This window comes from Kitasatospora sp. NPDC088264 (assembly GCF_040685715.1).
In the GTDB taxonomy this organism is placed as follows: Bacteria; Actinomycetota; Actinomycetes; order Streptomycetales; family Streptomycetaceae; genus Kitasatospora.
This window is the reverse complement of the sequence record NZ_JBFBIR010000051.1, coordinates 1-56,729: the sequence shown is the minus strand read 5'-3', so window position 1 is coordinate 56,729 and position 56,729 is coordinate 1. Positions and strand designations below refer to the sequence as shown.

The following is a 56,729-nucleotide window of genomic DNA, read 5'->3' as shown; positions in this document are numbered from 1 at the left end:
CGCTCAACCAGATGGGCATCCCGGTCGGCACCGAGCTGATCATCAAATCGGTCACGGCGGGGGCTCCGGCGGAGGGCCGGCTGCACGCGGGCGACCAGATCGTGGCCGTCGACGGCACGCCGGTCAGCACGGCCGAGCAGGTGGTGGCCGCGGTCACCAGGCACAAGCCGGGTGAGTCGGTGGTCTTCACCGTGGTCCCGCGGGTCAAGGACGCGACCGGCAACGGCGGCGCCAACCCGGGGGACCGGACCGACGTCACCGTCCCCACCGTGCGGGCCAAGGACCTCGACCCGAAGGCCCCGGCCGAGCGGGCGGAACTCGCGGTGGTCGGCATCGGCACCACGATCCGGCACACCTACCCGTTCCAGATCGACATCGGCCTCCAGGACGTCGGCGGGCCGAGCGCCGGACTGATGTTCTCGCTCGGCATCATCGACAAGCTCACCCCCGGCGGCGACCTCACCGGCGGCCGGTTCGTGGCGGGTACCGGCACCATCGACGACGACGGCAAGGTCGGCCCGATCGGCGGGATATCGATGAAGCTGATCGCCGCCCGGGACGCCGGCGCCGAGTACTTCTTCACCCCGTCCTCGAACTGCGCCGAGGCGACCAAGAACGTCCCGTCCGGGCTGAACCTGATCAAGACGGACACGCTGGACGGCGCGCTGAAGTCGCTGGAGCAGATCCGCTCCGGGCAGACCTCCGCGCTGCCGTCCTGCGCCGTGAAGTAGTGCCGTGAAGTAATCCCGTGACGTAGTGCGGAGAACGTGAAGGGGTGCCGCCGGGGCAGCCGGGGGCTACGAGAAGGTCGCCAGCAGCGCCGCGGTCAGGCCGGGCACCAGGTCCGGGCCGGTCAGCACCTCGCGGGCGACGTCCTTGGAGCGCAGCCGCAGCGCGATCTCCTTCTTGCCGTTGCGCAGCACGGCGGCGGTGATCCGCACCTCCTCGCGCTTGGGGTGGTTGGCCACCCACTCGGCGAGCTGGGCGTCGCTGGCGTTGCGCGGGCGGGTCTGCTCGGAGCCCGGAGGCAGCATCAGGCGCTCGACGACCAGGGCGCAGCCGACCACTGCGTCGGGCCAGGCGATGGTGCCGAGGAACTTGTCCAGCTCCATGCCGGCCGGCAGCTCGTCCTGCTCGACCGGGGTGAGGCCGGCCGTGTCGTCGTCGCCGAGGCCGAGCTGGGCGGCGATCTTCGGGTCGGCCTTGCGCAGGGCGGTGCTGTCCACCAGGGCGAACAGCCGGGCCGGGAGGTCCCAGCCGAGCGTGGCGGCGTACTCGTCGATCTCCAGCGCGGCCCGGGTGAGCGGGGTGGCGGCGGGGAGCTTGGAGACGTCGTCGGGGGAGCCGGGGGTGTTGAGTGCATTGGACGCGTCGGACATGCCTCAATCCTCACACGCCGGGCGGGGGCCCGGGCGCCGGGCGCCGCCGGTGGGCCGGGGAACGGCCGGGACGGGGAACGGCGTCGTAACCGTCTGCTAACGGTGGGAACTCGGCCAAAGCCTGGTTAAGTTTCCCTGAAGACCGACTGACTCCAGACGACACAGCTGAGGTGCCACCGTGGTATTCCAGATGCCGGAACGCTCAGGGCCGGGTTTCCGGCGCAGGGTAGGGCCGCCCTCCCGGCGGGCGCGGGTGGCCCTGCTGACCCTGGGCGTGCTCGCGGTGCTGTTCCTGCTGTTCGTCATGTTCGCCGGGTTCTGGACGGACTGGCTGTGGTTCAGATCCGTCCGTTACTCCTCGGTGTTCACCACGCAGCTGTGGACGAAGATCGGCCTGTTCGCGGTGTTCGGCCTGCTGATGGCGGTGATCGTCGGCTTCAACGTCTGGCTGGCGCACCGGCTGCGGCCGCCGCTGTCGGCGATGTCGGTCGAGCAGCAGAGCCTGGACCGCTACCGGTCGGGCCTGGCGCCGTTCAAGCGCTGGGCGCTGATCGGGGTCTCGCTGGTGATCGGCCTGGTGGCGGGCGCCGCGGCGTCCGGCCAGTGGCGGACCTGGCTGATGTGGACGAACGCGACGCCCTTCGGCGAGAAGGACGCCCAGTTCGGCATGGACGTCTCGTTCTACGCCTTCGACCTCCCGTTCTACGAGTTCGTGCTGGGCTTCGCGTTCAGCGCGGTGATCGTCTCGCTGCTGACCTCGGCGCTGGTGCACTACCTGTACGGGGGGCTGCGGCTGCAGGGCCCGGGCCGTCGGGCGAGCGCGGGCGCGCAGGGGCACCTGGCGGTGCTGCTGGGCGTGTTCGTGCTGCTGAAGGCGGTGGCGTACTGGCTGGACCGGTACGCGCTGGCGGTGAAGACCGGCTCCTACAAGGGGGTCTCCGGCTGGACCGGCCTGCGCTACGTGGACGCCAACGCGTTCCTGCCGGCCAAGACGATCCTGTTCTTCGTGGCGATCATCTGCGCGCTGCTGTTCTTCCTGACGCCGGTGCGCCGCACCTGGGCGCCGGCCCTGATCGGGCTGGGGCTGATGGTGCTGTCGGCGGTGCTGATCGGCGGGCTGTACCCGGCGATCGTGCAGCAGTTCCAGGTCAAGCCGAACGAGCAGGCCAAGGAAACGCCGTACATCCAGAAGAACATCGACGCGACGCGGCAGGCGTACGGGATCGCGGACGCGCAGACCACCCAGTACAGCCCGCAGGGGTCGACGACGGCCGAGGCGCTCAAGCCGGACGCGCAGACCATCTCCGACATCCGGCTGCTGGACCCGAACGTCGTCTCGCCGACCTTCCAATCGATCGAGCAGCAGCGCAACTACTACGCCTTCCCGAACACCCTGGACGTGGACCGCTACGGCTCCGGCACGGACAAGCAGGACACCGTGATCGGCCTGCGCGAGCTGGACCTCAACGGCGTGCAGCGCAACTGGATCAACGACCACTTCAAGTACACCCACGGCTACGGCGCGGTCGTCGCCAAGGGCAACCAGGTCAGCGACAAGGGCGAGCCGGTGTTCACCGAGTCCGGCCTGCCGGCCACCGGCGCGCTGGGCGACTACCAGCAGCGGATCTACTACGGCGAGAAGACGACGTCGTACTCGATCGTCGGCGGCTCGAACAAGGAGATCGACTACACCACCAAGACCGGCGAGAACAAGGAGTACACCTACACCGGCAACAGCGGTGTCTCGCTGGACAACCCGATCACCCGGGCCGCGTACGCGGTGCGCTTCGCCGAGCCGCAGATCCTGTACGCGGGGGCGATCACCGACGGCGCGAAGGTGATCTACAACCGGACGCCGAAGGAGCGGGTGGAGAAGGTCGCCCCGTGGCTGTCGATCGACGCCGACGCGTACCCGGTGGTGCAGGACGGCCGGGTGGTCTGGGTGCTGGACGGCTACACCACCTCGGACGGCTACCCGTTCTCGTCGAAGACGACGCTGGGCACCGCGACCAAGGACTCGCTGACCAACCAGCGCGGTGAGCTGCTGACCGTCGCCAACCAGGTCAACTACATCCGCAACTCGGTCAAGGCCACGGTGGACGCCTACACCGGCGAGGTGAAGCTCTACCAGTGGGACGACCAGGACCCGGTGCTGAAGACCTGGATGAAGGCGTTCCCCGGCACCGTCGAGCCGAAGGCGGACATCCCGGGCACGCTGCTGCCGCACCTGCGCTACCCGCAGGACATGTTCAAGGTGCAGCGCGACCTGCTCGGCCAGTACCACGTGACCGACGCCAACTCCTTCTTCAACGGCAGCGACATCTGGCAGATCCCGGTCGACCCGACCAGCGACACCAAGCAGGTCCAGCCGCCGTACTACGTGACGGTGCGGATGCCGGACCCGCAGGTCACCTCGGCGAGCTTCTCGCTGACCACGACCTTCGTGCCCAACGGCCGCCCGAACCTGGCCGCGTTCATGGCCGTCAACGCCGATCCGGGGCCGGACTACGGGAAGATCCGCATCCTGAAGATCTCGGGGGACAACAGCGCCCCCGGCCCGGGCCTGGTGCAGTCGACGTTCAACTCCCGGCAGGAGGTGGCCTCGCAGATCTTCGCGCTGAAGAGCGGCGGTGACACCGAGCTGGAGTACGGCAACCTGCTGACCCTGCCGGTCGGCGGCGGGCTGCTCAACGTCGAGCCGGTGTACGTGCGCGGACGCGGCGCCAAGTACCCGACGCTGCAGAAGGTGCTGGCGGTGTACGGGAACGACAACGTGGCGTTCGAGAACACCCTGGAGGACGCGCTGAAGAAGGTGTTCGCCGGGGCGGCCCCGGGGACCACGCCGACCGCGCCGTCCACGCCGAACAACCCGGGGACGCCCACCAATCCGGGGACGCCCACCAATCCGGGGACGGCGACCGGTCCGGGGACGGCGACGCCGGGCGGGACGATCTCGCCGGAGCTGCAGAAGGCGCTCGGGGACGCGGAGAAGGCGTACAACGACAGCCAGACCGCGTTCAAGAACGGCGACTGGGTGGCCTACGGCAACGCCCAGAAGGCGCTGGGCGATGCGCTGAAGGCGGCCGAGGCGGCCCGCGGCGGGAGCCCGGTGCAGGCCCCGACGCCGGGTGCGACCCCGGGCGCGACGCCGACCGGATCGCCGTCCGGGCAGCCGTAGCCGTAGCCGTAGCCGCAGCCGTAGCCCGCTGAGCTGCGGCAACCGATTCCTGTTCCACCCCGCACCCGTGCTATGGTTCAACTACCGACGCGGGGTGGAGCAGCTCGGTAGCTCGCTGGGCTCATAACCCAGAGGTCGCAGGTTCAAATCCTGTCCCCGCTACTCAGTGGCCAGAGGCCCGGAGGATTCTTCCTCCGGGCCTCTGGCGTTTTTCCCCCGAAGCGGTGGGAACCGCTCCGGTACCATCAACCGTCGCCAACGACGACGGCACGGGGTTTGTGGGGCCCGAGTGTCGGGAAATCGACAAAGCGCCGAAGCAATTTCGTCGGCTTCGGGTCGGCCCCGCCCGAATTCGGCCGGGGCAGGTGTACGCGGGTTGCGGGTGGTGCGACGATGGGACACATGGGGGACGGTGCGCGGCTGCTGACCGGCCGTCGGTTCCGGTACCTCCCCTGGGGGTCCCCCCGGCCGCGGGCCGGGGCACGATGCCGCGACACTCTGGGGGAGCGGGAGTCGGCATGAGGCTGATCGGCAAGAACGGGTCAGGCACCAAGTCCGCGGCGGCCACCGAGGCGGACACCGACGCCTGGGCGGAGAGCCCCGAGAGCCGCCCCGGAGCCCTGCCCGCCCAGCGCACCAGCGGCCTGTCCGAGCGCCCCCCGGTCGCCGGCTACGGCCCCGACAGCCTGGTCCGCGTGCCCACCCGTCAGTTCGCCGACGCCGTCCGCCCGTACGGGCCCGACGGCGCCGCCGCCGACGGCCCGAACGCCGCCGCACTCGACCCGGCCGGCCTGGACACCACCAGCTTCGAGACCGCGCTGGCCGCCCGCGAGAGCGCCGCGCTGGAGGCCCGCCACCGGCAGGCCGCCGACGACGGCGACCCGGACGCCGCCAGCCGGCTCGGCACCCTGCTGCTGCGCCGCGGCGACCTGGAGGACGCCGAGCCCTACCTGCGCGCCGCCGCGGCCGCCGGGACGCGCGCCGCCGCCAACAACCTCGGCGTGCTGCTGCACCAGCAGGGCCACCGCGCCGAGGCCGCCCAGTGGTGGCGCCAGGCCGCGGTGGCCGGCAGCGCCCCCGCCGCGCACGCGCTCGGGCTCCAACTGCGCGACCAGGGCGAGGAGGAGGCCGCCGAGTACTGGCTGCACTTCGCCGCCGACCACGGCCACCCGCTCGGCGCCTACGCGCTGGGCGACCTGATGGAGCACCGGCGCGACGTGCGCGCCGAGCGCTGGTTCAAGGTCTCCGCCGACGCCGGGCACCGGGAGGCCGCCTACCGGCTGGCCCGGATGCGCGAGGCCGCCGGGGACAAGGAGATCGCCGAGGCCTGGTACCGCACCGCCGGCGCCCGCGGCCACGCCCGCGCCGCGCTGCGCCTGGGCGTGCTGCTGGAGGAGCGTGCCGCCACCGACCAGCCGCTGCTGGAGGAGGCCGCCCGCTGGTACCGGCAGTCCGCACAGAACGGCGAGCCGCGGGCCGCCTGCGCGCTGGGCTTCCTGCTGCGCGACTCCGGGGACCTGGCCGCCGCCGCCGAGTGGTGGCGGGAGGCCGCCGAGGCCGGCGACGGCAACGCCGCCAACGCGCTGGGCGCCCTGCACGCCGGCCGCGGCGAGTCCAAGGAGGCCGAGCACTGGTACCGCACCGCCCTGGACGCGGGCGACCAGAACGGCGCCTTCAACCTCGGCCTGCTCTGCGTCGCCACCGGCCGCGACCAGCAGGCCGAGCAGTGGTACCGCCGGGCCGCGTACGCCGGGCACAGGGAGGCCTGCAACGCGCTGGCCGTGGTGCTGTTGCAGCGCGGCGAAGAGACCGGCGCCGAGCCGTGGTTCTCCAAGGCGGCCGAGGCCGGCAGCGTGGACGGCGCGTTCAACCTGGGCGTGCTGCACGCCGGGCGCGGCGAGCAGCGGCAGGCCCAGGAGTGGTACGCGCGGGCCGCCGCCGAGGGCCACGGCGAGGCCGCGCTGCAACTGGCCGTCGCCCAGGAGCAGCGGGGCAACCTGGCCGGCGCGCTGGAGCGCTACCGGCAGGCGGCGTCCGGCGGGTCGGCGGAGGGCGCGTTCCGGCTGGCCTCGGTGCTGGACCGGCGCGGTGACGCGGACACCGAAGCCGAGCACTGGTACGCGCTGGCGGCCGATGCCGGGCACCGGCGGGCGCAGGTGCGGATGGGGGTGCGGGCGGCCGAGCGCGGCGCGCTGGAGATCGCCGAGAGCTGGTACCGGCGGGCGGCCGAGGCCGGCAGCCGCAGTGCCGCCTTCAACCTGGGGCTGCTGCTGGCCCGGCAGGACCGCGAGGCGCAGGCGATGCTCTGGTACACCCGGGCGGCCGACGCCGGGCACGGGCGGGCGGCGCTGCGCCTGGCACTGCTGGCGCTGCGCCGGGGGGAGCCGGTGCAGGCGGAGAACTGGTGCCGCCGGGCGGCCGACTACGGGCCGGCCGAGGTGGCGGAGCGGGCCGGGCGCCTGCTGGGCGCGCTGCACGCGGAGCTGAGCGCGTAGGGCGTGTCCGGAGGTCCCCCGGGGCGGCGGTTTCTGGGGGCCGTGTTACGGCGTGCCCGTGCAGTCCGGGCAGAGGCCGCGGTAGGTGACCTCGGCGGTGGTGACGGTGAAGCCGAAGCGTTCGCCGGCCGGGAGGGCGGCGAGCGGGTCGCCGTGCGGGTGGACGTCGCGGATGGCGCCGCAGCCGGAGCAGACCAGGTGCTGGTGGGCGCGGTGGGCGTTGGGGTCGTAGCGCTTGGCGCGTCCGTTGGTGGCGACCTCCAGGACCTCGCCGAGGCCGACCAGTTCGCCGAGGGTGTTGTAGACGGTCGCGCGGCTGATCTCGGGCAGGCGGGCGACGGCGCGGGCGTGCACCTCGTCCGCGGTGAGGTGCACGTGGTCGCCGTCGAGGACCTCGGCCACGACCCGGCGCTGTGAGGTCAGCCGCCAGCCGCGTCCGCGAAGTCGTTCCAGCAGGTCGCTCATGGGAACAGGATAAGTCACGCTCTGAGATTGGTTCCAGTGTTGACTTGGACAAAGTCCAAGTTAGGATCGAGTCGTCACGACCGGATAACGCGGAGGCCCTCTTATGACGACCCAGGACGAGCTGCGCCCCACCCTCACCACGGAGGCGGGTGCCCCCGTCGCCGACAACCAGAACACCGAGACCGCGGGCCCCGGCGGCCCGGCGCTCATCCAGGACCAGCAGCTCTTCGAGAAGCTCGCGCACTTCAACCGCGAGCGGATCCCGGAGCGCGTGGTGCACGCCCGCGGCGCGGCGGCCTACGGCACCTTCACGGTGACCGCCGACCTGACGCCCTACACCCGGGCCTCGTTCCTGTCCGAGGTCGGCAAGCAGACCGAGGTCTTCCTGCGGTTCTCCACCGTGGCCGGCAACCTCGGCTCGGCCGACGCGGTGCGCGACCCGCGCGGCTTCGCGCTGAAGTTCTACACCGAGGAGGGCAACTACGACCTCGTCGGCAACAACACCCCGGTGTTCTTCATCAAGGACGCCGTGAAGTTCCCCGACTTCATCCACACCCAGAAGCGCGACCCGTACACCGGCTCCCAGGAGGCGGACAACGTCTGGGACTTCTGGGGCCTGTCGCCCGAGGCCACCCACCAGGTGACCTGGCTGTTCGGCGACCGCGGCATCCCGGCCAGCTACCGCCACCTCAACGGCTACGGCTCGCACACCTTCCAGTGGCAGAACGAGGCCGGCGAGCACTTCTGGGTCAAGTACCACTTCAAGACCGACCAGGGCATCAGGAACCTCACCCAGGACGAGGCCAACCGGCTGGCCGGCGAGGACCCGGACAGCCACCAGCGCGACCTGCGCGAGTCGATCGAGCGCGGCGAGTTCCCCAGCTGGACCGTGCAGGTCCAGATCATGCCGGCGGCCGACGCGGCGAACTACCGCTTCAACCCCTTCGACCTCACCAAGGTCTGGCCGCACGCCGACTACCCGCCGGTCGAGATCGGCCGGCTGGAGCTCAACCGCAACCCCGACAACGTCTTCGCCGAGGTCGAGCAGTCGATCTTCTCCCCGTCGCACTTCGTGCCCGGCATCGGCCCGTCCCCCGACAAGATGCTGCAGGGCCGCCTGTTCGCGTACGCGGACGCCCACCGCTACCGCGTCGGCATCAACGCCGACCACCTGCCGGTGAACCGCCCGCACGCCACCGAGGCGCGCACCAACAGCCGCGACGGCCACCTGTACGACGGCCGCCACGGCCGACAGAAGAACTACGAGCCGAACAGCTTCGGCGGCCCGGTGCAGACCGGCCGCCCGCTGTGGGCCGCCACCGCGGTCACCGGCGCCACCGGCAACCACGAGGCGCCCTCGCACGCCGAGGACGACGACTTCGTGCAGGCCGGCAACCTGTACCGGCTGTTCTCGGAGGACGAGAAGCAGCGGCTGATCGCCAACCTGGCCGGCTTCATCGCCAAGGTCTCCGCCGACCGCGAGGACATCGTCGAGCGGGCGGTCGACAACTTCCGCAAGGCCGACGCCGACTACGGGCAGCGGCTGGAGGCGGCCGTTCGGGAGCTGCGCAAGCAGTAGCCGGGACGCGCCCCGATGAGCGGCGGGCCCGGTCGACCGGAGGACCGGTCGACCGGGCCCGCACCATGTTCGGCCGGGGAGGACCTAGACGCTCAGGCGGCGCAGGGTCTCCTCGTGGAGGATGCCGTTGCTGGCGACGGCGTCGGCGCCGCCGGGGCCGGACACGCCGTCCAGACCGGTGAAGCGGCCGCCGGCCTCCTCGACGATGACGCAGTTGGCGGCCATGTCCCAGAGCGACAGCTCGGGCTCGGCGGCGATGTCGACCGCGCCCTCGGCCACCATCATGTAGGACCAGAAGTCGCCGTAGGCGCGGGTGCGCCAGCAGGCGCGGGTGAGGTCCAGGAAGGGGTCGAGGCGGCCGCGCTCCTCCCAGCCGGAGAGCGAGGAGTAGGAGAAGGAGGCGTCCTCGATCCGGGAGACGCCGGAGACGTGGATCCGGGAGGCCTTGGTGAGGCTGCGGCCGGCGTAGGCGCCGAGGTCCTTGGCCGCCCACCAGCGGCGCTGCAGCGCGGGGGCGGAGACGATGCCGACCACCGGGCGCTCGACACCGTCCGGGCCGTCCTCCAGCAGCGCGATCAGGGTGGCCCAGACCGGGACGCCGCGGATGTAGTTCTTGGTGCCGTCGATCGGGTCGATCACCCAGCGGCGCGGGCCGGAGCCCTGGAGGCCGAACTCCTCGCCGAGCACCGCGTCGCGCGGGCGGGCGCGCTGCAGCACGCTGCGGACGAGTTCCTCGGCGGCCTTGTCGGCGTCGCTCACGGGGGTGAGGTCGGGCTTGGTCTCGACCTTCAGGTCGAGGGCGCGGAAGCGCTCCAGGGTGACCGAGTCGGCCGAGTCGGCGAGGACGTGGGCGAGTCGGAGATCGTCGTGGTAATCGGCCATGTCCGAAACCCTAGCGATCCCGCCCGGATCGGGACAGCCGGGCTCGCGGACCGGGACGGGCCCGCCGGAGGCGATTGGGCTCGCGGACCGGGACGGGCCTGCTCAGTGCGCCGAGCCGCTGAGCTGGAGGCCGATCACGCCGGCGATCACCAGGGAGATGGACACCAGCTTCAGCACCGAGGTGGTCTCGTCCAGGAAGACCATGCCGTAGATGGCGGTGCCGGCCGCGCCGATGCCGGTCCACACCGCGTAGGCGGGGCCGACCGGCAGGCTCTTCAGGGACAGTGTGAGCAGGCCGAAGCTGCCCAGGGCGAACACGCAGAAGCTGATGGTGGGCCAGAGCTTGGTGAAGCCCTCGCTGAGCTTGAGGTTGATCGCGAAGCCGGTCTCCAGCAGGCCGGCCAGGACCACCAAGGCCCATGCCATCGCGTGCCCTCCCTGTCGATCGACGGGTCGGACCGCGCTGTGGCCCGACCTTCCTATGATCGCCAGGCCGGCGCGGTCCGACACCTCGAACGGTCGGGAAACCCATGGGACGGTAAAACCGCCGCCCGGGTCAGTCGCCCTCGCGGGCCTCCTTGCTGGCCAGCAGGCGGCGCAGCGAGTAGAGCCGGGCGCCCTCGGCGTGGCCGCCGGCGACCCAGGCGTCCAGCGCGCAGTCCGGCTCGTCGTGGCTGCAGGCGCGCGGGCAGTCGACGGTGCCGGGCTCCAGGTCGGGGAAGGCGTGGATGACCCGGGACGGGTCGATGTGCGAGAGGCCGAAGGAGCGGAAGCCCGGGGTGTCGATCACCCAGCCCGGGTCCAGCGCCTTCTTGGAGCCCGGCTTGGCGCCCGGCGGCGGGGGCAGCCGCAGCGCCAGGGCGGACACGGTGGTGTGCCGGCCGCGCCCGGTGACCGCGTTGACCCGGCCGGTCTGCCGCTGGTGGTCCGGGACGAGGGCGTTGACCAGGGTGGTCTTGCCGACGCCGGAGTGGCCGATGAACACCGTGGAGAGGCCGCGCAGGTGCGCGCGGACGGCCTCGGCGCCGGCCGTCTCCAGTTCGTCCCGACGGGTGACCACGTAGTCGATGCCGAGCGGCGCGTACGACTCCAGCAGCGGCCCGGCCGGGGCGAGGTCGGCCTTGGTGAGCACCAGCAGCGGCTCCATGCCCGCGTCGTACGCGGCCACCAGGCAGCGGTCGATCAGCCGGGGCCGGGGCTCCGGGTCGGCCAGCGCCGTGACGATGGCCAGCTGCTGGGCGTTGGCGACGACGATCCGCTCGTACGGGTCGTCGTCGTCCGCGGTGCGCCGCAGCACCGAGCTGCGCTCCTCGACCCGGACGATCCGGGCGAGCGTGTCGGTGTCCCCGGAGAGGTCGCCGACGATGTTGACCACGTCGCCCACGACGACGCCCTTGCGGCCCAGCTCGCGGGCCTTCATGGCGACGATCTCGCGTTCCTGCTTGGTGCCCGGGTCGATCAGGCAGGTCAGCCGGCCGCGGTCGATGGTCAGCACCATCGCCTCGGCGGCGTCCTCGTGTTTGGGCCGGATCCGGGTCCGCGGCCGGGAGCCCCGGCGGGCGGGGCGGTTGCGGATGTCATCCTCGTCGGCGTCCTTGCCGTAGCGGCGCATGTGCTCAGTCTCCGCTCAGGCGTCCGCCACCGCTTCGCCGAGCAGTTCCGCCCACATCTTCGGGAAGTCCGGCAGGGTCTTGGCGGTGGTGGCCACGTTCTCCACCTCGACGCCGGGCACGGCCAGGCCGACCACGGCGGCGGCGGTGGCCAGGCGGTGGTCCTCGTAGGTGTGGAAGACGCCGCCGTGCAGCGGGCGCGGGCGGATCCGCAGGCCGTCCTCGGTCTCGGTGACGTCGCCGCCGAGGTCGTTGATCTCCTTGGCGAGCGCGGCGAGCCGGTCGGTCTCGTGCAGCCGCAGGTGGGCGATGCCGTACAGGTGGGACTCGGAGTCGGCCAGTGCGGCGACGGCGGCGATCACCGGGGTGAGCTCGCCGACGTCGTGCAGGTCCGCCTCGATGCCGTGGATCCGGCCGGTGCCGGTGAACTGCAGGCCCTCGTCGGTGAACTCGCAGGCGCCGCCCATCCGGGTGTAGATCTCGCGCAGTTGGTCGCCGGGCTGGCTGGTGTGCTTGGGCCAGTCGCGCACGGTGACCCGGCCGCCGGTGACCAGGGCGGCGGCGAAGAACGGCGCGGCGTTGGAGAGGTCCGGCTCGACCACCAGGTCGCGGCCGATCAGGGCGCCGGGGGTGACCCGCCAGACGTCCTTCTCGCCGCCGTCCTCGGGGGCGTCGACCTGGACGCCGGCCAGGCGCAGCATCTCGACGGTCATCCGGATGTGCGGCAGCGACGGCACCGGGCCGCCGACGTGCCGGACCTCGACGCCCTGGTTGTAGCGGGCGCCGGAGAGCAGCAGGGCGGAGACGAACTGGGACGAGGAGGAGGCGTCGAGCTCGACCGGGCCGCCGTCGAGCGCGCCGGTGCCGTGCACGGTCAGCGGGAAGGCGCCGCGGCCGCCGTCGTCGATCCGGGCGCCGAGCGCGCGCAGGGCGTTGATCACGCCGTGCTGGGGGCGCTCGTAGCTGCGCGGGTCGCCGTCGAAGTGCACCGGGCCGTCGGCGAGGACGGCGAGCGGGGGCAGGAAGCGCATCACGGTGCCGGCGTTGCCGACGTCGATCGAGGCGGGGCCGCGCAGCGCGGGGGTCGGGATGACCCGCCAGGCCTCGCCGCCACCGGTGCCGCCGGAGTCGTTGTTGACCTTCTCCTCGATGCCGACGCCGAGGGCGCGCAGGCCGTCGGCCATCAGCTGGGAGTCGCGGCTGCGCAGCGGCCGGCGCACCCAGCCGGGCTCGTCGGCGAGCGCCGCCAGCACCAGGGCTCGGTTGGTGACCGACTTGGAGCCGGGGATGGTGACGGTGGCGTCAACGGGGGTGGTCGCGACGGGGGCGGGCCACAGGGTCTCGGTCATGGGGCCAAGTTTAGGGGCCGTACCGGAACGGCCCCTGCGCCAACCGCATGGCGGGACGGGGGAGGCCCGGTGCAGGGGTTGTGGCAGCCGGCCCGTGCCGCGGGGGCGGCCCGGTGCGGGGCCCGGAGCAGCCGGCCCGTGCCGCGGGGGCGGCCCGGTGCGGGGCCCGGAGCAGCCGGCCCGTGCCGCGGGCGAGGTTCAGTACAGGGGCTGGAGCAGCCAGCTCGCGCTCAGGGCGAGGCAGGCGAGGGCGGTGAGCAGGAAGACGGTGATCCAGGCGAGGCCGGGGATGTGGGTGAGGCGGGCCAGTTGGTCGGCGTCGGAGTCGCGGGCCCAGCCGATGCGGCGCTGGTGCTGGAGTTCGAGGACCGGGCGGACGGCGCCGAACAGCAGGAACCAGCAGCCGAGGTAGGCGAAGCCGGCCTGGACCTCGGCGCTGCCGAACCAGGACACCAGGAAGAACGCGCCGCCGGCGACCAGCACGGTGAACAGGCCGAAGGCGTTGCGGATGCGCACCAGGAGGGCGAGCAGCAGGACGACGGCCAGCCAGAGCAGCAGGGTGATCCGGCCGGTGGAGAGCAGTGCGGCGCAGCCGAGGCCGAGCAGGGCGGGGGCGGTGTAGCCGGCGGCGGCGGTGAGGATCATGCCGGGGCCGGTGGGGCGGCCGTAGGAGAGGGTGAGGCCGGAGGTGTCGGAGTGCAGCCGGATGCCGGCGAGCCGGCGGCCGGTGACGAGGGCGATCAGGCCGTGGCCGCCTTCGTGGGCGATGGTCACGGCGTTGCGGGTGACGTGCCAGAGCGGGCGGGCGAGGACGGCGAGCAGGGCGGCGCCGGCGGTGGCCAGCACCAGCCAGCCGGGCGGCGCGGGCTGGGTGCCGGTGACCTGGTTCCACAGTTCGCCGAGGTTCTGGTCGGTGGGTTGTGCGCTCATCGTCTCGTCTCCGCCTCCGTCCGCTGCGTTGGGCCGTTCGGGGCAGCCTCCCATGCGGGGACGGGCGGGCGGGAGCGGACGGTTCTCCTGGCGGGATGAAGAAGTGGTGAGCGGGGCCGGCATGGCAAGCTGGCCCGCATGTGCGGTCGCTTCGCAGCCAGTGGCAAGCCCGAGGACATCGTCGAGCTGTTCGGCGTCGAGCAGTGGGATCCGGCGGAGACGCTGGCCCCCAACTGGAACGTCGCCCCGACCACCAGCGCCTTCGTGGTGCTGGAGCGGGTGCCGAAGGGCCGGGCGCGGCCGGTGCGCCAGCTGAGGGTGCTGCGCTGGGGTCTGGTGCCGCAGTGGTCGCGGTCGGCCGAGACGGCGGTGAAGATGATCAACGCCCGTTCGGACACGGTGCACGAGAAGCCCTCGTACCGGCAGGCGTTCGCCTCGCGTCGGTGCATCCTGCCGGTGGACGGCTACTACGAGTGGCAGACGGTGCCGGGCGAGCGCGGCAAGGCGCGCAAGAAGCCGTTCTTCGTCTCCCGGGCGGACGGCACCCCGCTGGCGCTGGCCGGGCTGTACGAGTTCTGGCGCGACCGGACGGTGCCGGCCGACCATCCGGCGGCCTGGCTGGTGACCTTCACCATCGTCACCACCGACGCCGAGGAGTCGCTGGCGCCGATCCACGAGCGGATGCCGCTGTTCCTCGACCCGGCCTCCTACGACGAGTGGCTGGACCCGGGGCTGGACGACCCGGACGAGCTGCGCCGGCTGCTGATACCGCCGCCGCCCGGTGCGCTGCTGGCCACCCCGGTCTCGCCGGCGGTCGGCAGCATCCGCAACAACGGGCCGGAGCTCAAGGAGCCGTGGGCCGAGGCGGAGTACGAGACCACCCTGTTCTGACGTCTGACGTCTGACGTCTTCTGACGTCCGATGTTTGAAGTTCGACGATCGAGTCCTGACAGCTGAGGGAGCCTGAGCCGGTTGGAGCGACCGACGATGACCACCGAACTCGTCCCCACCGAGGTGGGGGACGCCCGGATCAGCTACCACCGGGCCGGTGCGCCGAAGGCGCTGCTGGCGCTCGGTCACGGCGCGGGCGGCGGGATCGAGGCCCAGGACCTGGTGGCGCTGGCCGCGGCGCTGCCGGCGCGCGGGATCACCGTGGCGCTGGTGGAGCAGCCCTGGCGGGTGGCGGGCAAGCGGCTCGCCCCGGCGCCGCGCACGCTGGACCGCGGCTGGACCCCGGTCGCCGGGCGGCTGGCCGGTCAGGGGCTGCCGCTGGTGGTCGGCGGGCGCAGCGCCGGGGCGCGGGTGGCCTGCCGGACCGGGGCGGCGAGCGGGGCGGTGGGGGTGGTGGCGCTGGCGTTCCCGCTGCACCCGCCGGGCCGGCCGGAGAAGAGCCGGGCGCAGGAGCTGCTGGAGTCGGGGACGGCGACGCTGGTGGTGCAGGGTACGGCGGATCCGTTCGGCGGGCCGCAGGAGTTCCCGGAGCTGCCGCCCGGGCACGAGCTGGTGGCGGTGCCGTACGGCGGGCACGGTTTCGACGTGCCCAAGCGGGCGCCGGTGGGGCAGGACGAGGTGCTGGAGGCGATCTGCCGGGCGGTCGGGGACTGGGTGCTGCGGGTCGTCTGAGGCGGCGGGGGCGGCCGTGAGCGGGGGGTTTCCACTCGATCACCCGTACGAGCGATTTCGGGGCGGGCGCGGGAATGCGGGCGGGGCCGGGGTGGTTGGCACTCTCGTCAGCACGATTCCCGGTTGAGAGGCAGGGCAGATGGGTTCGATCGCGTGCCCCGAGCGGTCAGAGCAGCGCGAGGCCGCCGCGGCGTTCGGCCCCGCCTGGTCCGACTGGATTGTCGCGGGCGAGAAGCCCGTCAGCCCGATATCCTCCATTTCGGGGCGGCCTGCCGTGGGTCGTGCCCGCCATGCCGAGGAGGTGGGTCCGGTCGTCGGGACCGAGCACGAGGCCGAGCCGGGCCGGGGCCCGGAGGAGGGCCAGCCCGCGGGCGAGGCGCTCACCGGTGAGGAGCTGGCCGAGGCGATCGGTGAGGACACCTTCCGGGTGTCGGCACAGGAGAGCGAGGAGGCCCGGCGGGAGCGCTTCGAGCGCGACGCCCTGGGCTACCTGGATCCGATGTACTCGGCGGCGCTGCGCATGACGCGCAACCCCGCGGACGCGGAGGACCTGCTCCAGGAGGCGTTCGCCAAGGCGTACGCGTCCTTCCACCAGTTCCGCGAGGGCACGAACCTCAAGGCCTGGCTGTACCGCATCCTCACCAACACGTTCATCAACTCGTACCGCAAGAAGCAGCGCGAGCCCCAGCGCACGGCGGCGGAGGAGATCGAGGACTGGCAGCTGGCCCGCGCCGAGTCGCACATGTCGACCGGTCTGCGCTCGGCCGAGACCCAGGCGCTCGACCACCTCCCCGACAGCGATGTGAAGGACGCGCTCCAGGCCATTCCGGAGGAATTCCGGATCGCCGTGTACCTCGCGGACGTAGAAGGCTTTGCGTACAAGGAGATCGCGGACATCATGGGTACTCCCATCGGTACGGTGATGTCCCGGCTGCACCGCGGCCGCCGTCAGCTGCGCGGCATGCTGGAGGATTACGCCCGTGAGCGCGGGCTCGTCCCGGCCGGCAGCGGGGCAGGGCAGGAAGCGAAGGGCTCGGGCTCATGAGCTGCGGCGATCCGCACGACACGGAGTGTGGCGAGGTCCTCGACCACCTCTACGAATTCCTCGACAACGAGATGGCCGAGGGCGACTGCGCCAAGCTGCGGGTGCACTTCGAGGAGTGCTCGCCCTGCCTGAAGCAGTACGGGCTGGAGCAGGCGATCAAGGCGCTGATCAAGCGCTCCTGCGGCTGCGACGACACCCCGGCTGACCTGCGCAGCAAGGTGCTGGCCAGGATCGACTCGATCCGGGCGGGGCAGCGTTCGGGCGAGCAGGTGGTGGTCGCCGTCGACACCACGGTCGAGTTGCACGTCGAGGCGGACCGGCCGGCGCCGGGCGCCGGCGAGGCCCCGGAGGAGTCGACGGTCCGGCCCGGTGCCACCGTCGAGGCGGGCGCCCCGGCGGAGTAGCCGCCCGGCCGTTCAACGGCCGGGCGGAGCAAGCGGACGGGCCTGCCGGCGAGGGCGGGCCGAGCGGTCCGGACACGGAGTCAGACGGCCCCGGGAGCGTGCGCTCCCGGGGCCGCTCCCTTTGTGCTTGCATGCGCCCCTCACTCGTTCGAGTGAGTTGGCGGTGCGCCAGCAGCGTCGTCGCGCCATCATGCGTCCTTACGCCCGGGTGGCGGCCTATCCTCCTGACGGACGCTCACCGCCGGTCCGCCCGGCGAGCTGAGGCAACGCGGGCCCGGACGTCGGGGAGGTCGAGATCGCTATCGACGGCGAAGACGCGGCCCTGCCGGAGGGGGCGATGCGCTACCTGGTGGCCGTCCCGGTGGCGGCGCTGTGCTGCCTGCTGCCGCTGCTGCCGACCGGCGTGCCGCCCGGGGTCCCGCGCTGGCTCGGCGCCCCGGTGGACTGGCCCAAGGTCGGGCTGCTGGCCTTCCTGCACGGCTGCTGGGAGTCACTGGCCCAGGGCCTGCCGACACCCTGCCTGCGACTGGTCCGCCGACTGCTGCGCCGCCCGCCGCCGCCCGAGCGGGCGCTCTCCCGCCCCGGGGTCAACGCCTTCTTCCCGGTGCTGTTCGCCGGCGTGCTGATGCTGCCGCCGGCCGCCGCGGCGCTGGTCGCGGTGCCCACCGCGGTGCTCGGCGGCCCGGCCGGGCACGGCTGCCGGACCCGCCAGCTGTGGAACGGCTCCCAGCTCGCGCTGTGCGCCTTCGCCTCCGCGGCCGCCTTCCACCTGCTGCACGGGCCGCAACTGCTGCTCGGCTCCCGCTTCCCGGCCGCGCTGCTGCCCGGCTTCGCCGCCGTCGTCACGTTCTGCCTGGTCAACGGGGTGCTGGTGGGCGCGATGCTGATGCTCGCGGAGGACCGCCGGCCCGTCGTGCTGCTGCGCGGGGCGGTCGCGGTGTGCGGGCTGCCGGTGCTGGTGCACGCGGCCGGCGGCCTGATGGTGGCCGTGCTCTGGCAGGGCCCGTACGGGGCGTTCGCGGCGCTGCTGGCGCTGCTGCCGCTGTCGATCTCGGCCTGGGTGTTCGCCCAGGGGCAGCGCGAGCGGGACGCCCACCAGGCCACCGTGCAGTCGCTGGTGCAGGCCGTGGAGATCAAGGACTCGTACACCCGCGGGCACAGCGAACGGGTCGGCCGGGCCTCGGTGCTGATCGCCGGTCAGCTCGGCATGGAGGCCGAGCGGCTGCGCACCCTGCGCTTCGCGGGGATCCTGCACGACGTCGGCAAGCTGGGCGTGGCCACCGAGTTGCTGCGCAGAAACGGTCCCCTCAGCGAGGCGGAGCGGCGGGCCGTCGAGGTCCACCCCGTGTACGGGTACGAGCTGGTGCGCGGGATCGCCTTCCTCGGCGAGGCGCACGCCGGGATCCTGCACCACCACGAGCGGATGGACGGCCGGGGTTACCCGAGCGGGCTGGTCGGCGAGCAGATCCCCGAGTTCGCCCGGATCATCTCGGTCGCCGACGCCTTCGACTCGATGACCTCCACCCGCTCCTACCGGCGCGGCCGCCCGGTCGCCGAGGCCGTGGCGGAGCTGGAGCGCTGCTCGGGCAGCCAGTTCGACCCGGTGATGGTCCGGGCGCTGATCGACGCGCTGGCCGGGCACGACTGGCAGCCGGTGCTGCCGCCGCCCGGGGACGGCATCCGGGCCGTCCCCGACATTCCGCTCGGAGTGCCCGAGCCGGCCCGGGCGGCGCCGGGCCGGGTGCCCGCGCAGGGCGGGAGCGTCCCCACGGCCGGGCAGCCGTGACCGCGGCCGGCCGGGAGGCCCGCGTGGTGCACGCGGCGGCGGCCGCGCTGCTGGTGTTCGCGGTGGGCGCGGTCGCGCTGCGCGGGGTGGCCGGGGCGCGGGTCGCGCTGGCGTTCACGGCGCTGATCGCGCTCGGCGAGTGCGTCCGGATCACTCTTCCGGGCGACCGCGAGCAGGCGCCGATCGGCGCGGCCGGCGCGCTGGCGTACGCCCTGCTCGGGCCGCTGCGCGGGGTGCCCACCGCGCCCGGGATGCTCCAGGTCGTCGCGGTGACCGGCGTCGGCCTGCTGCTGTCCTGGCTGCCCGGCCTCGCGTTGCCCCGGCTCAGGGCGTGCCGCCCGGGCCGGGGCCGACCGGGCCTGATCCAGCGGGCCCGCCCCGGCCGCCCGCACCGGCGCCCGCCCTGGGCCGACCCGGCCCGGCGGGACAGCGCCGCCCGTCGGCTGCTCGGGGTCGGCTTCGCCGCCGCCGTCTTCCAGCCGCTCTACAACGGCGGACTGGTCGACCGCTTCTCGCCCGAGGGCCCGGCGTACGGGGCGTTCCTGACCGCCGTCGCCGCGCTGGCCGCGCTCTGCGACGCGACCCTGGCGGCGCTGCTGCGCCGGTCGGCGGCGGGTCTGGAGGGCGGGCTGCGGTTCCCGGCGGCGCTGGAGGACGAACTGCGCTCGCTGTTCGGGATCGGCTCGGCGATCGTCGCCACCGGGATGCTGGTCAGCCTGGCGGCCGGCGAGGTCGGGCTGTGGGCGCTGCCGCTGTTCTGCACCCCGCTGCTGCTCGCCCAGGTGTCCTTCCGGCGGGCCGCGGCCGTGCGGGCCACCACCGGGCAGACCATCGCCAGCCTGGCCCGGGCCACCGAGGTGGCCGGCTACACCCCGCACGGGCACGCCCGCCGGGTCGCGGACACGGCGTGCGCGCTGGGGCGCGAGCTGGGGCTGGGCACCCGGGAACTCGCCCTGCTGGAGTACGCGGCGCTGATGCACGACGTGGGCCAGCTGTCGCTGGTCGAGCCGGTGCCGGACGGCGCGACCGCGCTGCTGCCCTGCGCCGAGCAGCAGCGGATCGCCCGGCTGGGCAGCGAGGTGATCCGCCGCACCGGGGTGCCCCGGCAGGTCGCCGAGCAGGTCGCCCGGCTGGCCGATCCGGTGCTCGGCACGGCCGGCGGGGACGGCGCGGTGCCGCTGGCGGCCCGGATCATCCGGGTGGCCAACGCCCACGACGACCTGCTGACGGCGGCCCGCGGCCGCGGGGTCGGCGAGGCGGTGGGCCGGCTGGAGGCGCTGGAGGTGCTGCGGCTGGGGCGCGGCCGGGTGTACGACGCCCGGGTGGTGGACGCACTGGCCCGGGTGGGCGGCTAGGCCCTGCCCGGTGGATCAGGCCCGGGCTCGGGCGGGCTCGGGCGCGGGCCTGAGTTCGGAGGCTGACCCGGGCTCCGGCGGAGCGCCGCGGACCGGCGGGCCTCCGTCGGGGTTGAGGCGGGGCGGCCGGGCGGGCAGGCTGGGTAGGGGCGGCCCCAACCTCGGCGGTGGGGAGCGCGGGCGGGGGCGGGCGTGGTTGGATGCGGTCGTAGCGTGGAACACCGACCCGGGGCACCGTGCCCCGGACCCCCGCGGAAGTGGATCCGGACGCGGCGGCACGGGACTTGAGCGGACGACGACGGCAGGGACGAACGTGAGGATCTTCCACCGGGCACGGCACCGGCCGTCCGCCACCTGGCGGCAGACGACCGACCGGGCCTTCACGCTGATCGGCGACGGCCGCTACGAGGACGCCGGCGCGCTGCTGGTGATGGCCGCCGACCTGGAGCCCTGGCTGTCCGACTCCTGGTTCAACCTCGCCCTGCTGCACAAGTTCCGCCGGGACTGGGAGCAGGCCCGCTCGGCCGGGCTGCGGGCCGTCGCCCTGCTGGACCGCGAGCACGGCGCCCCCGACTGGTGGAACCTCGGCATCACCGCGACCGCCTTGCAGGACTGGCCGCTGGCCCGCCGCGCCTGGCAGGCGTACGGGCTGAAGCTGCCCGGCGGCCCGGGCGGGCAGCAGGACGGCCCGGTCAGCCTGGACCTCGGCACCACCCCGGTGCGGCTCTCCCCGGACGGCGAGTCCGAGGTGGTGTGGGGCCGCCGGCTGGACCCGGCCCGGATCGAGGTGCTGTCCATCCCGCTGCCGTCCTCCGGCCGCCGCTGGGGCGAGGTGGTGCTGCACGACGGCGCCCCGCACGGTGAGCGGGTCACGGACGGGGTCGCCTACCCGGTGTTCGACGAGATCGAGCTGTGGGCGCCGTCCCCGGTGCCGACCTACGTGGTGCTGCTCCAGGCCGCCACGGCGGGGGACCGGGACGCGCTGGAGCGGGTGGTCGCGGACGCCGGCTACGCGGCGGAGGACTGGACGTCCTCGGTGCGGCTGCTCTGCCGGGCCTGTTCGGAGAGCCGGATGGCCGCGGACGACGGGAACACCGCCCACCACGACCCGCACGACGACGGCGACGCCGCGCACCCCGGACACCTCAGCCACCTCAGCCAGGGCGGGGAGGCCGGAATGTCCTGGCTGGTGGAGCGCGAGTGCGGGATCGCCGCGCCCGCCCTGCTGGTCCGCTCGCTGCTGGACCGCTGGGCCGCGTCCTCGCCCGGCACGCGGGCGTACCGCGATCTGGAAGAAGTCTGTTGAGCGCGCCGCTTACCCTTGAGCGGTGTACCCGGCGAGAGCCGAATACCTGGACCATTCTCGGAAGCGGAAGCGGATAAGCAGCGATGGCGGAGCAGCAGGACCACCAGCACGACCACGACCATGACCAGGAGTCGGCGGCCGACGAGGCCCCGCTGAAGGTGGTCGGCGAGCAGCCGGACCTCTCCAAGGGCACCGCGCGCCCGATCACCGTGGTGGGCAACCCGGTCCTGCACCGCGAGGTCAAGGACGTCACCGCGTTCGACGGTGAGCTGTCCGCGTTGATCGACGACATGTTCCAGTCGATGTACGCGGCCGAGGGCGTGGGCCTGGCGGCCAATCAGATCGGCGTGGACCTGAAGGTCTTCGTCTACGACTGCCCGGACGACGAGGGCGTGCGCCACGTCGGCCACGTGATCAACCCGAAGCTGGAGGAGTACCCGGCGGACCGCCGGCGGGTGCTGGACGACAGCAACGAGGGCTGCCTGTCGGTGCCGGGCGCGTACGCCGAGCTGCCCCGCCCGGAGTACGCGGCGGTGACCGGCGTGGACAAGGACGGCCGGCCGATCCGGGTCGAGGGCACCGGCTTCTTCGCCCGCTGCCTGCAGCACGAGACCGACCACCTGTTCGGCACCCTCTACATCGACAAGCTGTCGAAGCGGGACCGCAAGGACGCGCTGAAGCAGATGGCCGAGGGCACCCCGCGGTACGCGACCGTGGCGAACGACTGACGAACCGCCGAGGGCCGGGGCGCGACGGGCGTCCCGGCCCTCGGCGTTCCCGCACGTGACGCTCCCGCTCCTGACGCCGCCGGTCGCGCTCTGCCGGTCGCGTCCCGTCAGCCGGGTGCCCGGCCGGTGGACTCGCGGGCGACCAGCTCCGGCGTGAACAGGTAGTCCCGGGCCTGCCCGCCGTGTCCCTCCAGCTGGCGCCACAGGGTCGCTCCAACCACCGCTACGACGCCGTCTCCTTCGACCGCGTCGACCCCGCGCTCGGCGGCGACGAGGCGCTCATCGCGCTCACCGCCGAGGCCCACCGGCGCGGCATCAAGGTCATCGGCGACATCACGCTCAACCACTCCGGCAGCGACCACGACTGGTTCCGCGCCGCGCAGCAGGACCCGCACAGCCCCGAGGCCGGCTTCTACTTCTTCGGCGAAGGCGGCCCGGACGACTACGCCACCTTCCTCGGCGTGCGCACCCTGCCGACCTTCGACCACCGCTCGCCCGAACTGCGCCGCCGCCTCTACGAGGGCCCCGACTCGGTGATCGCCAAGTACCTCAAGGCGCCGTTCCACCTGGACGGCTGGCGGGTCGACGTGGCGCAGATGGCCGGCCGGCGCGGCGAGGTGGAGCTCAACCAGCGGGTCGCCATCACCACCGCGGCCACCGTCCGGGCCGCCAACCCCGACGCCGTCCTGCTCGCCGAGCACCAGCACGACGCCTCGCTCACCCTCAAGGGCGACGGCTGGCAGGGCACCATGAGCTACGCGGGCTTCACCCGCCCGGTGTGGTCCTGGCTCGCCGAGCGGCACGACCAGAAGGACTTCTGGGCGGTGCCCGGGCCGATCCCCGACTACGACGGCGCCCAGGTGCGGGCCGTGATGACGGCGTTCGGCGCCGCGCTGCCCTGGCGCAGCCGGGTGCACAACCTCACCCTGCTGGACTCGCACGACACCGCCAGGTTCCGCAGCTTCGCCGGCCCCGAGCGCCAACTGCTCGGCGCGGCCCTGCTGTTCACCCTGCCCGGCACCCCGATGGTGTTCTCCGGCGACGAGGTCGGCGTCGAGGGCGAGGGCCTGGAGGAGGGCCGCAAGCCGTTCCCCTGGGGCGAATCCGCCTGGGACCAGCACACCTACCGCACCTACCGCGAGCTGATCCGGCTGCGCCGGAGCCACAGCGCGCTCAGCGGCGGCGGGCTGCGCTGGCTGCTCGCCGAGCGTGACGTCCTGCTGTTCGAGCGCGAGGACGAGCGGGAGCGGATCCTGGTGCAGATCAGCCGGGCCGACCACCCGCCGGTGGCCGGCGAGTGGCACGCCACCCACCTGCTCGGCGGGCCCCAGCTCGTCCCCGGCCGCGAGCTGCCCGCCGAGGGCCCGGCCGTGCACGTCTGGTCGGTGGCCCGATGAGCGCCGTGCGCACCACGGGGACTGCCGGGGCCGGCACGCGCCGCGGCCGGATCGAGCGCATCCCCGGCTTCCGCTCCGAACTGCTCGGCAACGAGCGCGAGTTGCTCGTCCACCTGCCGCCCGGCTACGACGACGACCCGGGCGCCGACTACCCCGTGCTCTACCTCCAGGACGGCCAGCAGGTCTTCGACCGGGGGCAGCGGCCCACCTGGGCGCTGAACCGGACGCTGGAGCAGCTGTACGCCGAGGGCCTGATCCCCGAGCTGATCGCGGTCGGCGTGCCCAACGCCGTCCTCTCGCCGTTCCTCACCCACGTCGACCCGGCCGACCTCGGCGAGAAGGTGGTCCACGAGCGCTACCGGCGACGCGGCCCGCGCCGGCTCTGGCTGGACATCGGCGGCCGGGCGGGCCTGATCATGGCCAGGCCCGCCCGCGAGCTGGCCGTCCAACTGCTCGACGAGGCCGGCTACACCTCCGGCGCGGACCTCCTCTACTACGAGGACCCGGCCGCGCCGCACCACGAGGACGCCTGGCGACCCCGCTCCCGGCACGCGCTGCTGCACCTCTTCGGCGCCCCCTCGCCGGTCGTCTCGCTCAGCGCCGCCGAGCGGCTGCGGCTCGCCCCCGGCGAGACCTGGAGCGCCGTCAACCCGGTCGCCGTCCGGGCCGACGGCGTGCGGTACACCGCCCTGGAGGCCGAATACCGGGTGGAGCGGCCCGAGGTCGCGGCCGTCTCGCCGCACGGGCTGCTGCGCCCGCTGGCCACCGGGCGCACCGCGCTGACCGTCGGCTTCGCCAACTTCACCGCCGTGCTCACCAGCCCCGCCATCCGCGGGCCCTTCCTCGGCGTCCTCGCCTGGACCTTCGGCTTCGCCCTGCTCTCCACCGGCGCGTCCTTCGCCCTCGGCCTCGGCCTGGCGCTCACCCTGCACCACCCGCGGCTGCGCGGGCAGCGGGTCTACCGCTCGCTGATGCTGCTGCCGTACGCGATGCCCGCGTTCATCGGCATCCTGATCTGGCAGAGCATGTACTACCGGGACTTCGGGCTGCTCAACCAACTGCTGCACGCCAGGGTCGACTGGCTGGGCGACGCCTGGAACGCCCGGTTCGCGGTGGTGCTCACCAGCCTCTGGCTCGGGTTCCCCAACATGCTGCTGATCTGTACGGGCGTGCTGCAGGCGATGCCCGCCGAACTCGACGAGGCCGCCCGGATCGACGGCGCCGGGCCGTGGACGGCGTTCCGGGCGGTCACCTGCCCGCTGCTGCTGGTCGCCGCCGCGCCGGTGCTGATCTCGTCCTTCGCCTTCAACTTCAACAACTTCAACGCGATCCAACTGCTCACCGGCGGCGGGCCGTTCGACGGCGCGGGCGGCACGGCCGGATCCACCGACATCCTGATCAGCTACACCTACCGGCTGGCCTTCGGCGGGCAGGGCGCGCAGTACGGCTTCGCCGCCGCGCTGTCCATCGTCATCTTCCTGCTGGTCGGGCTGATCACGCTGGTGGGCTTCCGCCGCACCCGCGCCCTGGAGGAGCTGAACGCATGACCGCCACCCCTGCCCCTGCCCCCGCCCCTGCCGTCTCCACTGCCGCCCGCTGGCTGCGCCGCTTCGGCTGGCGGCACCTGATCGCCGTGCTCGCCGTCTGCTTCGCGCTGTTCCCGCTGCTGTTCGTGCTGTCCGCGGCGCTGAACCCGTTGGGCACGCTCCAGTCGTCCACGCTGCTGCCCCGGCACGCCTCGCTCGCCAACTTCACCGCGCTGTTCACCAGCGGGCAGTACCCCTTCGCCCGGTGGCTGGGGAACACGGCGCTGGTCTGCGGCACCTTCGCGGTGCTGAACGTGCTGCTCGGCGTGCTGGCCGCGTACGCCTTCTCGCGGTTCCGCTTCCGGGGCCGGCGGATCGGGCTGATGGCGGTCTTCCTGGTGCAGATGTTCCCGCAGTTCCTCGCGGTGATCTCGCTCTACCTGATGTTCGCCAAGATCGGGGACGTCCTGCCGGCGATCGGCCTGGACACCCCGTGGGGCCTGGTGCTGGTCTACCTCGGCGGCGCGATGGGAGTGAACACCTGGCTGATGAAGGGCTACCTGGACACCATCCCGCGCGAGATCGACGAGGCCGCCAAGGTGGACGGCGCCGGGCACGCGCAGATCTTCTTCCGGCTGATCCTGCCGCTCGCCGCGCCGATGCTGGTGGTGATCTCGATCCTGTCGCTGACCGCCGCGCTCAACGACGTGATCCTGGCGAACATCTTCCTGACCTCGAACGACTCCAAGACCGTCGCGGTCGGCCTCTACGGGATCATCTCCGGCCAACAGGACCAGAACTACGGGCTGTTCGCGGCCGGGGCGCTGGTGACCTCGCTGCCGGTGATCGTCGTCTACCAGTTCCTCCAGCGCTACCTGGCCCAGGGCCTGACCGCCGGGTCGGTCAAGGGGTGACCGGTGGCGGGTGCGGCGGGGGGTTCGTCGGCGGGTTCGTCGGCGGGTTTGTATCCGCCGGGTATCAGGGAGCGCGCGGCCTGACGTCGATGTGGGCGAGGAGGCCGATGCGTCCGGTATCTGTCGTATCGTGCCCTTGTCCGCCGCCGCCGTTTGCCACCGCCCACCGTGCGTCGCCGCCCACCGCCCACCGCCCGCCGCCCGCCGCCGTCCGAGCAGGAGCCGTCCGCCCGTGTCCTCGCCCGCGCCGCCCCCGCACCCCGTCCGCGTGCTGCTGGTCGAGGACGACGAGCTGATGCGCCGCTCCTTCACCGTCGCGTTGGAACGCTACGGCTACGGGATGCGCGCCGCGGCGGACGGCCTCACGGCGCTGGAACTGTTCCGGGACGAGCAGTTCGACCTGCTGATCCTGGACGTGATGCTGCCCGGCCTGGACGGGATCGGCCTGTGCCGCAAGGTCCGGGAGACCAGCCTGGTGCCCGTCCTGATGATGTCCGCGCGCGGCGACGGCCTCGACGTCGTCGCCGGCCTGGAGGCCGGGGCGGACGACTACGTGGTCAAGCCCGTGGACACGTACGTGCTGGTGGCGCGCATCCGCTCGCTGCTGCGGCGGGCGACGTACGCGCCACCCGCCCCGGCGCCCTCGCCCGGAGCCGCCGACGGGGACGTCCTGGTGTTCGGGGACCTCACCGTCGACACCGCCGGAATGGAGGTGTCCGTCGGCGGGGCGCCGGTGGCGCTGACCCCGACCGAGCTGAAGCTGCTGCTGGAGTTCGCCGCCCACCCCGGCGTCGTGCTGGAGCGGCACACCCTGCTGCGCAACGTCTGGGAGTACGGCTGGGACGGCGACAGCCGGGTCGTGGACCTGTGCGTGCAGCGGCTGCGCCGCAAGCTCGGCCGGGAGCGGATCGAGACGGTCCGCGGCTTCGGCTACAAGCTCAGGCGCTGAGAGCGGTGCACACGATTCCCCGGCCGGCCCGCGCCCCCCTGCGCTGGAAGATCGCCGCGCTGGCCGCCGCCACCGCCTGCCTCGTCGCGGCGGCGGTCGGAGTGCTGGTGCACCTGTGGACGGCGCAGGACATCCGCAGCCGGGCCGAGGCGCAGGCCTTCAACGCCGTCTACTCGGCCATGGACGTCTACCGGCGCACCGGATCGCTGGCGGACGGCGCCGAACTCGACCCCGTCGACCTGCCCGCCGCCCTGCGCCACCCGGTCGACGGCGAACGGCACACGGCCTACGACGGGCACGCCGAAGGGAACTCGGGCCCGAGCTACTGGGCCGCCCAGCGCACCGGCGGGCCCGGCAGCCCCGTCCTCGCCATCCGGGTCAACCTGGGACCGCAGCTCTCCGACCTGCCCCGGCTGGACGTGGCGATGGCGGTGGCCTCGCTGGTCGCGCTCGCGGCGGCCACACCGGCCGCGGTCTACGGGGCCGGGCTGCTCGCCCGCCGGCTGCGGCGGGTCGCCGAGACGGCCGGCCGGATCTCCGCCGGGGACCTCGACGCCCGGACCGGGCCCACCAAGGGCGGCGACGAAGTCGCCGACATCGCGGCGACGGTGGACCTGATGGCCGACAGCCTCGGCCGACGACTGCGCTCCGAACGGCAGTTCACCGCGGACGTGGCACACGAGCTGCGCACGCCGGTCGGCGGACTGCTGGCCGCCGTCGACCTGCTGCCGGCGGGCGAGACCGAGGACCTGATCCGGGCGCGGGTGCGGGACCTGCGCGCTCTGGTCGAGGACCTGCTGGAGATCTCGCGGCTGGACGCCGGGGCGGAGGAGGTGGTGCGGGCCCGGGTGCCGCTCGCGGCCGTCGTCCGGGAGGCCGTGCTGCGCACCGGGTACGAGGCCGAGATCGCCGTGGCGGCGGAGCTGACGGTGGAGACCGATCCGCGGCGGCTGGAGCGGATCGTCGGCAACCTCGTCGTCAACGCCCACCGGCACGGGGCCGCCCCCGTCCTGGTCACCGTCCAGGACCGTACGGTCGTCGTGCGCGACCACGGCCCCGGCTTCCCGCCGGACCTGCTGCGCCACGGCCCGCGGCGCTTCCACACCGGCGCCGCCGAGCGCGGCACGGGCCACGGACTGGGGCTGACCATCGCGTTGGGGCAGGCCCGGCTGCTCGGCGCGGAGCTGCGCCTCGACAACGCGGAGGACGGCGGCGCGGTGGCGACTCTGCGGCTGCCGGGCTGACCGCCTCGGTTGCTACCGGACTGCTGCCGAGCGGAGCGGTCGTCGATACACGGCGGCGCAGGGGCCTGATACGTGCTCCGGACACCCTTCGAAGTGCACCGACTCGCACCTCGGACAGGAGCCCCTCCCGTGATCGCCAACCCCCTTGCCCTGCACGCGACCCCCGGGGTCGCGGCCGCCGTCGCCGACCTGACGAAGACCTACGGCGGCGGCGACACCCGGGTGACCGCCCTGGACCGGGTCAGCGTGGCCTTCCGGGAGGGCGAGTTCACCGCGATCATGGGCCCGTCCGGTTGCGGCAAGTCCACCCTGATGCACTGCGCGGCCGGGCTCGACACCCCTACGTCGGGGTCGGTGCGGATCGGCACGACGGAGCTGGGCGGCCTGGGCGACCGGCAGCTCACCCGGCTGCGGCGGGACCGGGTCGGCTTCATCTTCCAGGCGTTCAACCTGCTGCCCACCCTGACCGCGCTGGAGAACATCACGCTCCCGCTGTCGTTGGCCGGGCGGACGCCGGACCGGCAGTGGCTGGACCGCGTGGTGTCGATGGTCGGGCTCTCCCGGCGCCTCGACCACCGGCCGGCCGAGCTGTCCGGCGGGCAGCAGCAGCGCGTCGCGGTCGCCCGGGCGCTGGTCGCGCGGCCCTCGATCGTGTTCGGCGACGAGCCGACCGGCAACCTCGACTCGCAGTCCGGGGCCGAGGTGCTCGGCTTCCTGCGGGACTCCGTCAGGGAGCTGGGGCAGACGGTGGTCATGGTGACCCACGACCCGGTGGCCGCCGGGTACGCGGACCGGGTGGTGTTCCTGGCCGACGGGCGGCTGGTCGACGAGATGGCGCACCCGACGCCGGACCGGGTGCTGGACGTCATGAAGTCCTTCGCGGGCTGACCCGCACCCCCCGACTCTCGAAAGCTGATCATGCTGACCACAGCCCTGCGCAACGTCCTGGCGCACAAGGCCCGGCTGCTCATGACCGTCCTCGCGGTCTGCCTCGGCGTCGCCTTCGCCTCCGGCACCCTCGTCTTCGCGGACTCGACCGCCGCCGCCCACCGGGCGGCCGCGTCCCGCACCTTCGCCGACATCGCGGTCAGCGTCACCGCGAAGGAGTCCCCTGCCGTCCCCGACCAGCCGAACGTGTTGACGGACGAGTTGGCGCGCAGGATCGCGGACGTGCCCGGTGTCGCGGCGGTACGGTCGTCGGTCGACGGGAGCGCCACGTTGAACGCGGCCGACGGCAGGCCGCTGCGGGTCAAGCGGGGGACGAACCTCGCGGACGCCTACGTCCCGGGGCGCGACGGCGAGGACGCCCGCTACCCCGTGGTCGAGGGGCGTGCCCCGGCCGGTGCCGACGAGATCGCCGTCGACCGGGGCACCGCGGCGGCGGGCCGGTACCGGGTGGGCGACCCGGTCACGCTCGCCACGGACGGCCCGGCCCTCACCGCGCGGCTGGTCGGCATCGTGACCACCACGGACACCCGGGTCACGGCCGGCGGTACGCTCACCCTGTTCGATCGGGCCACCGCGCAGCGGCTGTTCGCAACTCCCGGGCACTACACCAGCCTTGAGGTCTCCGCCGGGCCGGGCGCCGGCCAGTACGAACTGGCGGAGCGGATCGCCGCCGTCCTGCCGCCCGGCCGGGCCGAAGTCACCACCGGACAGGCGCAGGCGAACCAACAAGCCATCTACGTCGGCACGTTGACCCGGGGCTACCAGAAGCTGCCGATGGTCTTCGCCGGGGTGTCGCTGTTCATCGGCTCGTTCCTCGTGGTCAACACCTTCACCATGCTCGTCGCCCGGCGCACCCGGGAGATCGCCCTGCTGCGGGCGGTCGGCGCGACCCGGCGCCAGGTGGTGCGCTCGCTGCTGGCCGAAGCGGCGCTGGTCGGGGTCGTCGCGTCGGTGGTGGGGTTCGTCCTCGGGCTCGGCATCGCGGCCGTGCTGCCCGGGCTGCTGAGTGGCGAGGGCGGTCGGCTGCCGGAGGGGCCGTTGGTCATCGGACCCCGGCCGGTGGCGGCAGCCCTGTTCGTCGGGGTCGGCGTGACGGTGCTGGCCGCCTGGCTGCCGTCGCGCAGGGCGGCGCGGATCGCGCCGATCGAGGCGCTGCGGGCGGCGGCCGCGCAGCCGGGCGGGCGCTCGCGGCTGCGTCCGATCGTGGGGGTGGGGCTGCTCGTCCTCGGCGTCGGCTGGCTGGTCGCGCTCGCGGGTGCGGCGAAGGACGCCTCCGAGGCGAATCTGCGGAGTGCGATGGCGGGTTGCGGGCTTCTGGTCGTCGCCCTGATCGTGCTGGCACCGACGCTCGCCGTCCCGGTGATCCGGCTGACGGGCCGCCTCACCCGGCGGTTCGGCGTCGTCGGCCTGCTGGCCCGGCAGAACGCGCTGCGCGACCCCCGGCGCACGGCGGCGACCGCCGCCACGCTGCTGATCAGCACGGCGCTGGTCAGCGGGCTCGCCACCATCGGCAGCTCCACCGAACAGGCCCTCGACCGGCAGGCGGCGGACGGCCTCGCCGCCGACTACGTGATCAGCACCGGCGACACCATGACCGGCATCGACCCGGCGGCCGTGCAGCGGGTGGCCGGTCTTGCGGGGGTGCGCGGCGCGAGCGCGGTCGCGGACTCCACGGTGGTCATCGGCGGCAAGGTCCGTGAGATCTCCGGCATCGACCCCGTCTCTGTTGAACAGGCCGTGAAGCTCGACTTCGTGAGCGGTTCCGTGGAGGACCTCGGGCCCGGCCGGATCGCCGTCTCCAGCAGCGTCGCCCGGGAGACCGGGGTGAGCACGGGAGGCCAGGTCAACGTGCGGATGGGCCGGAGCGAGGAGTTCACGCGGTACACCGTCGTGGGCGTCTACCAGGACAACCCCACCGCCCACGACGCGGTCGGCGCCCGGGGCGAGGTGCAGCAGCACGGCTTCAAGCCCGGCTCCGTCCAGCGGATCCTCGTCCGGGGCGACGGCTTGTCCGGGCGCGACCTGCGGACCGCTGTCGGCAACAACCCGCTGCTGAAGGTGCAGGACCGGGCCGAGCTGGTGCGGGAGGCGGCGGGGACGATGGGCGACCTGCTGACGCTGATGTACGGGCTGCTCGGCATCGGCGTCGTGATCGCCGCGCTCGGCATCGTCAACACCCTGGCCATGTCCGTCACCGAACGGACGCGTGAGATCGGCGCCCTGCGCGCCATCGGCATGGATCGCGCGGGCATCCGTCGGATGATCCGCCTGGAGGCCGTGACGGTCGCGGCGTTCGGCACCCTGCTCGGCCTGGCCGGCGGCCTGTTCGGCGCCTGGGCCGTCGGCGCGCTGGCGGGCGGCGCGGTCAGGCAGTACGCGCTGGTGTTGCCCTGGGGCACGCTCGCGCTCGTCTGCCTGGGGTCGCTCGCGATCGGCGCGGTCGCGGCAGCGGTCCCGGCCCGGCGGGCGGCGGCCCTCAGCCCGCTGGAGGCGGTCGCGGAGGTGTGACCGGTCGATCGCCCTGTCCCCGCCCGGTGCGAACGCCGGGCGGGGACCATCAGCGTCGCGGCCGGGACAGGGCGATCGGGTCGTCCGGATCCTCGATGTGGTCGCTCACTGGCCCCGAGACGGTGAAGGAACGTTGAGGCCTGGGTCCGCGGGATCGGCTGCTGGTCGTCGTGGTGGCCGTGCAGGGACCCTGCGCTCACCATTCCTCCGGAAGTCTCGTGCAGGCGGGACCGGCATCAGTGTCTTCCCCCGCAGGCCTGGCCGGTACCGGAGCCGTCACGAGAGTCCTGAGCTGGTGTTCCTTCCCGGCGAAGATTGACCGGCTTGTCCGTCTCAGCAAAGGTTGACCAGGCGTTGCTATGGCCCTGCAACCTACACAGCCCTCACAAGAGAGCCCAATGCCTGAACTTCCCGCCACACGCCGCATCACCCTCCACCTACCCGCCGACCTCGTCGACTGGCTCCACGAGTTCGCCGAGATCTCTCACCGATCCGTTGACGAGGTGGTCCGGCCACTGATCGAGGCGGAGAAAGCCCGCTTCGATGCAAACTGGGATCGGACGTCACCAGGGCCTGGTTAGAGTCGAGGAGCGCCACGACCAGCAGCTCGACGCCCACACGCGACCGGTTGGCAGCCGCTCCTTCGTCGTGTGCGGGTCGGGCGCCATGTACCAGACGATGGAAGGCCGTTGGGGCTGCGCCTCTTGTGGCTCCACCTGGGCCCGAGACAGCGAGAAGGGCCAAGGAGCATGCCGATCTGTGCGGAGTGCCGCACCGCTGAGGCGGTCATCAAGGACCTGGACGTCGGGTGACTGGCCTGGCCGGCGATCGCACATCAGGCTGACGGCCGGGCAGCGGGTCGGATCGGGCACGGGATGTCCGGCCAGATCCGGTTGGGGCACGCGATCACGTAGTGGCCCGACCAGCGGCTGTCGGACACCCAGCGGGACCAGACGACGTCCGAGGCGCCCTCCAACTGCTCAACCGCGCGGAGTCGCCGTGCCTCGAAGGGAAGTTGGGGGTCGCCGCCAGGAGTGTGTTCCTCGTACCGTTCCGCAAGCCAGTCCACTGCGTTGCTCACCGCCACCCAGGTGCCCCGCACCTGGGCGGCCGGGCGCAGGAGCCACCAGCCGGTCATCATCGGCGGGAGTTCCGAGAGGCCGAACCGTGCGGCCTCGATCGGGCGACGCTCCGGCTCCTTCGCCAGCAGCCGGCCGTCACCGGCCCACTCGTAGCCGTGGAAGTGCAACAGTGCTTCTCCTCGGAGACGTGGAAGCCCCGGCCGCCCGCACGGGACTGCGGGCGGCCGGGGCTGTCAGGGGACTTCAGACGGACAGGCCGAACCGCGCCGGGTCGATTCCGGCCTCGGTCAACTCCTCGGCGGTGAACAGCAACGGTTCGCGGTCGGGACGCTTGCTGTCGCCGAGGGCGAAGACGCCGTGCTCGACCAGGCCGAGGGTCACGCACGACTCGCCGTCGTCGCCCCCGCCCTGGTTGCCGCCGCACGCACGGTTGAACTCGACCTGGGAGAGGTCGAGTCCGTACAGGTTGCGCTCAGTCATCGCCTGCACCTTTCGGTATCGCTTCGGGGCAGCACGGAACGGCCCCGCCCCGCCCAGGACTTGGGCGGGAGAATGAGGGGGAGTTCAGCCCCACAGGCTGATGCGGGTGGTGAGCTGGTCGGCCGGCACCTGGCGCGACTTGGCGTCCGGCTCGAACAGCGGCCGGACCAGCGCCCGGCCGTCCTGGGCGCCCACGATTTCGACCAGACACCCGGTCGTCAGGTCCTTCCGGACCGGATTGTTGTCGATCCGCTCCATGAGTTCCGCGTGCGTACGGCGGCGTGTGGTGCCGGTCGGCTGTGCGAAACCGTCAGTGGGCATGGAGCGCTCCTGTGGCTCTCGAATCATTTCGGCGAGTCACCAAATTACCGGGGCGTTGGGGTTGTTTCTGTGCGCTTTCCCGTTCCCGAAAGAACTCACCTCAGGCCCGTTTGGGCAGTGCGCACATTCCATTTTCCGCCCGGGTCGAACGGGAGGGATCGTAGGGCTCAGGTGGCCCACCGAATCCCGCCGAACGTGGGCGCAGGAAGTCGGACCGGTCGACTTCCTGCACCGCGAAGGTTCGCTGGTTGGCTATCGGCAGAGATCCTGTGATGTCTCCCGATGGCGGGAAGTCCACTCGTGCAACGCGGCCCGAGCGTCCTCGCCCCAGAGCGCGTAATTCTCGAAGGTTCGGAACGTGTCCAGGTACTCCTGGACGTCGTGGGGCCTGTTGAACACGAGCACGCCTGCGGCTACCTCAACGGTGGCCAAGGATGCGTCGTAGACGGTGAAGACGTTCATCGGCGCCTTCGGCATATGGCCGGCCAGCGGGATGACTCCGAGTCGAACATTCGGCAAGCGGGAGACCGAAGCCAGGTGGTCGAGCTGCGTGGCAATGGCCTGCGCCGGTACCAGCGGCCAAAGGCAGGCCTGCTCCGTCAAAACAAAGGTGAAGCTCTTGGTGACGTCGCGGAGTACGGCTTGCCGCTCAAGCTTCTTGGCGATGACCCTCGAGTGATCGCCGGGGATCTGGGCCAGACTGGCGTTGACGTACGCCGGCGTCGAGAGCAGTCCGGTGATCATGGTCGGCAGGAAGTGGCGGGGTTCCGTCGAGGTCCGCTCAAGGCTCGCCAGCTCAACCTGCTTCTTGTCCGCGCCGTTTCAGCGGAGGATTCTGGCGTCCTGCCGCTCTGGACCCGCGAGCCGTGCTGAATCCGACCTGTTTTCCACTGAGGATTCCTTTGGATTCTTATTCTCGAAGGAATTCGTCTCGGATCCCTTCGACCAGTGCGCGCATGTCGTCTCCGTGTAGTGCTACGGCATCGAATTCGGAGAATTTTGACAGATAGACGCCGACATCTCGTGGATCGTGAGTGGTGATCTCTGAATGGAACGTCTCCACGATGACCAGGCGATCGTCATACATGCTGAAGCATGTCATTGGGAAGTCCGGCATTCGTCTGGCGAGGGGAATAGACCCGATGGTCACGTTGGGAAGGCGGGACAGTGACACCAGGCGATCGAGCTGTGTAGCCATGACGGCAGGAGGACAGATCCGCCAGCGTAGTACATGTTCACAGATGAGGAAGTGGAACTGCCGCTGGCGGTCGTACAATACGGCCTGGCGCTCCAGTCGAGCTGCGATCGTTTTCGTCTTCGCCTCTTCTGGCAGCTCTGGGTGCAAGGCGAAGACGGCCGAGACATATTCGGCGCTCTGGAGCAGTCCAGGAATCAGCTGTCCCTGGAAGAGTCGGAGAAGGCCTGTTCGGGCTTCGATGGCTTTGATGGCGTGCTGGTGCTTCCAGTGGCCCATTCGGCGGAGTTCCCGCCAGGCGACCTCTTCGGTCGCCGCGCCGCGGGCTGCCTCCAGGAACTCTGCTTTGGCTTCGCCTGATATGCCGAGCGCGGTCAGGATGAGGTCCACGTCCTGCACGCTCGGCAGGGTCTTGCCGTTTTCGATCTTCGAAAGCTTGGCTGGAGACATGGAAGCCCTGCGGGCGACGGTCTCGGCTGTCTTGTCCGAGGCGATCCGTAGCGCCCGCAGGGCTTTGCCCAAGTCCTTGTGCTGTTCTCCGCTCAAGCCGCCGAGTACTCCCCGAAAGGCACGGCGTTCGTCAGAGCGATCTCCCGGTACTGCTGGTACTCGCTCAGGTAGTCGTCGGGCAGGAGTTCGGCTCCGAGGAACTGCCCTGCATCCGTGTAGTGCATCCGGTAGACCTGGGCGTCATCGAACAGCCAGAAGTCGTGGTCCGGTAGCCCGGCCACCTTCTGGCGAGCCGTGTCGATGATGCCGATCGACTCGCCGGCCTTGATGTTGCCGGGGTACGACGCCAGCTCGTAGCGGAGGTAGTCCGACAAGGGGGAGTGGAGGACGTGCACCCGGGCCACGTGCTTGCCCAGATCCGTCATGGAGCGGACCCAGGGGTTGTCGAAGCGGCCAGGCGGCAGCCCCTTGCCGGCGAGGAAATCCGCGAACTCTTCACGTTCGTCGTCCACGTCGTAGACGGCCAGAGTTTCGAGCCGGAAGGCCGTTCGCTCGAACGTCTTGAAGAGACGGCCGAAGTCTTCACCCTTGAGCATGGAAGTACCCCTCCAGGACCGCAGCGGGGATCACGACCGCCGACTCGCCGTCCGGCAGGTTCAACTCCGCCAGACGGTAAGGGTCGGTGATCGCGTATCCCTGGACCATGTAGTCCCCGTTCTCGGTGCCCCACAGCGTGGGGCACGATCCGTCGTTGCAGGACCCATTCCCAGACAGCCAACGCAGCATCAGGTGCCTCCAGTCGCCGGTGGTTCCTGTCTTGGCCGATGCTCCCGGCTCTCTGGGCGCAGGGTCAAGAACCTGATCTTTCCAGAACGGGAAAGTCGTTCGACCGCCCCCGCCCGGTGTGAACGCCGGGTGGGGGCGGGGGAGTTCAGGGGGATGGGGTGGGCGGTCGGGTCGGTACAGACAGAGGTGCCCCGCGCGGCGGTGAGCCGGGCGGGGCACCTCTGGTGTGTCTGCGGGTTTAGAAGTCGTCGTCGAAGGCGACGGAGCCCTCGACGGCGACCTGGTACGCGGAGACGCGGCGCTCGAAGAAGTTGGTCAGCTCCTGGACGTTCTGGAGTTCCATGAACCCGAACGGGTTCGTCGACCCGTAGCGGATCGGCAGGCCGAGGCGGGCGAGGCGCTGGTCGGCCACGGCCTCCAGGTACTGGCGCATGGAGTCGGTGTTCATGCCGGCGAGGCCGTCGCCGCACAGGTCCTGGGCGAACTGGAGCTCGGCCTCGACGGCCTCCTCCAGCATCTCCGTGACCTGCTTGGCCATCTCGTCGTCGAAGAGGTCGGGCTCCTCCTCGCGGACGGTGTCGACGACCGACATCGCGAAGTCCATGTGCATGGACTCGTCGCGGAACACCCAGTTGGTGCCGGTGGCCAGGCCGTGCAGCAGACCGCGGGACCGGAACCAGTACACGTACGCGAACGCGCCGTAGAAGAACAGGCCCTCGACGCACGCCGCGAAGCAGATCAGGTTCAGGAGGAACGCGCGGCGGTCCTCCTTGGTCTGGAGCGAGTCGATGTGGTCGACGGCGTTCATGTACTTGAAGCAGAACTGCGCCTTCTGGCGGATGGAGGGGATGTTCTCCACCGCGGCGAAGGCCGCGTTGCGGTCCTCGGGGTCGGGCAGGTAGGTGTCGAGCAGCGTCAGGTAGAACTGGACGTGCACGGCCTCCTCGAACAGCTGGCGCGACAGGTACAGCCGCGCCTCCGGGGAGTTGATGTGCTTGTAGAGGCTCAGCACCACGTTGTTGGAGACGATCGAGTCCCCGGTGGCGAAGAAGGCGACCAGGCGGCCGATGAGGTGGCGCTCGCCCTCGCTGAGCTTGGCCAGGTCGGCGACGTCGGAGTGCAGGTCCACCTCCTCGACGGTCCAGGTGTTCTTGATCGCGTCCCGGTACCGGTCGTAGAACGACGGGTAGCGCATCGGGCGCAGGGTCAGCTCGAAGCCGGGGTCGAGCAGCATCTTCTCGCGGTCGGGGGTGCTCACTGGCAGGCCTCGCAGGACTCGGGGTTCTCCAGGGAGCAGGCCAGCGCGGCCTCCTCCTCCGGGGTGAGGGTCGGGGTGTTCACGGGCACGGGCGCGGACGAGGACGCGGGCGCGGGCGCGGCGGCGCGGGCGGTACCGGAGGCGGCCTGGGCGATCCGGGTCGCCGGGCGCGAGCGCAGGTAGTAGGTGGTCTTGAGACCGACCTTCCACGCGTAGGCGTACATCGAGCTGAGCTTGCCGATGGTCGGCGCCGCCATGAACAGGTTCAGCGACTGGCTCTGGTCGAGGTACGGCATGCGGGCCGCGGCCAGGTCGATCAGCGCGCGCTGGGGCAGCTCCCAGGCGGTGCGGTACAGCGAGCGGACCTCGGCGGGCAGCCAGCCCAGCTCCTGGACGGAGCCGTTGGCCTCGCGCAGGGCGTCGCGGGTCTGCTGGTCCCAGACGCCGAGCTCCTTGAGCTCGCGCACCAGGTACGGGTTGACCTGGAGGAACTCGCCGGACAGCGTCTCGCGCTTGAACAGGTTGGAGACCTGCGGCTCGATGCACTCGTAGACGCCGGCGATGGACGCGATGGTCGCGGTCGGCGCGATGGCCAGCAGCAGCGAGTTGCGCAGGCCGGTCTCGGCGATGCGGGCGCGCAGCGCGGTCCAGCGGTCGGCCCACTGCGGGGCGGCCGTCGGGAAGTGGTCGATGTGCAGCTCGCCGCGGGCGGCGCGGGTCTCGCCGTAGGCCTCGTGGCGACCCAGCTGCTCGGCCAGGTCGGCGGAGCGCTCGTACGCGGTGAGCATGATGCGCTCGGCGATGAGGGTGGACAGCCGCGCGGCCTCGGCGGAGTCGAAGTCGATCCGCAGCTTGAAGAAGACGTCCTGGAGGCCCATCACGCCGAGGCCGACCGGGCGCCAGCGGGAGTTGGAGGTGCCGGCCTCGGTGGTCGGGTAGAAGTTGATGTCCACCACGCGGTCGAGGAACGTCACGGCGGTGCGGACGGTGGCGTCGAGGCGCTCCCAGTCCATGGCGCCGAGCAGGTCGTCGACGGAGGCCCCCGGGGCGACGTGGGCGCCGAGGTTGACCGAGCCGAGGTTGCAGACGGCGGTCTCGGAGTCGTCCGTGACCTCCAGGATCTCGGTGCACAGGTTCGAGGAGTGCACCGTGCGGCCGGGCAGCGCGGTCTGGTTGGCGGCGCGGTTGGAGGCGTCCTTGAAGGTCATCCAGCCGTTGCCGGTCTGCGCCAGGGTGCGCATCATCCGGGCGTACAGGGTCTGCGCGGGGATGGTGCGCACGGCCTTGCCGGCCAGCTCGGCCTTGCGGTAGGCCTCGTCGAAGTCGGAGCCCCACAGGTCGACGAGCTCGGGCACGTCGGCGGGGGAGAACAGCGACCAGTCCTCGTTGGCGTTGACCCGGCGCATGAACTCGTCCGGGATCCAGTGCGCCAGGTTGAGGTTGTGGGTGCGCCGCGCCTCCTCGCCGGTGTTGTCGCGGAGCTCCAGGAACTCCTCGATGTCGGCGTGCCAGGTCTCCAGGTAGACGCAGGCCGCGCCCTTGCGGCGGCCGCCCTGGTTGACGGCGGCGACCGAGGAGTCGAGGGTGCGCAGGAACGGGACGATGCCGTTGGACTTGCCGTTGGTGCCGCGGATCAGGCTGCCGCGCGAGCGGATGCGCGAGTAGGACAGGCCGATGCCGCCGGCGTGCTTGGACAGCCGGGCGATCTGCGCGTAGCGGTTGTAGATCGAGTCCAGGTTGTCCAGCGGGGAGTCGAGCAGGTAGCAGCTCGACATCTGCGGGTGCCGGGTGCCGGAGTTGAACAGGGTCGGCGAGGAGGTCAGGTACTCCAGCCGGCTCATCAGGCCGTACAGCTCGGCGACCTCCCGCACCGACTGCTCGCTGTCGCCGACCGCCAGGCCGCAGGCGACGCGGAGCAGGAAGTGCTGCGGGGTCTCGATGACCTTGCGGGTGATCGGGTGGCGCAGCAGGTAGCGGGACTGCACGGTGCGCAGGCCGAAGTACTCGAAGCGGTCGTCGCCGTGCGCGTCGATCAGCGCGTCCAGGGCGGCGGCGTGCTTGGTGACGAAGGCGGCGGTGGTGTCGCCGATCAGGCCCTCGGCGTGGCCGACGGCGATCGAGGCGGCGAAGGAGCGCGAGCCCTGGCTGTTCGCCTCGTCGACGATCTCCAGGGCGAGCAGCCGGGCGGCCAGCTTCGAGTACTGGGGGTCCTCGGCGATCATCGACGCGGCGGCGTCCACGGCCAGCCCGCGCAGCTCGGCGAAGTCCGAGCCGGCGTGGCGGCCGCGCAGCGCGGCGGCGGCGACATGGCCGGGGTCCACCTGGGGGAGATCGACGCTGCGGTCGGTGAGCAGCCGAAGGAGCGCGCCGCCGGGGTCGGAGACCGTCGGGTCGGTGGGGGCGGGGCCGGTGCCCTGGGCGGGCAGGGTGGCTGAGGCAGCGGTGGTCAAGGCGCTCTCTCCTGGCGGCGATCGGCGGCGGTGATCGGGGGGTACCGGGCCGTTCGGGGCAGGGGAGCACGGCACGTACGCAGGAAGCGTCGCGCGACAGTGGCGTCCCCGGCCCGCCCGCGAGGCCCGGAAGGTAGTTCTCGTGCTGGCGCGGCCTCTGCGGGAGGGCCCGTGCGCACACCGTCGGCAGGTACTCGGACTCGCGGGGCGGCTACTGGTAGCCGCCCGCTCACCGCTGCGGGGCAGTCCCGGATTCGCACCGGGTTCCCCTGCATCGACAGCAGGATTGAGCATACATCTAGTGGTGTCTCTCTGATGCGACCCCACATGTAGTACGGCGCGGTGTGTCGGAGCGATAACCGGTGGTGCCGGGAGGGGGCGGGTCGTGGCCTTGGGGCGCCTCGGATCCGGGCTCCCGGCGCCCTGATTCCGGGCCCCGGCGTCCTGGTTTCGATACGGAACGGTCACCGGGCGGACCGGTTGCCGCGGGCATGCCCTACGATCTGGGCGCATGAGCGAGCGAAGCGCCGAGGGGCGCGTTTCGCGAAGCGATCATCGAGCGAAGCGAGGGGGCGCGTGAGCGACGGAACTGGCGCACCCGGGCAGGGTCCGCAGGGAACGCCTCCCACCGGGCCGGGGGACGCGCACGGTCAGCAGCCGCCGGTGGTGCCCGGTCCGGTGTTGCCGCCGAGCGGGGGCTTCGGGCCGCCGCCGGCCTCGTACGGGCCTCCGGTGCCGCCCGCGCAGCCGGTGGCGCAGCCCGGTCCGCCGGGGCAGCCTCCGCTGCCGCAGCCGGGACCGCCAGGGCAGCAGCTGCCGCCGCAGTGGCAGCCGAACCCCCAGGCGCACCCCCAGCCGCATCCCCAGGCACACCCCCAGCCGCATCCGCAGTCGTACCCGCAGCCCCAGGCGCCGCAGCGCGCCGAGCCGAACTGGGAGGCGCTGGCGGACCGCAACGCGGCGGACGGCAAGCGCCGCCGCCGACTGCGGGCCCTCGGCGTGGCGGTCGCGGTCGTCCTGGTCGGCGGCCTGATCGCGGGCGGGGCGGTGCTGCTGACGAAGGGCGGCGGCGACAAGCCGGTCGCCGGGCCGATCGCCTCGGCCTCCAACCGGCCGTCCTCCGCCGCATCGGGTGCCGCCCGGAGTGCCGCGCCGAGTGCCGCCGCAACCCCGGGCGGGAACCCGTCCGGCACCCCGGGCGGAGCGCCGGACGACCCGTCGAAGCCGATCTGGGAGGCCGCCACCGACCCGGCGCCGCAGGACGCGGGGGCACTGTTCTCCGCGCTCCAGGTGACGGTCAACGGTGCCACCTGGAACCGGACCTTCGTCTCGCTGGACTCGCCCTGCTGGGACGGGAACTCGACGACCGGCGGGCTCGGCAAGGTCCTCGGTGACCAGGGCTGCCAGAAGGTGCTCCGGGCGACCTACGTCTCCGGCGACAGCGCGGTGACCGTCGGCGTCGCGGTCTTCGACCACAAGATCCAGGCCGAGACTTCGATGAAGAGCTACACCGGCCACCTCAAGGGCGCCGTCGCGCCGGGCGCGCCGGCCTTCTGCGCCACTCCGGGCTGCACCAACACGCACAACACCCTGGGCCGGTACGCCTACTTCACGGTCGAGGGCTCGGCGAAGGGCGGCGACACCGCCGACGCCACCGCCACCGCGGCGGCCGTCGGCTTCGGCGAGCACGTGAAGGGCCAGCTGCTCCAGCGCGCCAAGGCCGCGTCCGCGGCCGCGCCGGGTGCGCCGGGGGCCGCCGCGGCCGGCTGATCCGCCGTGGCACCCCGGCCCCGGCGGGTTCGCTCGCCGGTGCCGGGGGAGTGTGGCAGGCTCTCGGGGCAGTCATTCGCACGAGTGTTCCGGTTGTGTCCGCCTGGGCCGGTGCCGGCGAGCAACCGGAGGAGCGGTCCGTGGCCCTGCCCAGAGCCCTGCGCGGCAGGCCCGCCGTCCTGGCCGCGGCCGGGGTCGTGGTCGCCGCGGGCGCCGTGGCGCTGTTGCAGCGTGACGGCCGGGCCGACGGCGAACGGCCCGCCCGCGTCCCGGTGACGGTCGGCCTCCCCGGCCGCACCCTGCCGCCGGAGGTCGGCCGGGACCTGCTCGCCCGGGATCCGCAGGCCTCGCCGAACGCCCGGGCCGTCCAGCAGCTGCTCGCCGACCTGGAGGACCGGGCCCGCACCGGGCAGAGCGGCGGGACGGTGATCGGCCAGCACGTCGAGGCGCACAACGAGCGCAACAACCCCGAGTACGGCGACTACCGTGGCACCAAGCAGGTCGGCTACTACTACAAGAAGGCCGCCGACCTCACCGGCAAGCTGCCCGGCTTCGTCGAGACCGACCTCGGCCCCGGCTACGGCCAGACCGGCTGGGGCGTCGGCGACCCGCGCTCCTACTCGGCCGGCCGGTGGCCCACCTGCCGGGCCGGCTGGCAGTACACCGACGACGCCGTCGACCTGCTCTCCGCCGTCTGGTCCGGTCACCCGCGCGCCGACGACGGCAGCTACGGCACGGCCGGCGTCCAGCACAACTGCGACGGCACCACCACCGAACTGCCCGACAACGGCGGGGGGCCGGCCGGGATCGTCGGCATGTCCTTCCACCAGCCCTACCCGGGTTCGGACGTCAAGTCCTTCGAGCAGGTGCTCTGTTCGAACTCTCCGGCCGCCAAGGACAAGGGCTGGTTCGGCCGGGTCGTCGACAGCGCGCACGACACCCCCGAGTACCGCGCGCTGATGACCGACCTGTCCTACCTGGCCGACCACCTGGAGTACCTGGCCGCCCACGACGTGCCGGTGCTGCTGCGCCCGTACCACGAGATGAACGTGCAGGACTGCTCCCGCAGGTTCTGGTGGTCGGGCCAGAAGCCGGCCGACTACCAGGCGCTGTGGCGGATCACCTACCGCTACCTGGTGGAGACCAGGGGCCTGCACAACCTGCTGTTCGTCTGGACGCCGGTGTCCTGGGACGGAGCCCCCGGCGCGGACCCGTGGGACTACTACCCGGGCTCGCAGTACGTCGACGTGGTCGGGGTGGACGACTACAGCGGCAGCCCCGCGCACCCGATCGGCACCGGCGAGGTGTGGACCAAGCGGTACTACGACGGACTCGCCGGCTACGGCAAGCCGCGGATCCTGGCCGAGTCCTTCGCCGTCCCGGTCAACTCCCGCCAGCCGGACACGCTGCGGCGCACGCCCTGGACGATCTGGACGGTCTGGGGGCAGTCGCTCACCTCGGACAACCTGACGCTGGACCAGCCGCGCAACTCCAGCGCGGACGTCAACGCCACCTACCACAGCCCGCTGGCGCTCACCGGCGGCGCCGGCCCGTTCGGCGCGAACGTCGACTGGGGCGGCCTGCACGTTCGTTGAGCCGGTCCGCAGGGTCGTCGAGCCGCCCCCGCGCGTCCGCCGAGCCGGTCGCCGTGAGGTGCGCTACACCACCGAATTCCGTTGAACGGCCGGAATACCGTGTCCGTTGTGCCGTGTGGCATCCTGTGGCGGCGAAGCCGAGGGGCTGACGCCGGGACGGGCCCGGCGGGGCGGGGGTGCGGGATGGGACAGGCGCGTGCGATGCGCGCGGCCGGCGGCATCGCCGTCGGCTGGGGCGTGGTGCTGCTGGCTTGGGCGGCGTACAACTGCTTCGGCCAGGTCGGGTTCGCGACCTACGTCAAAGGCATCTTCTACTACGGCGGTACCTCGGTGGACGCCGAGACCGGCAGCCTCAACTACGGCCTGATCTACCTGCTTTCGGGAATCCTGCTGCTGCGCGGGCGCAGTTGGGCGCTCGGGGTGGCGGCCGGCGTCGCTCTGGTCGAGGGGTACAACCGGGTGCGCAGCCTGACCGGCGCGCTCCTGGACAAGCCGCAGCGGGAGTGGTTCACCAGCACCACCGAGGGCGGGCTCAAGCTCGCGACCTTCGCGCTCGGCGTGGCCGTCACCGCGGCGCTGATCCTGCTGCTGGCCCGGCTGAAGTGGCGGGAGCAGCGGGCGCCGGAGGCCGCGGCGTCGGGCGGCCAGGTGCACTGGTCACTGCTGCAGACGATCCCGGCCGAGTCGGCCCCGGGCCCGCAGCCGTACCAGCAGCCGCCGTTCCAACACCAGCCCGCCTGGCCGCAGCCGCAGCCGCAGCCGCAGGCCGCCTGGCCACCGCAGCCGCCCTTCCAACAGCAGCCGCAGCCCGCGTGGCCGCAGCAGCCCCCGGCCTCGCAGCCGCAGTCGCAGCCCGCTGCCTGGCCGCAGTCGGCGCCGGCCCAGCCGACCCAGCCTTCGCAGCCGTCACAGCCGGTGCCGTACGCGCAGCAGCCCGCCCAGCCGGCCCCGCACCCGTCGACGCTCGCCCAGCAGCCGTGGCCCGCCGCGCCGCCGGTGACGCCCGGTCCGGTCGCCCCCGGCCCGGCCGTGTCCCCGGTCGACCGCCCGCCGACGGACCGCCCGCCGACGGACCGCCCGCCGCAGGCCTGAACCTCCGCAGCCCCGGACCGCTCGCGAACGACCCGGCTCCCGCACGGGATCGGCCCGACACCAGACGAGGAGCGACTTTCGCCATGCCATCGACATCCCCCGCACGGACGGTGCTCACCACGTCCCGCGAGGCCGCCCGGCTCGCCGAGCGACAGATGTCGTGGAAGCCCCGGGTCCTCCCGTTCTACTTCTCCTTCACGGTCATCTTCGCCTTCTCGGTCTGGGCCTACGTGCCCAACCCCACCCCGCTCGGCTGGACGATCACCATCCTGTGGGGGATGCCGGTGTTCGGCGTCCTGATCGGCTTCCAGGGCGTGCTGATGGTCCGCCGCCGGCTGCGCCAGGTGAGCCGGATGACGCCGGCCGTGCCGGTCGAGGACGACTTCCTGATCGTGCTGGTGCCGACCATCGGCCGCCACGACACCTATCCGGCGCTGGAGCGCTCGGTGCTCTCGTACGTCGAGCACCTGCCGGCCTACTTCCCGTGGATGCGGGTGGACGTCCTCACCGAGGAGGGCTGCGCGGCCGCCGAGAAGATCGACGGTCTGGCCGCCCGCAACCCGCTGATCCGGGTGGTGACCGTGCCGAAGGCCTACGAGACGGCCAACGGCACCAAGTTCAAGGCCCGCGCCAACCACTACTCGCACGAGCTGCGGATCGAGGAGGGCGAGGCCGAGGACGACGTCTGGGTGCTGCACATGGACGACGACACCGGCGTCGGCCCGGACACCGCCGCCGCCGTCGCGCAGTTCGTCAACCGGCAGCGCCGGGCCGGGGACGACGCCAAGCACATGGCGCAGGGCATCCTGACGTACCCGCGGGAGAACGCCGTCTCCACCTTCACCTGGCTCGCCGACGCGATCCGCCCGGCCGACGACATCGCCCGCTTCCGCGCGATGACCGGCACCGGCACCCCGATCGCCGGCGTGCACGGCGAACTGCTCCTGATGCGCTCCTCGGTGGAGGCCACCATCGGCTGGGACTTCGGCCCGAAGACCATCGTCGAGGACGCCCAGATGGCGCTGAACTTCTGCCAGCGCTACCCGGGCCGCAGCGACTGGTTCAACGGGCGCTGCTACGGCGCCTCGCCGGCCGGGGTCAAGGACTTCCTCAAGCAGCGCGAGCGCTGGGCCTGGGGCCTGGTCGCGCTCTGCTTCAACAGGACGATCCCGCTGCGGTACCGGCTGTTCATCGGGATGGGCATGGTCAGTTGGGTGCTCGGCCCGCTCCAGCACGTCGGCCTGGTGCTGCTGGTCGCCTGGTTCACCGGCACCTGGAACACCTCCCCGGTCACCCAGTCCGTGGTGCTGGTCTGGTCGATCAACTTCGCCTACGTCATCTGGACGTACTGGGAGGGCCTGCGCCTGAACGTCGTCGCCTCGGCGAACCACCGGCGCAAGTGGTGGGAGCCGATCGTCGTGGTGGCGGCCATCCCGCTGTTCTCCTTCCTGGAGGGCTGGGGCGGCCTGCGCGGGCTGGTCAAGTTCCTCAAGGGCGAGGAGAACAAGTTCGTCGTCATCGCCAAGCCGGCCTGATCGGAGGTCACCGCTGTGAAGCGCCCCGCCATCTTCATCCTGCCGACCGTGGTGGTCGCCATCACCGTCGCCGTCCCGGTGGTCTGGGGGGACCACCCGCTCAAGTTCGTCCACCAGCGCCCGACCGCCGTGCACTGGGCCGGCTCCGCGACCGAGCAGGGACGGGTCTGGGGCTTCGGCAAGGACGCGCCGCCGGTCGAGGACACCGGCCCCAGGGTGGCCCGCCCGTGGGCCGAGGGCAGCCCCGAGTGGGGTGTGCAGGTGTACTGGCTGGACGATCCGGCGGACCCGGACAACTTCGTCCAGGGCAAGGTCGACCGCATCGTCAAGTACGTCGTCGGGCTGAACGCCAACTCCCTGTCGGTGACCTTCCCGTACTACACGACGGGCACCAGGTCGAACGCCGTCGCCGCCCGGCCGACCACCCCCACCCCGGAGCGGCTGGCCCTGCTGCTGGACGCCGCCCACCGGGCGGGCCTGCGCACCACCATCCGTCCGATCATGGACGAGGACGTCTTCGACTACCTCAACACCCTCAAGTGGCGCGGCAACATCGCACCGACCGACCGGGACGCCTGGTTCGCCAGCTACGCCGCCTTCCTGACGCCCTACCTGAAGACCGCCCAGGAGCACTCCGCGGCCGAGGTCACCATCGGCACCGAGTTCAACTCGCTGGAGGGCGACCCGCGGTGGCCCGGTCTCATCGACCAGGCGCGGAAGACCTTCCACGGCGAGCTGGTGTACGACGCGAACTTCGACAACTGGTCCAAGGGCCCGATAGCGGTACCGGCGGACGGCACGGGCGTGGACGCCTATCCGCCGGCCAAGTCGGCCGGTGACGACGCCCCGGTCGCCGACCTGAGGGCCAGCTGGAACGCCTGGCTCGACAAGCGCGGCAGCGGTCCGCAGCCGACCACCAAGCTCACCGAGGTGGGCATCCCGGCGCAGAAGGGCGCCTACAAGACGCCCGGCGAGTACTACAAGAAGACCGAGCTGAACGAGACCGTCCAGGCGACCTGGTTCACCGCGGTCTGCCAGGTGGCGCAGGAGCGCAAGCTGCGCGGGCTGTACTTCTGGTCGCTGTACTTCGGCATCGACCCGAACCTGCCGACCAACCAGGACACCCCGCGGATGGACTACGCCGGGCGCCCGGCCTCCGAGCAGGCGATCCGCGACTGCTTCGCGCAGACCTACGAACTGCCGCCGTCCTAGGCTCCGGTCAGGGCGCGGTCCGGCCGGGCTTGGCCGAACTCGGCCGGCCCGTGGGCTTGGTGGTGGTCGGCGTCGTGGCCGTCGGAGTCGGCGTGGGTGTGGGCGTCGGTGTCGAGGTCGGCGTCGGGGCGGCCGTGGGCGGCCCCGACGGCGGTCCGGTCAGTCCGTCCGCGATCTGCTGCTCCAGCCACGGCGTCACGAACCGCATGCCGGCCGGAGTGAGGTGCACCCCGTCGTTGGCGGGGGTGACCCAGTGGCCGTCGCGGTCCTTCCACGCGCAGGTCTCGTACGGGCAGAAGAAGGTGTTGAGGTCGACCAGCCGGACGGCGCCGGCGGTGGCCTTCACGTAGGCGGCGACCTGCTGGTCGTAACAGGTGCCCCAGCCCTTGTCGATGGCGCCGTTCTCGACCCGTTCGTTCATCAGCAGCACCCGGGCGCCGGGCGCGCGGCGACGGACCTGGTCCACGGCCTGGGTGAGCTGGGTGGTGTAGCGGCTCCTGTAGTCCTCCTCGCAGGGGCTGAGCCAGCTGCCGTCGAGGTACTGCTCGGCGGCGTCCCAGCCGAGGTGGATCACGACGGCCTGCGGGGCGGCGCCGGTGAGTCGCCGGTCCCACGCGGCGGCCCGGTCGCGGCACTCCCGGCTGGTGTCGAACTCCTCGCCGGAGGTGGTGCGCACCTTGTCCGGGTCGAACACGCCGCAGCCGCTGATCCCGCCGTCGACCACCCGGTAGCGGTCGCCGTGCCGGTAGAGGCCGGTGGCGAGGTCCTGGGCGAAGGAGTCGCCGAGGACGAGGACCGCGGGCTTGCCGCTCGGCCCGGACCGCATGTCGTACTGGACCCAGGCGGGCAGGTACCAGGCGCCGGTGGTGGCCACCGCCGTGGCGACGGCCAGCAGCGGGACGGCCGGGAAGGCCCGCCAGCGCAGCACCCGCAGCTTCTCGGTGCCGGTGTGCATCAGCCAGGCCAGCACCCAGGAGAGCGGTGCGCCGATGGCGAGCAGCAGTTGCGGCGAGATGTCGTCGACGTAGTGCTGGAGCAGCCAGTACACCGGCAGGTGGAGCAGGTAGAGGCTGTAGGAGATGGTGCCGGTGAGCCGCAGCGGGGGCAGTGACAGCAGCCGGACCAGCGGGCCCCGGTCGTGGCAGAGCGAGGCGGCCAGGACGGCGGCCAGCGCCGCGACCGCGGCCAGCCCGCCCTGGTAGAGCAGCGGCTCGTGGTAGCCGCTGACGGACAGGCTGGCCCAGACCAGGCCGCCGAGGGCCGCGGTCCCGAGCAGGGCGGGCGCCAGGGTGTCGGCCGCTCCGGAGCGGTCGAGCAGGCGCCGCCGGGAGCGGGTGGCGCCGTCGCCGCCGGGGGCCGCCGCGCGGACCTGGCGGCGCAGCCGCAGGTGGACGGCGAAGGCGGCGGTGGCGCCGGCCGCGAAGCCGACCGCGCGGGTCTCGGTGCCGAGGTAGAGGCGGTCGCTGTTGTCGCCGTTCCACATCAGCGGGGCGACGAGCGCGGCGACGACGAACAGCCCGGCGGTGACGACGCCGGTCGCGCGCAGCGAGCGGCGGCAGAGACCGAAGACCGCGAGCAGCAGCAGCGGCCAGAGCGCGTAGAACTGCTCGGTGATGCTGAGCGACCACATGGCCGCGAGCGGGTCGATGGAGGCGAAGTGCTGCCAGTAGGCGTCGCCGCGGGCCAGTTGGGCCCAGTTGGCGACCTGGCCGAGCGCGGCGAGCGCCTGCGGGCGGAGGTCCCTGACGTCCCGTAGCGGGCTGACCAGTGCGGACAGCGCGACGACGAGGAGGACGGTGGCGAGCAGTCCGGGCAGCAGCCGCTTGGCCCGGCGGCGGTAGAAGACGCCGAGCCGGATGCCGTCGGTGCGGTCCAGTTCGCGGATCAGCACCAGGGTCACCAGGAAGCCGGAGAGGACGAAGAAGACGTCCACGCCGAACAGGCCGTTCTGGAACCAGTTGGTGTGGTAGAGCAGGACGGAGGCGATGGCGAGGCCGCGCAGCCCGTCGACCGCCGGGAAGCGGACGGAGGGCGGCAGCGGCCCGCGCGGCCGGGGCGCCGGTGCGGGGATCGCGTAGCGGCTGGTGGCCGGGGGCTCGATGCCCCGGGACGTGCGCATGTCCTGGAGCGTGGGGCCGCTCGCGGGCGTGCCGAGGCCGGGCCCGTCGTCCATGTGGTGCGTCCCCCCGGGATCGGTCGGCTGCCGCGACGTGGCATCAGACGTGATCTGTGGTTTATATCAAAAGACGTCCGTTGATCGTCTGTCGGTCACCGGGGAGGAGGAGGGCCGACGACGCCCCGGCCGGGCTCAGAACGCCAGGCTGTAGACCATCAGGTCCATGCCCGGGTACGGGGACCAGTCGCGCTCGGGGGTGCGGCGGAAGCCGGTCCGCTCGTAGACGCGGTGGGCGGCGGTCATCTGCGGGCGGGTGGAGAACGCCATGCCGTCCAGGGCGAGTTCGCGGCTGCGGGCGATGGTGGCGCGGACCAGGGCCTCGCCGACGCCCCGGCCGCGGGCGGCCGCGGCGGTGGCGAGCATCCGGATCTCGCCCTCGCGCGGGCCGGCGATGTCGGCCCACTCGGTGCCGCCGACGGCGTAGGTCACGCAGCCGAGGACCCGTCCTTCGGCCTGGTCGACCGCGACCAGGAGCTCGGCCTCCCGGGCCCGGCGGGCGGCGTCGCGCAGTAGCTCGACGTAGCTGCTCTCGGGCGAGGTGTGGCCGTCGCCGACGAAGGCCTCGACGGTGATGCGGCCGGCGTCGTCGAGGTCCTCCGGAAGGGCCTGGCGGATGAGGATGTCCATCCCGTCAGTGTGCCGGAACCGTCCGGGGTGGTGATCTCCGGGGTGGCCCGGACCGGGAGGGTGGCCGGGTCGGCGGAGGGGCGCAGCGAGGCGGCGGGCATGGTGCCGTACAGCCGGTCCAGGCGTTCCGGGCCGGCCGGGTAGCCGCCCGGGCGGTGCCAGTTGTCGCGGCCGGTGGCGGCGCCGCGGGCGACCTCCCGGCCGATCAGGGTGCCGAGCAGGCCGAAACCGCCGACGGCCCCGACCAGGGCGATTGCGCTTGCGAGAGTGCCGCTGTCCATGGCTCCACTCTGGTCGGGCGGGGCGGCGGCCACGAGTGGCAGGAATGACTGATCTCATCGAAAAACTGCCATCCGGCCCTTCCGTCGCCGGTGCCGGCCGGGGCATCCTGGGCGGCATGCTGAAGAACGTGGTCGCGGTGGTGCTGGAGGAGATCCACCCCTTCGAGCTCGGTGTCGCCTGCGAGGTCTTCGGCCTCGACCGCACGGCCGACGGCCTGCCCGGGTACGACTTCGCGATCGCCGGCGCCCGCCCCGGGCCGCACACGACGCACGCCGGGTTCGCGGTGGACGTCCCGCACGGCCCCGAGCGGCTGGCCGGGGCCGACCTGGTGGTGGTCACCGCGACGGCGATCCGCCCGGAGTACCCGGAGCCGCTGCTGGCGGCGCTGCGCTCGGTGGTGGCGGACGGCGGCAGGGTGCTGTCCATCTGTAGCGGCGCCTTCGTGCTCGGCGCCGCCGGGCTGCTGGACGACCGCCGCTCCACCACCCACTGGCGGCACAGCGAGGACCTGGCCCGGCGCTTCCCGCGGACCGCCGTCGAGCCGGACGTGCTGTACGTGGACGACGACCCGGTGATCACCTCGGCCGGGACGGCCGCCGGCATCGACGCCTGCCTGCACCTGGTGCGCAAGGTGCAGGGCGCCGAGGTGGCCCGGGGGATCGCCCGCCGGATGGTGGTGGCGCCGCACCGGGAGGGCGGGCAGGCCCAGTTCGTGAGCCGCCCGCTGCCCGGCGGCGACGGCGACTCGCTGGCGCCGCTGCTCGACTGGATGCGCCACCACCTGGACCGGGACTGCACCGTCGAGCAGTTGGCCGCCAGGGTCCACATGTCCCCGCGCACCTTCGCCCGCCGCTTCCAGCAGGAGACCGGCACCACGCCGCACCGCTGGCTGACCGGGCAGCGGGTGCTGCTCGCCCAGCGGCTGCTGGAGTCCACCGCCGAACCGGTGGACGCGATCGCCGCCCGCTGCGGCTTCGGCAACGCGGCCGCGCTGCGGCACCACTTCGGGCGCCGGCTGGGGACCACGCCGCTGGCCTACCGGCGCTGCTTCGCCTGCCCGGACGACGAGGCATGACCGGACGACGGGGAGTGACCGGGCGACGAGGCGCGACCGGACGAGGGCGCGTGACGGCTCGTCAATTCTCCAGGGCGAGGTGGTCGACGGTGTTCCAGCGCTCCGGGTGCAGCCGCCCGTCCTGGACGCGCCACAGGCTGGTGGAACAGTTGCGCACCGGCGCGAGCGCGGTGAGCCGTTCCTCGGTGAGCCGCTCCAGCACGTAGCGCAGCATCAGCACCGTGCAGTCGTGCGCGACCAGCAGGACGGGCCGCCCGGCCTCCTCCTCGCAGACGTCCCGCAGCAGGCTGCGCACCCGCAGCGCGACGTCGGCCCAGGACTCGCCGCCGGGCGGCCGGTAGTACAGCTCGCCCATCTTGCGCCGCCGGGCGGACTCCTCCGGGTGCTTGGCCTCGATCGCGGCCCGCGTCAGCATCTCCAGGACGCCCAGCTCGCGGTCGCGCAGCCGCTCGTCGTGGCGCACGGCGAGGGTGACCGGGACGGCGCCGAGCCCGGCGGCCTGGGCGAGCGCGATCCGGGCGGTCTCGGTGGTGCGCACGTACGGCGAGCACCAGACGCTGCGCGGGCGGTCGGTGCTGGGCAGGGCGGCCCACCAGCGGCCGAGCGCCTGGGCCTGCTGCTGGCCGTGCAGCGACAGCGGGATGTCGGCGTCCCGGCAGCTGATCGGGACGCTGAGCGCGCCGGCGGCCTCGGCCAGCTGGAACTCGACGTTGGCGGTGGACTCGCCGTGCCGGGTGGCGATCAGCAGGGACGGCAGCCGGGTGGCCGACGCCGGGCGGTGGGTGGTGAGGTGGTGCGGGCTCTGGGTGGACTGGTGCTGGCCGTTGAGGGTGGTGCCGAGTTCTGCCATGGCCGCGTGCTCCCCGTGGGTCGATCAGTTGCCGGCCGGTCGCCGGTCCGGTCTGGTGGTGCCCTGCGAAGGCGGCTGTTCATACATATGATCGCGCCGCCTTCTCCAGTGTTCACGGAGAGGGCGGCGCGATCACAGGGCGCGTGCGGCGCGAATCAGTGCGCCGCTACGGGCTCCGGCGCGTTCTCCGGCTCCTCGTCGCCGGCCTCGGCGCTGTAGTCGGCGGGCCTGGTCTCGTCCGGGCCCTCGGGTGCCTTGACGGCGCGCAGCACCAGGGTGAGCGCCACCGCGACGATCAGGTTGAGCGCGAAGGCGGTCAGGCCGATGTAGCCGATCTCGCCGATGCCGGGGATCGCGGCCGCGTTGCCGCCGAAGTGCTTGGTGGCGGGGCTCGCGATGCCGTAGGCCTTCCAGGTGCCGTAGGCCATGCCGGCCGCCCAGCCGGCGAACAGCGCCCAGTGGTGGAACCAGCGGGTGAACAGGCCGCCGACGATCGCCACGAAGGTCTGGAGGATCCACAGGCCGCCGAGCAGCTGGAGGTTGATCGCGGCCTGCTTGTCCATGCCGAGCACGAAGACCAGCGCGCCGACCTTCACCAGCAGCGAGACCAGCTTGGCGATCCGGGTCTCGTCCGCCGGGGTGGCGGCGGGCTTCAGCCACTCCTTGTAGACGTTGCGGGTGAACAGGTTGGCCGCCGCGATCGACATGATGGCGGCCGGCACCAGCGCGCCGATCCCGATCGCCGCGAAGGCCACGCCGGTGAACCAGTCCGGGAACATGTCGGCGAACAGCTGCGGCACGGACAACTGGGCGTTGAACTTCTTGTCGCCCTTGCCGACGCCCGCCGCGATGGCCATGAAGCCGAGCAGCGCCAGCAGGCCCAGCATCAGCGAGTACGCGGGCATGATCGCCATGTTGCGGCGCACCGTGCCGCGGGACTTGGAGGCCAGCACACCGGTCACCGAGTGCGGGTACATGAACAGCGCCATCGCCGAGCCCAGCGCCAGCGTCGCGTACGTCCACTGCTTGTCGCCCGGGAGGGTCAGCGAGCCGGCGGACTTGGGGGCGCTGAACTTGTGCGCGGCCGCGTCGAAGATGTGCCCGTAGCCGCCGAGCCGGATCGGGATGTAGATCACCGCGACGATGATCACGATGTAGATCAGGGCGTCCTTGACGAAGGCGATCAGCGCCGGGGCGCGCAGCCCGGAGGAGTAGGTGTACGCGGCCAGCACGCCGAAGGCGAGGAACAGCGGCAGGTCCTTGACGAACCAGTTGGCGTTCTCGCCGCCGCCGACGCCCAGCACGTCCAGGACCGCCTGGATGCCGACGAGTTGGAGCGCGATGTACGGCATGGTGGCCAGGATCCCGGTCAGCGCGACGACCAGGGAGAGCGGCCGCGAGCCGTACCGGCCGCGGACGAAGTCGGCCGGGGTGACGTACCCGTGCACCCGGGAGACCGACCAGAGCCGGGGCAGGAAGAGGAAGACCAGCGGATAGGCGACGATCGTGTACGGCACCGCGAAGAAGCCCGCCGCACCGGTCGCGTAGACCGCCGCCGGGACGGCGACGAAGGTGTACGCGGTGTAGAGGTCGCCGCCGAGCAGGAACCAGGTGACCCAGGTCCCGAAGCTGCGGCCGCCCAGGCCCCACTCGTCCAGGTGCGCCGCGTCGTCCGCGCGCCGCCAGCGGGCGGCGAGGAAGCCCATCACGGTGACCAGGACGAAGAACAGCACGAAGACCGTGAGGGCCGGCACGTTGACGTGGCTCATCGCGCGCCACCCGCCTTCCGCGCCGCCTTGCGGGCCTTCTCGTCCCGGTTGATCAGCAGGTACGCGGCCACGGTGAACACCGCCGACACCGGCACCCAGAGCAGCTGGTACCAGTAGAAGAACGGCACCCCGCCGACGCCCGGGTCGGTCTTGTCGTACGAGGACACCCACAGCGTCGCGACGATCGGCACGAGCAGGGCGAGCCCGGCCAGCACCCGTTCGGGGGTCACTGCGGGCACCCGCTCCCCGGGTGGCTCGGGCATGACAGGTTCGACGGTATCGGGATCAGACGGCATCTTCGGCTCCGCTCCGGAGGGTTCTCCCCGTCGGCGCCGCAGCCCGCGGGGCACCGCACGCCCCCGCGAACCCGCCGAGCAGCACCATCGGTGATCGACAGTCAGTACGGCTGCGCAATCTAGGGCATGGGGTGATCCATGTCACCGGGGTCGGCGCAACTTCCCGCCATCCGGACGGCATCCGGTCGTATTCGACCGGTACTGCCCCTTCCGTGACGCGAACGGGCACCGGCGCGCGCGGGTCGCGCGCGCCGGTGCCCGTGGTGGCGGGGGGAGTGCCCCGCCCGGACTGCTTCGCCCCGGACTGCTTCGCCCGGACTACTCCGGGCGCTTGAGCCGGGTGATGAACTTGTAGCGGTCGCCGCGGTAGATCGAGCGGACCCACTCCACCGGGTCGCCGTCGGCGTCGAAGGAGTGCCGGGAGAGCTGGAGCATCGGCAGTCCGAGGTCGGAGCCGAGCAGGCCGGCCTCGCGCGGGTTGGCGAGGGTGGTCTCGATGGTCTCCTCGGCCTCGGCCACGGTGACCCCGTACACCTCGCGCAGCGCCGCGTACAGCGAGTTGTGCTTGGCGAGGTTGCGCCGCAGCGCGGGGAAGCGCTTGGCGGACAGGTGGGCGACCTCGATGGCCATCGGGTCGCCGTTGGCCAGGCGCAGGCGCTCGATCCGCAGCACCCGGCCGCCGGGCTTGATGTCGAGCAGCGGGGCGAGCCGGTCGTCGGCGGTGATGTAGCCGATCTCGATCAGCCGCGAGGCGGGCTCCAGGCCCTGGGCCCGCATGTCCTCGGTGTAGGAGGTGAGCTGGAGGGCCTGGGCGACCTTGGGCTTGGCGACGAAGGTGCCCTTGCCCTGGATGCGCTCCAGCCGGCCCTCGACGACCAGTTCCTGCAGCGCCTGGCGCACGGTGGTGCGGGAGGTGTCGAACTGGGCGGCCAGCGCGCGCTCGGGCGGGACGGGGGTGCCGGCGGGCTGGGTCTCGGTGAGCTGGAGCAGGTGGCGCTTGAGACCGTAGTACTTGGGGACGCGCGCGGTCGGGTCGGCGCCGGCCTGCGTCGGGAGGTTTTTCACCTCGGGGTCGTTGACCTGGGCGGTGGTTCCCCCGTCGCTGCTCATCGGACCTGTTCTCCCGCTTCTCGCGGGGCCTTTACGGGCCCCGCCACATAGTTAACGGGTGACATCGTTGCATGTATGGCTACGGAACGAATACCTCATCACGCGATGAACGATGTGCGGTGTCGGCTTGATAACGGGTGGTCCGGATCGGTCGAACAGCCGTTGACAGGCCCATTGGTCTAGGCCAAGCTCCAGGCATCTGGTCTACACCACTAGGCCGGTCACTATGAATCCCCCCACCCGCTCGAAGGGGTCCGCGGCACCTTTCCCCCCGCTTTACGTGGGTCTGCCGCTGCCGCCCGACGGGGGTAACCCAGGCATCCCTCAGGAGGATGGCGTGAAGCGTCAGCTCATCGCGGCGGTCGGCGTCGCAGCAATGGTCGTCGGCCTGGCGGCCTGTGGCTCGGACGGCAAGAGCAAGGACAACGCCGGTTCGAACTCGTCGTCCGCGGCGGGCGCCAAGAACTACAGCGGCAAGACGCTGAAGGTGTGGCTGATGACCGGCTCCGCCCCGAAGGGCTGGACCGACGCGGTCAAGAGCGAGTTCGAGACCACCTACCCGGGCTCCAAGGTCGACTTCCAGATCCAGGAGTGGGACGGCATCGGCCAGAAGGTGACCGCCGCGCTGTCCGAGGGCTCGGTCGACGTCGTCGAGCTCGGCAACACCCAGACCTCCGGCTACGCCGCCTCGGGCGGCCTGCTCGACATCACCAAGGACAAGTCCGCCCTGGGCGGCGACGGTTGGAACGCCAACCAGAACGAGGCCGCCCAGCTGGACGGCAAGCAGTTCGCCGCCCCGTGGTGGGTCTCCAACCGCGTCGTCGCCTACAACAAGGACCTCTGGGCCAAGGCCCAGCTGACCGACGCGCCGAAGACCCTGGACGAGTTCTACGCCGACCTGGACAAGCTGAAGGCCACCGAGGGCGTCGTCGACCCGATCTACCTGCCGGGTCAGGAGTGGTACACCTACTTCGGCCTGCTCGCCGGTGAGGGCGGCAAGATCGCCAAGAAGGACGGCGACAAGTGGGTCGGCGGCCTGTCCTCGCCCGAGGCGCAGAAGGCCTTCGAGACCTACAAGAAGCTGCAGGGCTACTCGGCCACCGGTCCGAAGGACAAGGACGAGGCCACCCCGCAGCAGAAGGACGTCTTCGGCAAGGGCAACGTCGGCACCATGATCGCCCTCGGCTGGGAGCTCCCGGCGGAGAAGGACATGCCGAAGGACAAGATCGGCTTCTTCCCGCTCCCGGGCAAGACCGCTGACAAGCCCTCCGGCGTCTTCCTCGGCGGCTCGAACCTGGCGATCGGTGCGCAGAGCAAGAACACCGACATGGCCAAGGACTTCCTGAAGATCGCCCTCAACGACAAGAACGAGGGTGCGGTCGCCGCCGCCGGCAACATCCCGAACAAGGCCGCGCTGAACAGCCAGCTCACCGGCGACTTCGCGAAGGCCGCCCAGTCCGCCTCGGCGGTCGGCGCGGTCACCCCGATCACCCCGAACTGGGCGAGCGTCGAGGACAAGCCGAACCCGATCAAGGAGTTCCTGACCGCCGCCCTCCAGGGCGGCGACTACGCGGCCACCGCGAAGAAGTACGACGACGAGATCGCGAAGCGGCTCAACCAGAAGCAGTAGGCACCGAGCGGCGGGGGGGGGGGGGGGCCCCCCCCCGGGGGGGGGGGGGGGGGGGCGGGGGGGGGGGGCCGCGGGGGGGGGTGGAGGC

48 protein-coding genes, 1 tRNA gene and 1 riboswitch (1 of these 50 running past the window's edge) are annotated in these 56,729 nt (G+C 72.4%); of the genes, 27 read left to right on the top strand and 22 right to left on the bottom strand.

Features of this window, described 5'->3' with window-relative positions; translation table 11 throughout:
- On the top strand, positions 1-731 hold the 3' portion of the coding sequence (locus tag AB0O82_RS29640; RefSeq protein ID WP_363586987.1) for a PDZ domain-containing protein. It extends 385 nt beyond the left edge of the window; 731 of the gene's 1,116 nt are visible here — the last part of the coding sequence; its start codon lies off the left edge, out of view; its stop codon occupies positions 729-731.
- Between the two features lie 66 nt (positions 732-797).
- On the opposite strand, the gene AB0O82_RS29635 is transcribed toward AB0O82_RS29640, so the two are convergent.
- Positions 798-1,379, bottom strand: coding sequence for a PPA1309 family protein (locus tag AB0O82_RS29635; protein WP_363586986.1), 582 nt, complete (start codon positions 1,377-1,379; stop codon positions 798-800).
- 190 nt (positions 1,380-1,569) lie between these two features.
- On the opposite strand from AB0O82_RS29635, the gene AB0O82_RS29630 reads away from it, so the two are divergent.
- From AB0O82_RS29630 to AB0O82_RS29620, 3 genes are all read left to right on the top strand, one after another.
- Positions 1,570-4,557, top strand: a complete 2,988-nt coding sequence (locus AB0O82_RS29630; RefSeq protein WP_363586985.1) for a UPF0182 family protein — start codon at positions 1,570-1,572, stop codon at positions 4,555-4,557.
- A gap of 88 nt (positions 4,558-4,645) precedes the next feature.
- Positions 4,646-4,719 (top strand) — tRNA-Met (locus AB0O82_RS29625).
- Between the two features lie 356 nt (positions 4,720-5,075).
- Complete coding sequence (locus tag AB0O82_RS29620) at positions 5,076-7,052, top strand: tetratricopeptide repeat protein (protein WP_363586984.1); 1,977 nt, start codon at positions 5,076-5,078, stop codon at positions 7,050-7,052.
- A 45-nt stretch (positions 7,053-7,097) separates the two neighbouring features.
- Here AB0O82_RS29620 and AB0O82_RS29615 read toward each other — a convergent pair whose 3' ends face one another.
- Positions 7,098-7,517, bottom strand: a complete 420-nt coding sequence (locus tag AB0O82_RS29615) for a Fur family transcriptional regulator (protein ID WP_063347892.1) — start codon at positions 7,515-7,517, stop codon at positions 7,098-7,100.
- A gap of 103 nt (positions 7,518-7,620) precedes the next feature.
- Here AB0O82_RS29615 and AB0O82_RS29610 point away from each other — a divergent pair, with 103 nt between their 5' ends.
- The gene (locus AB0O82_RS29610; protein ID WP_363586983.1) at positions 7,621-9,096 is read left to right on the top strand and encodes a catalase; all 1,476 of its coding nucleotides are present in this window, start codon (positions 7,621-7,623) and stop codon (positions 9,094-9,096) included.
- A gap of 84 nt (positions 9,097-9,180) precedes the next feature.
- Here AB0O82_RS29610 and hisN read toward each other — a convergent pair whose 3' ends face one another.
- The 5 genes from hisN to AB0O82_RS29585 form a co-directional block, all read right to left on the bottom strand.
- Positions 9,181-9,978, bottom strand: coding sequence for a histidinol-phosphatase (gene hisN, locus AB0O82_RS29605; RefSeq protein ID WP_363586982.1), 798 nt, complete (start codon positions 9,976-9,978; stop codon positions 9,181-9,183).
- Between the two features lie 102 nt (positions 9,979-10,080).
- On the bottom strand, positions 10,081-10,404 hold the full coding sequence (locus AB0O82_RS29600; protein ID WP_063347889.1) for a multidrug efflux SMR transporter: 324 nt from the start codon (positions 10,402-10,404) through the stop codon (positions 10,081-10,083).
- Positions 10,405-10,534: 130 nt separating this feature from the next.
- On the bottom strand, positions 10,535-11,590 hold the full coding sequence (gene rsgA / locus AB0O82_RS29595) for a ribosome small subunit-dependent GTPase A (RefSeq protein ID WP_363586981.1): 1,056 nt from the start codon (positions 11,588-11,590) through the stop codon (positions 10,535-10,537).
- A gap of 15 nt (positions 11,591-11,605) precedes the next feature.
- Positions 11,606-12,937, bottom strand: coding sequence for a 3-phosphoshikimate 1-carboxyvinyltransferase (gene aroA, locus AB0O82_RS29590; protein WP_063347887.1), 1,332 nt, complete (start codon positions 12,935-12,937; stop codon positions 11,606-11,608).
- Positions 12,938-13,135: 198 nt separating this feature from the next.
- A complete protein-coding gene (locus tag AB0O82_RS29585) occupies positions 13,136-13,867 on the bottom strand; it encodes a M50 family metallopeptidase (protein ID WP_350879695.1) in 732 nt (243 codons plus the stop codon).
- A gap of 138 nt (positions 13,868-14,005) precedes the next feature.
- On the opposite strand from AB0O82_RS29585, the gene AB0O82_RS29580 reads away from it, so the two are divergent.
- From AB0O82_RS29580 to AB0O82_RS29510, 15 genes are all read left to right on the top strand, one after another.
- On the top strand, positions 14,006-14,758 hold the full coding sequence (locus AB0O82_RS29580) for an SOS response-associated peptidase (protein WP_363586980.1): 753 nt from the start codon (positions 14,006-14,008) through the stop codon (positions 14,756-14,758).
- A 96-nt stretch (positions 14,759-14,854) separates the two neighbouring features.
- Positions 14,855-15,490 (top strand): alpha/beta family hydrolase, encoded by a 636-nt coding sequence (locus AB0O82_RS29575; protein WP_363586979.1) that lies wholly within the window; start codon positions 14,855-14,857, stop codon positions 15,488-15,490.
- Positions 15,491-15,791: 301 nt separating this feature from the next.
- Complete coding sequence (locus tag AB0O82_RS29570; protein WP_363377190.1) at positions 15,792-16,535, top strand: sigma-70 family RNA polymerase sigma factor; 744 nt, start codon at positions 15,792-15,794, stop codon at positions 16,533-16,535.
- Positions 16,532-16,939, top strand: coding sequence for a mycothiol system anti-sigma-R factor (rsrA, locus tag AB0O82_RS29565; protein ID WP_363586978.1), 408 nt, complete (start codon positions 16,532-16,534; stop codon positions 16,937-16,939). The genes AB0O82_RS29570 and rsrA overlap by 4 nt, the downstream gene beginning before the upstream one ends.
- Before the next feature lie 337 nt (positions 16,940-17,276).
- Positions 17,277-18,725 carry an HD-GYP domain-containing protein gene (locus tag AB0O82_RS29560; RefSeq protein ID WP_363586977.1) on the top strand — a complete coding sequence of 483 codons (1,449 nt, stop codon included), beginning with the start codon at positions 17,277-17,279 and terminating at the stop codon, positions 18,723-18,725.
- 23 nt (positions 18,726-18,748) lie between these two features.
- Positions 18,749-20,080, top strand: coding sequence for an HD domain-containing protein (locus tag AB0O82_RS29555; RefSeq protein ID WP_363586976.1), 1,332 nt, complete (start codon positions 18,749-18,751; stop codon positions 20,078-20,080).
- A gap of 313 nt (positions 20,081-20,393) precedes the next feature.
- A complete protein-coding gene (locus tag AB0O82_RS29550; protein ID WP_363586975.1) occupies positions 20,394-21,386 on the top strand; it encodes a hypothetical protein in 993 nt (330 codons plus the stop codon).
- A gap of 83 nt (positions 21,387-21,469) precedes the next feature.
- Positions 21,470-22,114 carry a peptide deformylase gene (gene def, locus AB0O82_RS29545; RefSeq protein ID WP_363586974.1) on the top strand — a complete coding sequence of 215 codons (645 nt, stop codon included), beginning with the start codon at positions 21,470-21,472 and terminating at the stop codon, positions 22,112-22,114.
- Positions 22,115-22,296: 182 nt separating this feature from the next.
- Positions 22,297-23,511 carry an alpha-amylase family glycosyl hydrolase gene (locus AB0O82_RS29540; RefSeq protein ID WP_363586973.1) on the top strand — a complete coding sequence of 405 codons (1,215 nt, stop codon included), beginning with the start codon at positions 22,297-22,299 and terminating at the stop codon, positions 23,509-23,511.
- Positions 23,508-25,058, top strand: coding sequence for an ABC transporter permease subunit (locus AB0O82_RS29535; protein ID WP_363586972.1), 1,551 nt, complete (start codon positions 23,508-23,510; stop codon positions 25,056-25,058). Before AB0O82_RS29540 ends, AB0O82_RS29535 begins: the two co-directional genes overlap by 4 nt.
- A complete protein-coding gene (locus AB0O82_RS29530) occupies positions 25,055-25,951 on the top strand; it encodes a sugar ABC transporter permease (RefSeq protein WP_363586971.1) in 897 nt (298 codons plus the stop codon). Before AB0O82_RS29535 ends, AB0O82_RS29530 begins: the two co-directional genes overlap by 4 nt.
- Before the next feature lie 232 nt (positions 25,952-26,183).
- Positions 26,184-26,900: a two-component system response regulator CseB gene (gene cseB, locus AB0O82_RS29525; RefSeq protein ID WP_363586970.1), complete on the top strand. Its 717-nt coding sequence runs from the start codon at positions 26,184-26,186 to the stop codon at positions 26,898-26,900.
- Between the two features lie 5 nt (positions 26,901-26,905).
- A complete protein-coding gene (locus AB0O82_RS29520; protein ID WP_363586969.1) occupies positions 26,906-28,144 on the top strand; it encodes a HAMP domain-containing sensor histidine kinase in 1,239 nt (412 codons plus the stop codon).
- Positions 28,145-28,276: 132 nt separating this feature from the next.
- Positions 28,277-29,032, top strand: coding sequence for an ABC transporter ATP-binding protein (locus tag AB0O82_RS29515; protein ID WP_363586991.1), 756 nt, complete (start codon positions 28,277-28,279; stop codon positions 29,030-29,032).
- 30 nt (positions 29,033-29,062) lie between these two features.
- On the top strand, positions 29,063-31,600 hold the full coding sequence (locus AB0O82_RS29510; RefSeq protein WP_363586968.1) for an FtsX-like permease family protein: 2,538 nt from the start codon (positions 29,063-29,065) through the stop codon (positions 31,598-31,600).
- An 835-nt stretch (positions 31,601-32,435) separates the two neighbouring features.
- Here AB0O82_RS29510 and AB0O82_RS29505 read toward each other — a convergent pair.
- The 9 genes from AB0O82_RS29505 to AB0O82_RS29465 form a co-directional block, all read right to left on the bottom strand.
- Positions 32,436-32,849: a hypothetical protein gene (locus AB0O82_RS29505; RefSeq protein WP_363586967.1), complete on the bottom strand. Its 414-nt coding sequence runs from the start codon at positions 32,847-32,849 to the stop codon at positions 32,436-32,438.
- A gap of 76 nt (positions 32,850-32,925) precedes the next feature.
- Entirely contained in the window at positions 32,926-33,162 is a 237-nt protein-coding gene (locus tag AB0O82_RS29500; protein ID WP_363586966.1) for a DUF397 domain-containing protein, read from the bottom strand.
- 84 nt (positions 33,163-33,246) lie between these two features.
- Positions 33,247-33,483: a hypothetical protein gene (locus tag AB0O82_RS29495; RefSeq protein WP_363586965.1), complete on the bottom strand. Its 237-nt coding sequence runs from the start codon at positions 33,481-33,483 to the stop codon at positions 33,247-33,249.
- A 252-nt stretch (positions 33,484-33,735) separates the two neighbouring features.
- Complete coding sequence (locus AB0O82_RS29490; protein WP_363586990.1) at positions 33,736-34,278, bottom strand: DUF5753 domain-containing protein; 543 nt, start codon at positions 34,276-34,278, stop codon at positions 33,736-33,738.
- Positions 34,279-34,393: 115 nt separating this feature from the next.
- Positions 34,394-35,224: a helix-turn-helix transcriptional regulator gene (locus AB0O82_RS29485; RefSeq protein ID WP_363586964.1), complete on the bottom strand. Its 831-nt coding sequence runs from the start codon at positions 35,222-35,224 to the stop codon at positions 34,394-34,396.
- Entirely contained in the window at positions 35,221-35,724 is a 504-nt protein-coding gene (locus AB0O82_RS29480; protein ID WP_363586963.1) for a DUF6879 family protein, read from the bottom strand. The genes AB0O82_RS29485 and AB0O82_RS29480 overlap by 4 nt, the downstream gene beginning before the upstream one ends.
- On the bottom strand, positions 35,711-35,833 hold the full coding sequence (locus AB0O82_RS29475) for a hypothetical protein (protein ID WP_363586962.1): 123 nt from the start codon (positions 35,831-35,833) through the stop codon (positions 35,711-35,713). Before AB0O82_RS29475 ends, AB0O82_RS29480 begins: the two co-directional genes overlap by 14 nt.
- A gap of 319 nt (positions 35,834-36,152) precedes the next feature.
- A complete protein-coding gene (locus AB0O82_RS29470; protein WP_079136257.1) occupies positions 36,153-37,148 on the bottom strand; it encodes a ribonucleotide-diphosphate reductase subunit beta in 996 nt (331 codons plus the stop codon).
- A 20-nt stretch (positions 37,149-37,168) separates the two neighbouring features.
- Positions 37,169-39,598 (bottom strand): ribonucleoside-diphosphate reductase subunit alpha, encoded by a 2,430-nt coding sequence (locus AB0O82_RS29465; RefSeq protein WP_363586989.1) that lies wholly within the window; start codon positions 39,596-39,598, stop codon positions 37,169-37,171.
- A gap of 191 nt (positions 39,599-39,789) precedes the next feature.
- Positions 39,790-39,933: riboswitch (cobalamin riboswitch) on the bottom strand.
- 421 nt (positions 39,934-40,354) lie between these two features.
- Here AB0O82_RS29465 and AB0O82_RS29460 point away from each other — a divergent pair.
- From AB0O82_RS29460 to AB0O82_RS29440, 5 genes are all read left to right on the top strand, one after another.
- The gene (locus AB0O82_RS29460) at positions 40,355-41,392 is read left to right on the top strand and encodes a hypothetical protein (protein ID WP_363586961.1); all 1,038 of its coding nucleotides are present in this window, start codon (positions 40,355-40,357) and stop codon (positions 41,390-41,392) included.
- A 140-nt stretch (positions 41,393-41,532) separates the two neighbouring features.
- Positions 41,533-42,987, top strand: a complete 1,455-nt coding sequence (locus tag AB0O82_RS29455; RefSeq protein ID WP_363586960.1) for a glycosyl hydrolase — start codon at positions 41,533-41,535, stop codon at positions 42,985-42,987.
- Between the two features lie 183 nt (positions 42,988-43,170).
- Positions 43,171-44,079 (top strand): hypothetical protein, encoded by a 909-nt coding sequence (locus AB0O82_RS29450; protein WP_363586959.1) that lies wholly within the window; start codon positions 43,171-43,173, stop codon positions 44,077-44,079.
- A gap of 83 nt (positions 44,080-44,162) precedes the next feature.
- Positions 44,163-45,614 (top strand): glycosyltransferase family 2 protein, encoded by a 1,452-nt coding sequence (locus tag AB0O82_RS29445; protein WP_363586958.1) that lies wholly within the window; start codon positions 44,163-44,165, stop codon positions 45,612-45,614.
- Positions 45,615-45,629: 15 nt separating this feature from the next.
- Positions 45,630-46,826 carry a hypothetical protein gene (locus AB0O82_RS29440; protein ID WP_363586957.1) on the top strand — a complete coding sequence of 399 codons (1,197 nt, stop codon included), beginning with the start codon at positions 45,630-45,632 and terminating at the stop codon, positions 46,824-46,826.
- Positions 46,827-46,833: 7 nt separating this feature from the next.
- On the opposite strand, the gene AB0O82_RS29435 is transcribed toward AB0O82_RS29440, so the two are convergent.
- Together AB0O82_RS29435 and AB0O82_RS29430 are read right to left on the bottom strand one after the other, a co-directional pair.
- Positions 46,834-48,999: an acyltransferase family protein gene (locus tag AB0O82_RS29435; RefSeq protein ID WP_363586956.1), complete on the bottom strand. Its 2,166-nt coding sequence runs from the start codon at positions 48,997-48,999 to the stop codon at positions 46,834-46,836.
- A 135-nt stretch (positions 49,000-49,134) separates the two neighbouring features.
- Positions 49,135-49,629, bottom strand: a complete 495-nt coding sequence (locus AB0O82_RS29430) for a GNAT family N-acetyltransferase (protein WP_363586955.1) — start codon at positions 49,627-49,629, stop codon at positions 49,135-49,137.
- 397 nt (positions 49,630-50,026) lie between these two features.
- Between AB0O82_RS29430 and AB0O82_RS29425 the strand changes: the two genes are divergently transcribed.
- Positions 50,027-50,986: a helix-turn-helix domain-containing protein gene (locus tag AB0O82_RS29425; RefSeq protein ID WP_363586954.1), complete on the top strand. Its 960-nt coding sequence runs from the start codon at positions 50,027-50,029 to the stop codon at positions 50,984-50,986.
- A gap of 61 nt (positions 50,987-51,047) precedes the next feature.
- Here AB0O82_RS29425 and AB0O82_RS29420 read toward each other — a convergent pair whose 3' ends face one another.
- From AB0O82_RS29420 to AB0O82_RS29405, 4 genes are all read right to left on the bottom strand, one after another.
- A complete protein-coding gene (locus AB0O82_RS29420) occupies positions 51,048-51,836 on the bottom strand; it encodes a histidine phosphatase family protein (protein ID WP_363586953.1) in 789 nt (262 codons plus the stop codon).
- 155 nt (positions 51,837-51,991) lie between these two features.
- Positions 51,992-53,605, bottom strand: a complete 1,614-nt coding sequence (gene mctP / locus AB0O82_RS29415) for a monocarboxylate uptake permease MctP (RefSeq protein ID WP_363586952.1) — start codon at positions 53,603-53,605, stop codon at positions 51,992-51,994.
- Positions 53,602-53,868 carry a DUF3311 domain-containing protein gene (locus AB0O82_RS29410; protein ID WP_363586951.1) on the bottom strand — a complete coding sequence of 89 codons (267 nt, stop codon included), beginning with the start codon at positions 53,866-53,868 and terminating at the stop codon, positions 53,602-53,604. Before AB0O82_RS29410 ends, mctP begins: the two co-directional genes overlap by 4 nt.
- 351 nt (positions 53,869-54,219) lie before the next feature.
- On the bottom strand, positions 54,220-55,011 hold the full coding sequence (locus tag AB0O82_RS29405) for a GntR family transcriptional regulator (RefSeq protein WP_244293370.1): 792 nt from the start codon (positions 55,009-55,011) through the stop codon (positions 54,220-54,222).
- Between the two features lie 337 nt (positions 55,012-55,348).
- On the opposite strand from AB0O82_RS29405, the gene AB0O82_RS29400 reads away from it, so the two are divergent.
- On the top strand, positions 55,349-56,641 hold the full coding sequence (locus tag AB0O82_RS29400; protein ID WP_363586950.1) for an extracellular solute-binding protein: 1,293 nt from the start codon (positions 55,349-55,351) through the stop codon (positions 56,639-56,641).
- The last annotated feature ends 88 nt before the right edge of the window (positions 56,642-56,729 follow it).

What these genes read in the sequence shown, in the direction of transcription:
- AB0O82_RS29535 (WP_363586972.1), top strand. Translation starts at nt 23,508, where the DNA reads ATGAGCGCCGTGCGCACCACGGGGACTGCCGGGGCCGGCACGCGCCGC.
- AB0O82_RS29425 (WP_363586954.1), top strand. Translation starts at nt 50,027, where the DNA reads ATGCTGAAGAACGTGGTCGCGGTGGTGCTGGAGGAGATCCACCCCTTC.
- rsgA (WP_363586981.1), bottom strand. Translation starts at nt 11,590, where the DNA reads ATGCGCCGCTACGGCAAGGACGCCGACGAGGATGACATCCGCAACCGC.
- AB0O82_RS29575 (WP_363586979.1), top strand. Translation starts at nt 14,855, where the DNA reads ATGACCACCGAACTCGTCCCCACCGAGGTGGGGGACGCCCGGATCAGC.
- AB0O82_RS29420 (WP_363586953.1), bottom strand. Translation starts at nt 51,836, where the DNA reads ATGGCAGAACTCGGCACCACCCTCAACGGCCAGCACCAGTCCACCCAG.
- AB0O82_RS29530 (WP_363586971.1), top strand. Translation starts at nt 25,055, where the DNA reads ATGACCGCCACCCCTGCCCCTGCCCCCGCCCCTGCCGTCTCCACTGCC.
- AB0O82_RS29600 (WP_063347889.1), bottom strand. Translation starts at nt 10,404, where the DNA reads ATGGCATGGGCCTTGGTGGTCCTGGCCGGCCTGCTGGAGACCGGCTTC.
- AB0O82_RS29500 (WP_363586966.1), bottom strand. Translation starts at nt 33,162, where the DNA reads ATGACTGAGCGCAACCTGTACGGACTCGACCTCTCCCAGGTCGAGTTC.
- AB0O82_RS29405 (WP_244293370.1), bottom strand. Translation starts at nt 55,011, where the DNA reads ATGAGCAGCGACGGGGGAACCACCGCCCAGGTCAACGACCCCGAGGTG.
- AB0O82_RS29580 (WP_363586980.1), top strand. Translation starts at nt 14,006, where the DNA reads ATGTGCGGTCGCTTCGCAGCCAGTGGCAAGCCCGAGGACATCGTCGAG.
- AB0O82_RS29435 (WP_363586956.1), bottom strand. Translation starts at nt 48,999, where the DNA reads ATGGACGACGGGCCCGGCCTCGGCACGCCCGCGAGCGGCCCCACGCTC.
- AB0O82_RS29410 (WP_363586951.1), bottom strand. Translation starts at nt 53,868, where the DNA reads ATGCCCGAGCCACCCGGGGAGCGGGTGCCCGCAGTGACCCCCGAACGG.
- AB0O82_RS29585 (WP_350879695.1), bottom strand. Translation starts at nt 13,867, where the DNA reads ATGAGCGCACAACCCACCGACCAGAACCTCGGCGAACTGTGGAACCAG.
- AB0O82_RS29560 (WP_363586977.1), top strand. Translation starts at nt 17,277, where the DNA reads ATGCGCTACCTGGTGGCCGTCCCGGTGGCGGCGCTGTGCTGCCTGCTG.
- mctP (WP_363586952.1), bottom strand. Translation starts at nt 53,605, where the DNA reads ATGAGCCACGTCAACGTGCCGGCCCTCACGGTCTTCGTGCTGTTCTTC.
- AB0O82_RS29450 (WP_363586959.1), top strand. Translation starts at nt 43,171, where the DNA reads ATGGGACAGGCGCGTGCGATGCGCGCGGCCGGCGGCATCGCCGTCGGC.
- AB0O82_RS29615 (WP_063347892.1), bottom strand. Translation starts at nt 7,517, where the DNA reads ATGAGCGACCTGCTGGAACGACTTCGCGGACGCGGCTGGCGGCTGACC.
- AB0O82_RS29445 (WP_363586958.1), top strand. Translation starts at nt 44,163, where the DNA reads ATGCCATCGACATCCCCCGCACGGACGGTGCTCACCACGTCCCGCGAG.
- def (WP_363586974.1), top strand. Translation starts at nt 21,470, where the DNA reads ATGGCGGAGCAGCAGGACCACCAGCACGACCACGACCATGACCAGGAG.
- hisN (WP_363586982.1), bottom strand. Translation starts at nt 9,978, where the DNA reads ATGGCCGATTACCACGACGATCTCCGACTCGCCCACGTCCTCGCCGAC.
- AB0O82_RS29610 (WP_363586983.1), top strand. Translation starts at nt 7,621, where the DNA reads ATGACGACCCAGGACGAGCTGCGCCCCACCCTCACCACGGAGGCGGGT.
- AB0O82_RS29620 (WP_363586984.1), top strand. Translation starts at nt 5,076, where the DNA reads ATGAGGCTGATCGGCAAGAACGGGTCAGGCACCAAGTCCGCGGCGGCC.
- AB0O82_RS29475 (WP_363586962.1), bottom strand. Translation starts at nt 35,833, where the DNA reads ATGGTCCAGGGATACGCGATCACCGACCCTTACCGTCTGGCGGAGTTG.
- AB0O82_RS29480 (WP_363586963.1), bottom strand. Translation starts at nt 35,724, where the DNA reads ATGCTCAAGGGTGAAGACTTCGGCCGTCTCTTCAAGACGTTCGAGCGA.
- AB0O82_RS29470 (WP_079136257.1), bottom strand. Translation starts at nt 37,148, where the DNA reads ATGCTGCTCGACCCCGGCTTCGAGCTGACCCTGCGCCCGATGCGCTAC.
- AB0O82_RS29430 (WP_363586955.1), bottom strand. Translation starts at nt 49,629, where the DNA reads ATGGACATCCTCATCCGCCAGGCCCTTCCGGAGGACCTCGACGACGCC.
- AB0O82_RS29635 (WP_363586986.1), bottom strand. Translation starts at nt 1,379, where the DNA reads ATGTCCGACGCGTCCAATGCACTCAACACCCCCGGCTCCCCCGACGAC.
- AB0O82_RS29510 (WP_363586968.1), top strand. Translation starts at nt 29,063, where the DNA reads ATGCTGACCACAGCCCTGCGCAACGTCCTGGCGCACAAGGCCCGGCTG.
- AB0O82_RS29630 (WP_363586985.1), top strand. Translation starts at nt 1,570, where the DNA reads ATGCCGGAACGCTCAGGGCCGGGTTTCCGGCGCAGGGTAGGGCCGCCC.
- rsrA (WP_363586978.1), top strand. Translation starts at nt 16,532, where the DNA reads ATGAGCTGCGGCGATCCGCACGACACGGAGTGTGGCGAGGTCCTCGAC.
- AB0O82_RS29495 (WP_363586965.1), bottom strand. Translation starts at nt 33,483, where the DNA reads ATGCCCACTGACGGTTTCGCACAGCCGACCGGCACCACACGCCGCCGT.
- aroA (WP_063347887.1), bottom strand. Translation starts at nt 12,937, where the DNA reads ATGACCGAGACCCTGTGGCCCGCCCCCGTCGCGACCACCCCCGTTGAC.